The 56,068-nt window shown below is 60.4% G+C and carries 51 protein-coding genes, 1 tRNA gene and 3 pseudogenes (2 of these 55 only partly in view); 21 read left to right on the plus strand and 34 right to left on the minus strand.

Features of this window, described 5'->3' with window-relative positions; translation table 11 throughout:
* From ACWKV5_RS23730 to ACWKV5_RS23790, 13 genes are all read right to left on the minus strand, one after another.
* A protein-coding gene (locus ACWKV5_RS23730) for a dihydrodipicolinate synthase family protein (protein WP_483843232.1) crosses the window boundary here: on the minus strand, positions 1 to 255 show its start. The gene continues 663 nt to the left of window position 1, outside the view; only the first 255 of its 918 coding nucleotides appear in the window; its start codon is at positions 253 to 255; the stop codon falls past the left edge of the window.
* Between the two features lie 118 nt (positions 256 to 373).
* Entirely contained in the window at positions 374 to 1,402 is a 1,029-nt protein-coding gene (locus ACWKV5_RS23735; protein WP_027924792.1) for a trans-3-hydroxy-L-proline dehydratase, read from the minus strand.
* 116 nt (positions 1,403 to 1,518) lie between these two features.
* Positions 1,519 to 2,241, minus strand: a complete 723-nt coding sequence (locus ACWKV5_RS23740; protein ID WP_027924791.1) for an amino acid ABC transporter ATP-binding protein — start codon at positions 2,239 to 2,241, stop codon at positions 1,519 to 1,521.
* On the minus strand, positions 2,234 to 2,884 hold the full coding sequence (locus ACWKV5_RS23745) for an amino acid ABC transporter permease (protein ID WP_027924790.1): 651 nt from the start codon (positions 2,882 to 2,884) through the stop codon (positions 2,234 to 2,236). Before ACWKV5_RS23745 ends, ACWKV5_RS23740 begins: the two co-directional genes overlap by 8 nt.
* 10 nt (positions 2,885 to 2,894) lie before the next feature.
* On the minus strand, positions 2,895 to 3,560 hold the full coding sequence (locus ACWKV5_RS23750) for an amino acid ABC transporter permease (RefSeq protein WP_027924789.1): 666 nt from the start codon (positions 3,558 to 3,560) through the stop codon (positions 2,895 to 2,897).
* The gene (lhpI, locus tag ACWKV5_RS23755) at positions 3,553 to 5,328 is read right to left on the minus strand and encodes a cis-3-hydroxy-L-proline dehydratase (protein ID WP_483843233.1); all 1,776 of its coding nucleotides are present in this window, start codon (positions 5,326 to 5,328) and stop codon (positions 3,553 to 3,555) included. The genes ACWKV5_RS23750 and lhpI overlap by 8 nt, the downstream gene beginning before the upstream one ends.
* A 10-nt stretch (positions 5,329 to 5,338) precedes the next feature.
* Positions 5,339 to 6,157, minus strand: a complete 819-nt coding sequence (locus tag ACWKV5_RS23760) for an ABC transporter substrate-binding protein (RefSeq protein WP_483843234.1) — start codon at positions 6,155 to 6,157, stop codon at positions 5,339 to 5,341.
* Between the two features lie 232 nt (positions 6,158 to 6,389).
* Complete coding sequence (locus ACWKV5_RS23765) at positions 6,390 to 7,139, minus strand: PAS domain-containing protein (protein WP_483843235.1); 750 nt, start codon at positions 7,137 to 7,139, stop codon at positions 6,390 to 6,392.
* A gap of 74 nt (positions 7,140 to 7,213) precedes the next feature.
* Positions 7,214 to 8,470: an FAD-dependent oxidoreductase gene (locus tag ACWKV5_RS23770; protein WP_483843236.1), complete on the minus strand. Its 1,257-nt coding sequence runs from the start codon at positions 8,468 to 8,470 to the stop codon at positions 7,214 to 7,216.
* Complete coding sequence (locus ACWKV5_RS23775) at positions 8,467 to 8,703, minus strand: (2Fe-2S)-binding protein (RefSeq protein ID WP_483843237.1); 237 nt, start codon at positions 8,701 to 8,703, stop codon at positions 8,467 to 8,469. Before ACWKV5_RS23775 ends, ACWKV5_RS23770 begins: the two co-directional genes overlap by 4 nt.
* Entirely contained in the window at positions 8,696 to 9,811 is a 1,116-nt protein-coding gene (locus tag ACWKV5_RS23780; RefSeq protein WP_483843238.1) for an NAD(P)/FAD-dependent oxidoreductase, read from the minus strand. Before ACWKV5_RS23780 ends, ACWKV5_RS23775 begins: the two co-directional genes overlap by 8 nt.
* Complete coding sequence (locus ACWKV5_RS23785; RefSeq protein WP_483843239.1) at positions 9,808 to 10,740, minus strand: 4-hydroxyproline epimerase; 933 nt, start codon at positions 10,738 to 10,740, stop codon at positions 9,808 to 9,810. The genes ACWKV5_RS23780 and ACWKV5_RS23785 overlap by 4 nt, the downstream gene beginning before the upstream one ends.
* A gap of 114 nt (positions 10,741 to 10,854) precedes the next feature.
* Positions 10,855 to 11,526, minus strand: coding sequence for a GntR family transcriptional regulator (locus ACWKV5_RS23790; protein ID WP_027924781.1), 672 nt, complete (start codon positions 11,524 to 11,526; stop codon positions 10,855 to 10,857).
* Positions 11,527 to 11,951: 425 nt separating this feature from the next.
* Between ACWKV5_RS23790 and ACWKV5_RS23795 the strand changes: the two genes are divergently transcribed.
* The 3 genes from ACWKV5_RS23795 to ACWKV5_RS23805 all read left to right on the plus strand — a co-directional run bounded on the left by ACWKV5_RS23795 (position 11,952) and on the right by ACWKV5_RS23805 (position 16,990).
* The gene (locus tag ACWKV5_RS23795) at positions 11,952 to 12,311 is read left to right on the plus strand and encodes a DUF6124 family protein (RefSeq protein ID WP_483843240.1); all 360 of its coding nucleotides are present in this window, start codon (positions 11,952 to 11,954) and stop codon (positions 12,309 to 12,311) included.
* A gap of 203 nt (positions 12,312 to 12,514) precedes the next feature.
* The gene (locus ACWKV5_RS23800; RefSeq protein ID WP_483843241.1) at positions 12,515 to 12,949 is read left to right on the plus strand and encodes a GFA family protein; all 435 of its coding nucleotides are present in this window, start codon (positions 12,515 to 12,517) and stop codon (positions 12,947 to 12,949) included.
* 213 nt (positions 12,950 to 13,162) lie between these two features.
* Positions 13,163 to 16,990, plus strand: a complete 3,828-nt coding sequence (locus ACWKV5_RS23805) for an autotransporter outer membrane beta-barrel domain-containing protein (protein WP_483843242.1) — start codon at positions 13,163 to 13,165, stop codon at positions 16,988 to 16,990.
* Positions 16,991 to 17,092: 102 nt separating this feature from the next.
* Here the strand turns inward: ACWKV5_RS23805 and ACWKV5_RS23810 are convergent, their stop codons facing one another.
* Positions 17,093 to 18,490, minus strand: coding sequence for an autotransporter family protein (locus tag ACWKV5_RS23810; RefSeq protein WP_483843243.1), 1,398 nt, complete (start codon positions 18,488 to 18,490; stop codon positions 17,093 to 17,095).
* A gap of 145 nt (positions 18,491 to 18,635) precedes the next feature.
* Between ACWKV5_RS23810 and ACWKV5_RS23815 the strand changes: the two are divergent.
* A pseudogene (locus ACWKV5_RS23815) lies at positions 18,636 to 18,968 on the plus strand (MBL fold metallo-hydrolase); the annotation flags it as partial.
* An 80-nt stretch (positions 18,969 to 19,048) separates the two neighbouring features.
* On the opposite strand, the gene ACWKV5_RS23820 reads toward ACWKV5_RS23815, so the two are convergent.
* The 4 genes from ACWKV5_RS23820 to ACWKV5_RS23835 all read right to left on the minus strand — a co-directional run bounded on the left by ACWKV5_RS23820 (position 19,049) and on the right by ACWKV5_RS23835 (position 22,149).
* Positions 19,049 to 19,582 carry a hypothetical protein gene (locus tag ACWKV5_RS23820; RefSeq protein WP_483843244.1) on the minus strand — a complete coding sequence of 178 codons (534 nt, stop codon included), beginning with the start codon at positions 19,580 to 19,582 and terminating at the stop codon, positions 19,049 to 19,051.
* 39 nt (positions 19,583 to 19,621) lie between these two features.
* A complete protein-coding gene (locus ACWKV5_RS23825) occupies positions 19,622 to 20,203 on the minus strand; it encodes a hypothetical protein (protein WP_483843245.1) in 582 nt (193 codons plus the stop codon).
* A gap of 176 nt (positions 20,204 to 20,379) precedes the next feature.
* A complete protein-coding gene (locus ACWKV5_RS23830; protein WP_483843246.1) occupies positions 20,380 to 21,105 on the minus strand; it encodes an alpha/beta fold hydrolase in 726 nt (241 codons plus the stop codon).
* Positions 21,106 to 21,225: 120 nt separating this feature from the next.
* Positions 21,226 to 22,149 (minus strand): LysR family transcriptional regulator, encoded by a 924-nt coding sequence (locus ACWKV5_RS23835; protein WP_483843247.1) that lies wholly within the window; start codon positions 22,147 to 22,149, stop codon positions 21,226 to 21,228.
* 90 nt (positions 22,150 to 22,239) lie between these two features.
* Between ACWKV5_RS23835 and ACWKV5_RS23840 the strand changes: the two genes are divergently transcribed.
* On the plus strand, positions 22,240 to 22,701 hold the full coding sequence (locus tag ACWKV5_RS23840) for a GNAT family N-acetyltransferase (protein WP_483843248.1): 462 nt from the start codon (positions 22,240 to 22,242) through the stop codon (positions 22,699 to 22,701).
* Between the two features lie 71 nt (positions 22,702 to 22,772).
* On the opposite strand, the gene ACWKV5_RS23845 is transcribed toward ACWKV5_RS23840, so the two are convergent.
* From ACWKV5_RS23845 to ACWKV5_RS23855, 3 genes are all read right to left on the minus strand, one after another.
* Positions 22,773 to 23,660, minus strand: coding sequence for a DUF2950 domain-containing protein (locus tag ACWKV5_RS23845; protein ID WP_483843249.1), 888 nt, complete (start codon positions 23,658 to 23,660; stop codon positions 22,773 to 22,775).
* A gap of 26 nt (positions 23,661 to 23,686) precedes the next feature.
* Positions 23,687 to 25,270: a DUF3300 domain-containing protein gene (locus tag ACWKV5_RS23850; RefSeq protein WP_483843250.1), complete on the minus strand. Its 1,584-nt coding sequence runs from the start codon at positions 25,268 to 25,270 to the stop codon at positions 23,687 to 23,689.
* A gap of 132 nt (positions 25,271 to 25,402) precedes the next feature.
* On the minus strand, positions 25,403 to 26,701 hold the full coding sequence (locus tag ACWKV5_RS23855; RefSeq protein ID WP_483843251.1) for a peptidase MATCAP family protein: 1,299 nt from the start codon (positions 26,699 to 26,701) through the stop codon (positions 25,403 to 25,405).
* A gap of 232 nt (positions 26,702 to 26,933) precedes the next feature.
* On the opposite strand from ACWKV5_RS23855, the gene ACWKV5_RS23860 reads away from it, so the two are divergent.
* The 3 genes from ACWKV5_RS23860 to ACWKV5_RS23870 all read left to right on the plus strand — a co-directional run bounded on the left by ACWKV5_RS23860 (position 26,934) and on the right by ACWKV5_RS23870 (position 29,757).
* Positions 26,934 to 27,593, plus strand: a complete 660-nt coding sequence (locus ACWKV5_RS23860; RefSeq protein WP_483843252.1) for a hypothetical protein — start codon at positions 26,934 to 26,936, stop codon at positions 27,591 to 27,593.
* Positions 27,594 to 27,670: 77 nt separating this feature from the next.
* Positions 27,671 to 29,434 (plus strand): SulP family inorganic anion transporter, encoded by a 1,764-nt coding sequence (locus tag ACWKV5_RS23865; RefSeq protein ID WP_483843253.1) that lies wholly within the window; start codon positions 27,671 to 27,673, stop codon positions 29,432 to 29,434.
* 59 nt (positions 29,435 to 29,493) lie between these two features.
* The gene (locus ACWKV5_RS23870; protein ID WP_483843254.1) at positions 29,494 to 29,757 is read left to right on the plus strand and encodes a hypothetical protein; all 264 of its coding nucleotides are present in this window, start codon (positions 29,494 to 29,496) and stop codon (positions 29,755 to 29,757) included.
* 36 nt (positions 29,758 to 29,793) lie between these two features.
* Here ACWKV5_RS23870 and gltS read toward each other — a convergent pair whose 3' ends face one another.
* A complete protein-coding gene (gene gltS, locus ACWKV5_RS23875) occupies positions 29,794 to 31,008 on the minus strand; it encodes a sodium/glutamate symporter (RefSeq protein ID WP_483843255.1) in 1,215 nt (404 codons plus the stop codon).
* Positions 31,009 to 31,391: 383 nt separating this feature from the next.
* Here gltS and ACWKV5_RS23880 point away from each other — a divergent pair, with 383 nt between their 5' ends.
* From ACWKV5_RS23880 to ACWKV5_RS23890, 3 genes are all read left to right on the plus strand, one after another.
* Positions 31,392 to 33,014 carry a methyl-accepting chemotaxis protein gene (locus tag ACWKV5_RS23880; protein ID WP_483843256.1) on the plus strand — a complete coding sequence of 541 codons (1,623 nt, stop codon included), beginning with the start codon at positions 31,392 to 31,394 and terminating at the stop codon, positions 33,012 to 33,014.
* 138 nt (positions 33,015 to 33,152) lie between these two features.
* The gene (locus ACWKV5_RS23885; protein ID WP_483843257.1) at positions 33,153 to 33,848 is read left to right on the plus strand and encodes a tRNA (adenine(22)-N(1))-methyltransferase; all 696 of its coding nucleotides are present in this window, start codon (positions 33,153 to 33,155) and stop codon (positions 33,846 to 33,848) included.
* A gap of 136 nt (positions 33,849 to 33,984) precedes the next feature.
* Entirely contained in the window at positions 33,985 to 36,921 is a 2,937-nt protein-coding gene (locus ACWKV5_RS23890; protein ID WP_483843258.1) for a sensor domain-containing phosphodiesterase, read from the plus strand.
* A gap of 12 nt (positions 36,922 to 36,933) precedes the next feature.
* On the opposite strand, the gene ACWKV5_RS23895 is transcribed toward ACWKV5_RS23890, so the two are convergent.
* Positions 36,934 to 38,256, minus strand: coding sequence for a DUF1329 domain-containing protein (locus ACWKV5_RS23895; protein WP_483843259.1), 1,323 nt, complete (start codon positions 38,254 to 38,256; stop codon positions 36,934 to 36,936).
* A 212-nt stretch (positions 38,257 to 38,468) separates the two neighbouring features.
* A complete protein-coding gene (locus tag ACWKV5_RS23900; protein ID WP_483843319.1) occupies positions 38,469 to 39,644 on the minus strand; it encodes a DUF2252 domain-containing protein in 1,176 nt (391 codons plus the stop codon).
* Between the two features lie 562 nt (positions 39,645 to 40,206).
* Here ACWKV5_RS23900 and ACWKV5_RS23905 point away from each other — a divergent pair.
* A pseudogene (locus tag ACWKV5_RS23905) lies at positions 40,207 to 40,380 on the plus strand (DUF6124 family protein); the annotation flags it as partial.
* Between the two features lie 387 nt (positions 40,381 to 40,767).
* On the plus strand, positions 40,768 to 42,414 hold the full coding sequence (gene mqo, locus ACWKV5_RS23910; RefSeq protein WP_483843260.1) for a malate dehydrogenase (quinone): 1,647 nt from the start codon (positions 40,768 to 40,770) through the stop codon (positions 42,412 to 42,414).
* Positions 42,415 to 42,477: 63 nt separating this feature from the next.
* Here mqo and ACWKV5_RS23915 read toward each other — a convergent pair whose 3' ends face one another.
* Positions 42,478 to 43,698, minus strand: coding sequence for an MFS transporter (locus tag ACWKV5_RS23915; protein WP_483843261.1), 1,221 nt, complete (start codon positions 43,696 to 43,698; stop codon positions 42,478 to 42,480).
* A 129-nt stretch (positions 43,699 to 43,827) separates the two neighbouring features.
* Here ACWKV5_RS23915 and ACWKV5_RS23920 point away from each other — a divergent pair, with 129 nt between their 5' ends.
* Positions 43,828 to 44,292, plus strand: a complete 465-nt coding sequence (locus tag ACWKV5_RS23920) for a winged helix-turn-helix transcriptional regulator (protein ID WP_483843262.1) — start codon at positions 43,828 to 43,830, stop codon at positions 44,290 to 44,292.
* A gap of 1 nt (position 44,293) precedes the next feature.
* Here the strand turns inward: ACWKV5_RS23920 and ACWKV5_RS23925 are convergent, their stop codons facing one another.
* The 4 genes and pseudogenes from ACWKV5_RS23925 to ACWKV5_RS23940 form a co-directional block, all read right to left on the minus strand.
* Positions 44,294 to 44,455, minus strand: a complete 162-nt coding sequence (locus ACWKV5_RS23925) for a DUF2986 domain-containing protein (RefSeq protein WP_483843263.1) — start codon at positions 44,453 to 44,455, stop codon at positions 44,294 to 44,296.
* A gap of 54 nt (positions 44,456 to 44,509) precedes the next feature.
* Positions 44,510 to 44,836, minus strand: coding sequence for a low molecular weight protein tyrosine phosphatase family protein (locus tag ACWKV5_RS23930; protein ID WP_483843264.1), 327 nt, complete (start codon positions 44,834 to 44,836; stop codon positions 44,510 to 44,512).
* Positions 44,833 to 45,027 carry a hypothetical protein gene (locus ACWKV5_RS23935; protein WP_483843265.1) on the minus strand — a complete coding sequence of 65 codons (195 nt, stop codon included), beginning with the start codon at positions 45,025 to 45,027 and terminating at the stop codon, positions 44,833 to 44,835. Before ACWKV5_RS23935 ends, ACWKV5_RS23930 begins: the two co-directional genes overlap by 4 nt.
* A gap of 74 nt (positions 45,028 to 45,101) precedes the next feature.
* A pseudogene (locus ACWKV5_RS23940) lies at positions 45,102 to 45,199 on the minus strand (ferredoxin); the annotation flags it as partial.
* A gap of 32 nt (positions 45,200 to 45,231) precedes the next feature.
* Between ACWKV5_RS23940 and ACWKV5_RS23945 the strand changes: the two are divergent.
* Positions 45,232 to 45,972: an AzlC family ABC transporter permease gene (locus ACWKV5_RS23945; protein WP_483843266.1), complete on the plus strand. Its 741-nt coding sequence runs from the start codon at positions 45,232 to 45,234 to the stop codon at positions 45,970 to 45,972.
* Positions 45,969 to 46,295, plus strand: coding sequence for an AzlD domain-containing protein (locus ACWKV5_RS23950; RefSeq protein ID WP_483843267.1), 327 nt, complete (start codon positions 45,969 to 45,971; stop codon positions 46,293 to 46,295). Before ACWKV5_RS23945 ends, ACWKV5_RS23950 begins: the two co-directional genes overlap by 4 nt.
* A 13-nt stretch (positions 46,296 to 46,308) precedes the next feature.
* Here the strand turns inward: ACWKV5_RS23950 and ACWKV5_RS23955 are convergent, their stop codons facing one another.
* Positions 46,309 to 47,169, minus strand: a complete 861-nt coding sequence (locus ACWKV5_RS23955) for a LysR family transcriptional regulator (RefSeq protein WP_483843268.1) — start codon at positions 47,167 to 47,169, stop codon at positions 46,309 to 46,311.
* Between the two features lie 134 nt (positions 47,170 to 47,303).
* Between ACWKV5_RS23955 and ACWKV5_RS23960 the strand changes: the two genes are divergently transcribed.
* The 5 genes from ACWKV5_RS23960 (at position 47,304) to ACWKV5_RS23980 (ending at position 51,753) form a co-directional block, all read left to right on the plus strand.
* The gene (locus ACWKV5_RS23960) at positions 47,304 to 48,368 is read left to right on the plus strand and encodes an agmatine deiminase family protein (protein ID WP_483843269.1); all 1,065 of its coding nucleotides are present in this window, start codon (positions 47,304 to 47,306) and stop codon (positions 48,366 to 48,368) included.
* A gap of 4 nt (positions 48,369 to 48,372) precedes the next feature.
* Positions 48,373 to 49,281 (plus strand): N-carbamoylputrescine amidase, encoded by a 909-nt coding sequence (gene aguB, locus ACWKV5_RS23965; protein ID WP_483843270.1) that lies wholly within the window; start codon positions 48,373 to 48,375, stop codon positions 49,279 to 49,281.
* Between the two features lies 1 nt (position 49,282).
* Entirely contained in the window at positions 49,283 to 50,386 is a 1,104-nt protein-coding gene (locus ACWKV5_RS23970) for an extracellular solute-binding protein (RefSeq protein WP_483843271.1), read from the plus strand.
* Between the two features lie 52 nt (positions 50,387 to 50,438).
* Entirely contained in the window at positions 50,439 to 51,545 is a 1,107-nt protein-coding gene (locus ACWKV5_RS23975; protein WP_483843272.1) for an agmatine deiminase family protein, read from the plus strand.
* A gap of 133 nt (positions 51,546 to 51,678) precedes the next feature.
* Positions 51,679 to 51,753 (plus strand) — tRNA-Gln (locus ACWKV5_RS23980).
* Positions 51,754 to 51,826: 73 nt separating this feature from the next.
* Here ACWKV5_RS23980 and lipA read toward each other — a convergent pair.
* From lipA to ACWKV5_RS24000, 4 genes are all read right to left on the minus strand, one after another.
* Positions 51,827 to 52,807, minus strand: a complete 981-nt coding sequence (gene lipA / locus ACWKV5_RS23985; protein WP_483843273.1) for a lipoyl synthase — start codon at positions 52,805 to 52,807, stop codon at positions 51,827 to 51,829.
* 158 nt (positions 52,808 to 52,965) lie between these two features.
* On the minus strand, positions 52,966 to 54,222 hold the full coding sequence (gene glyA / locus ACWKV5_RS23990) for a serine hydroxymethyltransferase (RefSeq protein WP_483843274.1): 1,257 nt from the start codon (positions 54,220 to 54,222) through the stop codon (positions 52,966 to 52,968).
* 41 nt (positions 54,223 to 54,263) lie between these two features.
* Positions 54,264 to 54,647 (minus strand): glycine cleavage system protein GcvH, encoded by a 384-nt coding sequence (gene gcvH, locus ACWKV5_RS23995; protein WP_483843275.1) that lies wholly within the window; start codon positions 54,645 to 54,647, stop codon positions 54,264 to 54,266.
* Between the two features lie 410 nt (positions 54,648 to 55,057).
* A protein-coding gene (locus tag ACWKV5_RS24000) for a sigma-54-dependent transcriptional regulator (RefSeq protein WP_483843276.1) crosses the window boundary here: on the minus strand, positions 55,058 to 56,068 show its 3' portion. The gene runs 498 nt beyond the window's last position; the window shows 1,011 of its 1,509 coding nt (coding positions 499-1,509); its start codon lies off the right edge, out of view — the gene reads right to left on this strand; the stop codon is at positions 55,058 to 55,060.

Consider the following 56,068-nt stretch of genomic DNA (forward strand, 5'->3'; position numbering starts at 1 on the left):
GAATTCGGCCACGCCACAAATCACCGGCACCCGGCCGCGAGAGGCATCGACCGCGACTTCGGTGACAGCGATTTTTTCTTCGGCGGTCAACGAAGTGTTTTCACCGACCGAACCGCATACCACCAGGCCCGACACACCATCGCGGATCACGTTGGAAATCACCTGATGGGTCTTGTCCAGGTTGATGGTGAAGTCATCGTTGAATTGAGTGGTCACCGCGGGGAAGACGCCACTCCAGTTAATACGCTTGCTCATTTGTTGCCTCCGGGTCGTTAATTGTATTTCGTATACGATATTTAAAATGAAAAGATTCGGCCAGTGCTATTTCGGATATTTCAGGGAATTTTGTAGCCGTTGGTCTGGGTGTTCGGGATTAAGCACCCGGCCAGGTATCGGACAAGCGATAACCCTGTGGCCATGGATCGCTCGGATCGAGCAGCAATTGGTGAGTGCCGGTGATCCAGGCCCGCCCGGAAATGCACGGGTAAATGGCAGCGCGGCCGGCCACTTCGGTCAGCGAATCAATGCGGCAGTGGAACTCGGAGCCGATGATCGAACGGCCGATAAAACGCTCGCCGACCTGCATCAAACCCTTCGCGTGCATCACGGCCATGCGCGCCGAGCAGCCTGTGCCGGTGGGTGAGCGGTCGATTTTGCCGGGTTGAATCACCACCGCGTTGGCGCCAGTGGCAATGCCGTTTTCGTGGACGATGGGCGCGGCGATCTGACAGAAGGAAATGTGCGACCACTCCGGGTTCAGCGGATGCACGAAGCCCAATTGTTCGTTGGCGGCGCGGGTGATTTTCAGCCCGACCGCGACCAGATCGGCGGCCTCGTCCGGGCGGATGGAAAAGCCCAGGCCCTTGGCGTCGGCAATCACGAAACTGTCGCCACCGTAGGCGGTATCGACCTTCAATGAACCGATGCCCTCGACTTCAATCCAGGCATCCAGGCGGTCGGCGAAGGACGGCACGTTCTTGATTTCCACCCGTTCAACCTTGCCGTCACGGCAATCGGCGACGGCTTCGATCAGACCGCCGGGGGCTTCCAGCACCAGCCGGGTTTGCGGCTCGGTCATCGGCAGGATGCCACTGTCGAGCAACACCGTGGCCACGCACAGTGAGTTGGAACCGGACATCGGTGGCGTGTCCGCCGGCTCCATGATGATCCAGGCCATCTGCGCCCGCGGGTCCTTGGCCGGTACCAACAAGTTGACGTGGCGAAACACGCCACCGCGCGGTTCGTTGAGCACGAAGTTGCGCAGGGTTTCGTCCTTGGCGATCCAGCGTGACTGTTCCCACACGGTGGCGCCGGGTGGCGGGGCGACACCGCCGACGATCACGTCACCGACTTCGCCTTCGGCGTGGCAGCTGACGACGTGGATTACTTTTGATGAGCGCATGGTTTATTCCTTGTTTTGTCTGTGCGGGCCTCTTCGCGAGCAGGCTCGCTCCCACAGTGATTTGCGTACACCACCAAACCCTGTGGGAGCGAGCCTGCTCGCGAAAGGGCCATCCGCTATTTCACCGATTTAAGAAACGCCGCAGTCTCCGCATGCACCGGATTCCCGATCACTTGATCCGGCGACCCAATCTCATGCACCAACCCATTACGAAAGAACGCCACACGGTCCGACACGTCGCGGGCAAAGCGGATCTCGTGGGTCACCAGCACCATGGTCATTCCGTCTTCGGCGAGCATGCGCATGGTGTCCAGCACTTCGCCCACCAGTTGCGGGTCGAGGGCGGACGTGGCTTCGTCGAACAGCATGTAGTCCGGCGACATCGCCAGCGCGCGGGCGATGGCCATGCGTTGCTGTTGACCGCCGGAGAGCTTGCCGGGGAAGGTCTTGAGCTTGTCGCCCAGACCGACGTGGGTCAGTTGTTGCACCGCCAGTTCCTCGGCTTCGGCCTTGCTTTTGCCCAGCACCTTGCGCGGGGCCAACATGACGTTTTCCAGGACCGTCAGGTGCGGAAAGGCATTCCATTGCTGGAACACGATGCCAATCTTCTGCCGCAGACGGTTGAGGTCGGTGGCGCTGTCATGCACCTCGACTCCGTCGACGCGAATGTTGCCTTTCTGGATCGGCTCCAGCCCGTTGATACACATCAGAAGCGTGGACTTGCCAGAGCCGGAGCCGCCGATGATCGACACCACTTCACCCTTGTTCACGGTCAGGTTCACGCCCTTGACCACTTCGAGGTTGCCGAACGATTTGTGTACGTTATCGATCTCAATCATTTTCCTGCCACCTTCTTTCCAGACGAGCGCCGAGGCGTGCAACCACCAGGCTCATGACGTAGTAGATAAGGCCCGCGATGCACAGCACCAGCAACGGTTCCTGGATGCGGGTGACGATGGTTTGTGAAGCGCGCAGCAGCTCGACGATGCCGATCCACATCACCAGCGCGGTGTCTTTCATCACCCCGAGCACCAGGTTCAGCCAGCCAGGGAAGGCGACGCGCGTGGCCATCGGCAGGACGATCCAGCGCAGGTCCTGCAAGAAACTCAGGCCCAGTGAACGGCTGGCCCGGCGTACCGTGAACGGCACCGCCAACACGCCGCCGCGCACGATCTCGGTGAAGTACGCAGCGGTGTACACACCGAGCACGATGCAGCCGACGCTGAAGGCGCTGATGTTCAGGCCGACGATGCTTTTGAGTGAGTTGAACAGCACGAACTGGATCAACAACGGCACGCTGCGAAACACGTCCAACACCCAGGCCAGCGGCAAACTGGCCCGTGGCAACAAGGCCCGGAGCAAGCCAAACAGCAGCCCGGCGATGGAGCCGAGAATGATCGACCAGAACGTCAATTGCAGCGTGACCCAGGCGCCATTGAGCAGGAACATCAGGTCATTCGAGGAAAAACCGGTGGCAAACATGGACAGCTCCTCAGTAACGGAACAACCGCCAGGCCATCAGCCGGGCCGTCGCGACGATCGTCTTGGCAATCGCGTAATACAGCACCGCCGCAATCGCGAAGTACTCGAAGGTGCGGAACGTTTTGACGTTGTAGTCCTGGGTCACCCCGGTCAGGTCATTGTTCAGCCCGACGATCACCCCCAGCGACGTCATCAGCACCGCCCAGACCATTTGGTTGGTCAGCGGGTAGAAGACGATGCGCAGCAACTGCGGGACGATGATCATGCGGTAGGTCTGAAAGGCGCTCATGCCCAGTGACCGCGCGGCACGCACCTGGGTTTGGGGCACAGCCTTGAGCCCGCCGCGAAAGTTTTCCGCGAGGTAGCCGGCGTTGTTGAACGTGATCCCGGCCAGCAGCGCGAGCCACGAGCTGACGTGCATCCCGAGCGAGCCGAGGCCGAAGTACAGGATGTAAATCTGGAACAGCGACGGCGTGTTGCGGGCAATCGACACCCAGCCGTTGCCGATGCCGCGCAGCAGCGGCTGTTTGCTTTCGCGCATGACCGTCAGGGCCAGTGCGATCAGGACGCCGAAGATCATCGACAGGGCCGCGGTCTCGAAGGTGACCACGGCGCCGGCGAGCATGTCCGGCAAGGCGCGCAGGGCAGAGCGCCATTGGAAGGTGTAGTCAAACATGCGCAGGGCTCTCCAGTTGGGCGGCGGGTTGCAGCCAGGCCGGCAGACGTCCGCTGGCGATGGCGTTGCACGCGGTATCGACACACTCGGCAAGGCTGGCGAAATGCACCTTGCGGCCCACCAGGCCCGGTGCGTAGTGGGCGTATTTGCCGGAGTTGGTCATCAGCGTGGTGGCGGCGGGTGGAATTACTGGCTCGCCGAGCATGCACCAGCAGGTGTCGGTGACCAGCGTGGCGCCGAAGGCCTCGATCACCGCGATATGCCCGGCCTCGCGCGCCTGCTCCAGCACTGCACGGCCGCAGGTGATGGCGAGTACGACGCTCGGGTGTTTGTGCCGACCCCGGCACAGCTTCGCCAGATGCGCGAATTCGCTGAGGGAAAAATGCGGGTTGCCCAGCGACACCACATCCACGCGGTGATCGCGGGCACTGTTAAGCTCGCGCCAACTCACCAGCAGGTCTTTCAGACGGATTTTTTCCACGGGTAGTTCGACATTCGGTTCCACCACATTGGCCGGATCAATCGCTTCCGGTGTGACCCCGGCGATATGAAACAGCGGCGCCGCCGAAGTGGTGGCAAACGCGGCGCCGAACGCTTTGAGATCGTCCAGGGTCGGCTTGCGATTTTCCAGGCCCAGCACCAGCGGCACGCGGCTGCCGGCCAGCGCGCCGATGTGATAACCGAGCAACGGGTAGAACGCGTCGTCCAGTTCACCGAGTGCCGGCAACTCGATCTGCAACCGGGCCTTGCGTTGCGCGTCCAGGTGGCAGCCGATCAGCGGGGCACGGCCAGTGAGGGCGATGCAGATGTCGAGGTAGTCCGGGTACTTCAGGGTGCGGGCGCCGAGCACGCTGTTGGCGTAGACCACGGCATTGGATTCGGCCCAGACAATCTGCTCGCCGGCCTTGGGCGCACTGTCGAGCAGGTAGGGCGCGCAGGTGTAGCTCAGTTGTGCGCCCATCGCCATATAAGCATCGCCCAAGGCACTGGCCGGCTCGCCGAGGGCCGGGTCGATGCCCAATTCGCGCCAGCGACGCTGGTCCACGGAAATCGAATTGAGGGTGGTCGGCACCCGCACTTTGGCCCCCCATTCCACCAACTGCTGGGCAAAGCGCAGGCTTGCAGGTCCGGTGTAGATGCAGCCATCAATGTGCGCCTGGGTGACATCCACCAGGCTTCGCGCCCCTTGCACCTCGGCCATGCGCAGAACGATGTGCATGGCCATTTGCGCGGCTTGACCGTGCTGGCCGTCGAGCAGCGCCTGATCAAACCCGGTGAGTTCGATTGAAGCGCGGCTGTTGGTGGGCAAGGGTTTGTCGAGTGCCTGCCAGGCATCGCCGGGCAGGTTTTCGAACAGGTTCAGCGTGTCGCCATCCACTCTGGCGAAAGCGTGATCGCGCAACGTCGCGAAGGCCTCCCGGCCGATGCAGAGCACCGGCAGGGAACGGGCAAAAATGGTCTGCGCGACCAGCACGCCCAGGGTCAGGATCTCATCCGGCTCGGCCAGCACCAGTGCCGCCGGTGCATGGCCGTTGCTGATCAGTTCCATCAACACGCTGCTGCCGGTGCACGAACCGCGTCCGCTGGGAATCGCCAGCACACACCTCGACAGGAATTCGCCGCTGAGCGGGTGGTGGCGATCGATGACCTCGCCACTGGCGGAATCAACGCCGCCCCAGAAACTCAACCCGACATCGGCGAACAACAGGGCACCTTGAGCGGCGCCCGCGACCAGGCTACGACCGGTCAGAGAAACAGACCCAGGCATGCCGGACACCTTAGTAGTAGACCTGTGGCACGGTCAGGTTGGCCGGCGAGATATCGGTGCCGACCCATTTGACGAACAGCTCCTTGTAACGGCCGGTGCGCACCTGTTGGTTGACGAACAGGTTGAGGTAGTTGAGCAGGCCATACTCGCTGCGCTTGGCGCCGAGCGACACGTAGTCGATCACGTACGGCGCGTTGCCGGCGACTTTGAGGTTTTTGTATTTCCCCGATTTGAGGGTGGCGGCAGCGACGGTGTTGGTGACCACGGTGGCGTCGATGTGGCCCTGGGCGACGGCCAGCAACGTGTCGTTCTGCGACTGGTAGGCGCGGAAGCTGCCGGTGCCCCAATTCTTCACGTCTTTCTCAAGGGCAATGGCCTCATAGGTGCCGCTGGTATTACCCACCGGTTTGCCCTTGAGGTCGTCGAAGCCATTGATGCCGGTATCGTCGCGGGTCAGCACCACCATCTGGAAGGCGAAGTAGGGCACGGTCAGCCCGACAGTCTTGGCCCGTTCGAGGGTGTCGGAGGTGGAGGCGACAATCACGTCGGCCCGCCCGGAGACCAGCGCCGGAATGCGGTCCGGGAACGGCGTCTCGACCACTTCAGCCTCGACCCCGAGGATCTTCGCCAGGTCGCGGCAATAGTCCACATCGAAACCGGCCGGGTTGTTACCGGCATCGCGGAAACCCATCGGTGGGAAGTCCAGGGTCACGGCGCAGCGCAGCTTGCCCGAACCGATGATGTCGTCGAGCTTGTCCGCCTGGGCGCTGGCGACAAAGGAGGTACTGAGAACAGCGCTGAGGGCTACGGCAAATGCGGGGTTTTTCATAGAGGCCTCGTTCGTGTGAAGTGCTGTTGAAATATCGTATTAAGGATTTCGTATACGATATTAACAATAGCAATCAACGTGCCGATTTCCAGTCAGCACCGTGAATTTAGCGTCAGCCCTTGAAGTAGAAGGTTTGCCGTGGCGCGACACCGCGCTGGCGACCTGCGTGCCGGTGTTACAGATGGGAGCAATGGTGGTGCGGGCGCCCCTTTAGGGAACACCGGTGACGGGTTTAACGCTGATTATCGCGGTACTGACTCGGCGACAAACTGGTCAGTGCACGGAACTGCCGACTGAACGCACTGTGGTCGGTGTAACCGCAGCGCAGGGCGATTTCGGTGATGGGCAAATCGGTGCTCAACAGCAGGCGCGAACCTTCTTCCAGGCGTGCCTTGTGAATCATCTGCCGCGGTGTGAGCTGGAACACCCGTTTGCAGTGACGCTCCAGTTGCGCGACGGAATAGCCGCCAATCGCCGTCAATTCAGAGAGGCTGATGGGCCGCGCAAAGTGGCTACGGATATGCGCATCCACGGCGGCGAGCTTCAGGTACGCCGGGTGAGTGGACTGCGGCGTTGGCAAATCCCGGGAGATGCCGGCGAGGCCGACGATGTGACCCTGTTCGTCGTGAAGGGCCAGTTTGTGGGTCAGGCACCAGATCGGCTGGTTGCCGAAATACAGGTGCAGTTCCAGTTGGTCGGTGAGCATCCGGCCGCTGGATAACACCCGTCGATCCTGCTCGGTGTACAGCGGCCCGAAGTTTTCCGGGAACACCCTGTCGGCGGTGAGCCCGAGCAATTGATCGCTGCGTTTAAAACCGCAACGCCGCGCCAGCGTCTGGTTGACGAAGGCGTAACGGGCGTCGCGATCCTTGATGAAAAACACCACGTCCGACAGGGTATCGAGCAGCGGCGCGATCGGCTGAAGATTGCTTAACAGCGTCGGCAGGTCGCAGGGTTTGAACGTGGTGAGTGAGGGGTACATAGCGCTGGGAGGTCCGAGGGCGACCTGCGGATCATAGAGGCTCGGCCTCACGACCGAAACCCCAGCCATGCTCATCACGCGGGCGGCGTGTCGTCCAGGCACATCAACGTCTCGATCCGCGCCGGGCTGTACGGTGGGCGCGACGCCGAGGGTTGCCAGCCAAACAAGTGCTCAACCGCTGCGCCGCACACGCGCCCCTGACAGGCGCCCATGCCACAACGGCTGGCGAGCTTGGCCGAGCGCCAGTCGCTGTGTTCGCTCAGCGCGGCGTAGGGCACGTCTTCACAGCGACAGACCAGAGTGTCGGGGCGGGCCAGGGACTTCAGTCGCGGGTCGAGGGCGAAGGCCTGATTCAGTGCGTTGGCGAAACCCTGCCAGCGTGCCCGGCGTGGCCACCATTCGCGGGCCTGTTCAACTTCACCCACGGCGCTGTGCCCGGCAATCGCACCTTCGGCCAGGGCCAACTCACTACCGCCGAATCCGGTGCATTCGCCCGCCGCGTAATGATCGGCGCGGTTACTGGCCTGCCACACATCCACCGCCAACGCTTGCCCTTCAATGGCGTAACCCAGTGCCTGACCCAATTGGATGTTCGGGATCAGACCGAACCCACAGGCCAGTCGATCACATCCCAGCTCGACGATTTTGCCTTGCTGTTGCAGGCGCACGCCTTCGAGTCGGTCAGTGCCAAACGCAGCCAGCACATGTGTGCCTGCCCGGTAATGCCGGTTGAACAGGCTGAACGATTGCAGCCATTTCGCCGGCCAGCGTGGCAATTGCGCGGCGAAACCGGCGACCGACGTTAACGAAGCTTGCTCGGCGATGCGCAGCACCAATGCGCCGTGTTTTGTGGCGGTCGCCGCACTGGCCAATAACAGTGGCCCGCTTCCGGCGATCACCACACGCTCATCGCGCACAGACAGTCCGGATTTGATCAGAGCCTGCAAACCCCCGGCCCCGGTCACCCCAGGCAATGTCCAGCCGGGAAAGGGCAGCAGCAACTCGCGGGCACCGGTGCACAGGATCAATTTGTCATAGCTGATCAACCAGCCGTTTTCGTCGTCTTCGACCAGCAGTTGCTTCGGGCCCGGATTGGCGATCACCCGCGTGCCGCTGTGATGGCGGATATTGCCGTGGGACTGCAAGCGTTCGCGTAGCTGACGGGCCTGAGCGGGGAGGCTGGCTTGAGGGCCGTCGCGCCAGATTTGCCCGCCCGCCAACGGATTGTCGTCGAGCATGACAATGCGTGCGCCACTGGGGGCCGCAGCCAGTGCGGCGGCCATACCGGCGGGGCCGGCACCGATGATCAACAGGTCGGCGTATTCGTTCATGGCTGTGTCTCCACCCGCATGCCGTCACGGCACAGGGTCTGGCAGGCGAGGCGACGGCGACCGTCGATGGTCACCCGGCATTCCTGGCAAATGCCCATGCCGCACAGCGGTGCGCGGCGTTGTCCGCTGACCGAAGTGCGGCTGCAACCGTTGCCGCCCAGCGCCAGGGCGGCGGCGACGCTGGTGCCGTCGGCGACCTTCAGGGCCTGTCCGTCGAGCATCAATTCAGGCATACACAGGTTCTCCGAGGAAACGCTGGGGCAGATAGGGTTGCGCGGCCAGTGGCGGGGTTTCGTTGAACAGTTGCGCGACCAGCAAATCCGCGGTGCCGGGCGCAGTAGTTACCCCCAGTCCTTCATGCCCGACCGCCAGCCACAAGCCCTGACGTTGCGGGTGCTGACCCACCAGCGGCAAACCGTCAGGGCTGGCGGCACGAAACCCGGTCCACGCGCGAATGCCATTCAGTTGGGCCAACCCCGGCATGTAGCCGGCCGCACGCTTGAGCATCTTCGCGAGCATCCAGCCTTCGACCTCCGGGTCGGTCGTGCCGAATTGCCGCGAGGCGCCGATGAACAATTGCCCGGTCGGACGCGGTTGAATATTGCAGGCCACCGACGGGCCTTTGGCGTTGTGGGCGCTGGTGACGTAACCCAGTTCCACCAGCGTGTGAGTGACCGTGGCGGGGTAGCGGTCGGTGATCAGCAAGTGGCCTTTTTTCGGCTCGATGGGCAACTCGGGGCACAGTTGATTGGCCTGAGTGCCGTTGGCCAGCACTACCGCGTCAGCACTCAACCAGTGGCCGTCATCGAGGCGTACCCGATGGCCATCGACTTCCGCGACGTGGGCCCGGCGCTGTCGGATGTTCGCTGTTTCGAGCATCCAGTTGGCCGTGGCGGGCGCGTACAGAATGCCGTCACCCTTGATCAGCAGTCCGCCTTCAAGCCCCTCGGCCAGCTCTGGCTCTCGCTGGCGCAAGGCACTGGCACCGATCAGTTCGCAGGCGATTCCCTGAGCTTGCAGGTTCAGATATTTGCTCTGGGCCACCGCCATTTCCTCGGCGTTGGCGGCGAGCCAGAGCGTACCGTTGTTGCGGTAAGCGCAGCCGTCAGGCAAATCCGGCCCGAACTCGCGCCAGCGTTGCAGGGAGTAATCACTCAGGGCCAGTTCGGCCGGGTTGTCGTCGAGCACCAGCAAATGGCCCATGCCCGCCGCCGTCGCGTTGTGCAGGCCGGCGTCGAGCACCAGCACCTGCAGACCGCGACGCGCCAGCGCCTGGGCGCACGCCGCGCCGATGATGCCGGCGCCGATAACGATTACATCGGCCACACGCCCCTCAATCATGGGCGAATGCCCCAGGCGAACGGGTCGTCCTGTTCGATGATCAGCCGCGCTTCGGCACTGATAAACGCGCGGCCGCGAATGGTCGGGATGATGCGCTCACCTTGCCATTCGAAGGAGCCTTCGAATTCGCTGCCAATCACACTGGCCTGACGCCAGATCTGCCCTGGCTGCAATTTGTCGTCCGCCGCCATGCACGCCAGTTTGGCGCTGGTGCCGGTGCCGCACGGTGAACGGTCGTAGGCTTTGCCGGGGCAGAGTACGAAGTTGCGGCTGTCGGCGTGGTCGTCATCGGCGAACAGTTCGACATGATCGATCAGGCCACCGTCTTCACCGCGAATACCCTGGGTGTCCAGCGCTTGCTGCACCGCGTAGGTGTAGGCGGTCAGCGTCTCAAGGTTGTCACCGGCTACCCGCAGGCCGTGATCGGCGATCAGGAAAAACCAGTTTCCGCCCCAGGCGACATCACCGGTCACCTGACCGATCCCCGGCACCTGCAATGTCAGGTCCTTGCGATAACGATAAGCGGGAACATTACGCACGCTGACCGAATGATCCTCATGCAGGGTGGCCTGGACCGTGCCCACCGGCGTCTCGATGCTGTGCACGCCAGGCCCGATCTTGCCCATGTGCGCGAGCGACGCCACCAGGCCAATCGTGCCGTGGCCGCACATGCCCAGGTAACCGCTGTTGTTGAAAAAAATCACCCCGGCACAGGCGCTCGGGTCAACCGGTTCGCAGAGCAGGGCACCCACCAACACATCACTGCCGCGTGGTTCGAGCACACATGCCGCACGCCATTGGTCATGCTCTTCAGCGAGGATTTTGCGCCGTTCAGCCATGCTGCCGCGGCCCAGATCAGGAAAACCGGCGGTCACCAGACGCGTCGGTTCGCCGCCGGTGTGGGAGTCGATGACGGAGATGCTTTTCATGGGAGGGCCACGTCCATTCGGTTGAGTGAACGCTAGAGTGGCCCGTGCGGTTGGGTGTCGGCTTGATGGATTTAACCGGTGCCGATGACGAAATCGGCACAGTGTACGCAGCGATCAGTGTGCGTGGGGCAGGTGTTCGAAGAGGGTTTTGCAGACCCCGGCAATGTGCTCGTCCAGCAGCTTCACCGCCAGGTCTACATCCCCGGCACGGCAGGCCGCGAGGATCTCGCGGTGTTCGTGATCGGCGCGCTCCTTGCCGGCGGACAGGCTCATCTGCATGCGCAGGTAGCGCTCCAGTTTGTCGTTGACCGAACGAATCAGACTCACCAGAAATGGCCGCTGCGCCGGCTCATACAGGCAGGAATGCAACTCCCAGTTGAGCTCGGCCCAGCGCCCGACGTCGTCTTCGCCGATGAACTCCTGGCAGATACGCTCGGCACGGGCGAAGGTCTCTTCGGTCATGTTGGGAATGGCCAGGCGCAACACCTTGTCTTCCAGAAGCATGCGCACTTCGAACATCTGCGCCAGTTCCGCATCGGAAATCCGCGTGACCATCGCCCCGCGATTGCGCTGGAACATCACCAGCCCTTCGGCCTCCAGCCGCTTGAGCGCCTCGCGCACCGGGATTTTGCTGACGTTGAACTGTCGGGCAATGTCGTCCTGGCGAATCGGTTCATCCTCGGCAAAATGCCCGGCGACGATCGCATCCCGCAGATGGCGGGTGATGATTTCCGAGGTCGAAGGCGTATTGCCAAGGTCGGGAGCGTTGAGTTTGGGTAGGTTCACGTCGGCAGATCGTTTGGAGTGAGGTAGGGCTAGGGTATACGAAATCCTTTGGCTGATCGCTCGTTTAAACAAGAAAAATCGTCTGCGTTTAAATGACGCTTTCCGTTACTACCCGGAGGCTACAACGCCTTGCGCCATCGCCTACGGGTAAGACAGAATCGGCCGGCTTGTTTGCTTTAACCCTAGCCTCTATCGTTTTCCTGCCACTGCCCATCAGTGGCCGGGTTTAGTCGCCCGGGGTTAAAAGTAAGGTGCATTAGCTCTGTCAGTCTGGCATTCCCATGCCTGCACTTGATGGCGGTTGTGCGCAGGGCGCCTTTGGGCGCGCCGGCTTTGCTAGCTTCCCCGGTCGACTAACCTGCGTACAGCTGCCTCCCTCTCGTTTAGTCGCAAGAGGGTTGGCGCCCAATTAGAGAAGCGAGCATATGTTCAAAGTAACGCCCAACCCACCGGACACCGATCCAGTGTCCCCGTACGAACCCGATTCAAAAAAACTCAACGAAGCCGCCGAACGCGCCCTCGAGTTCCACTTCCCGTCGAACGCCGATATCAAAGCCAAACCGCGAACCCGCAGCACCCTGTTTTCCGTGGACCCGCAAGCCAGCGCCGAAACCCTGGGCGTATTTTTGGTCGAAACCCTGGCCTCGATCGACGTGATGGTCCATCACTTGGTGGATCATCTGGAAGGGGAGGCACGCTACGCTTTGCTGGGCATCTCAAACAGCATCATGGTGGCCGAGATCACGGCAAACGGCGTGCTGGATAAAATAGAACCACCTGTCTAAACGCAGCCCTGTAGCGAGGGAGCTGTTGTGGCGAGGGAGCTTGTCGGAACGCCGCATCGCCCCGCTGGGGCGCGAAGCGGCCCCAAAAAATGGGCCTGCTGCGCAGTCCAGCGGGAGCAAGCTCCCTCGCCACAGGGGGGTGTTCTGTCTAATGGAATCACCGCTTGAAAACACCGATGAATCGATCTTCAAAGGAGATACACATGACATCAGGACAATGTCTTTGCGGCACCGTACGCTTTTCCCTGGCCGTCGAACCACGATTCTTCTACCGCTGCCATTGCACCCTGTGCCGCAAGCAAACCGGGGTCGGCCATAACCTCGCCACACTGGTCAACGCGCGCGACTTTCAATGGGAAGTAGGACACGACGCGATCACCCGTTGGCGCAAACCCAGCGGTTACAGAAATGACTTCTGCTCGCACTGCGGCTCGACCGTGCCCAACCCTCTACGCGAAACGCCTTACTTCTGGATTCCGCTTGGACTTCTCGATGGCGAATTGAACATGGAGTGTATTGGAGATTTCTGCACCGAAGACGCCATGTCATGGGATGAACATCGCTCGGAAAAAAGTCATCCCGCCGCCCCGGATTCACTTGGGTTTCTTCTGGATGAGCTTCAGGTCAACGATGATTGATTCTGCGCTCGGTCGGCATAGGGATTAGCCGATTATTGCCTGTCAGGAAGTTCTCCAGTCGACCTACACCTCATGAAGGCCTTCATCAGGTGGTCACTGCTTTCCATTTTTCCCAATCTGCGAATTACGAACTAAGGTCTATAGCTGTAATCGCCAAGCCATAACTACTTGGCTGGAAAAGTATCCGGTGAGAGTTAAAACACGGAGGTTTTGATGAAAAGCGCTCGCGACCATTTTCGGGTCGGGTTTGCCCCGCATTTCAAACGTAGCGCCTTGTTGGTTGCTATGGCCAATGTCCTGACACTGGCGGATGCTCAGGCCGCGTGTGGGCCGCTAGCCGCCGGTGCTTACAATGTATCTGATGCCTGTACGCCTGCTGCCGGTGTCGATGCGTCGATCACTACTCAATCGGGCACGACCATCACAACCACTGCCGGCTCCTCGGTACTCAGTCGAGGCAACAATGCCAATTCAACGGTGATCCTCAGTGGCACCACCATCAACAGCACGCCGCCGACGGCTGCAAACGCCGTGTTCTCGAATGTGATCGGTGCCGGCGCAGGCAGTGCCGTGCTGACCGTCGATGGCGGCACCAACACGGTCAACATTGGCGGCAGCGGGCTTGATGCGCTGGCGATCACCCATGCCAGCAGTGGGCTGTCGACGTTTTCGGTGACCTCGGGCACCACGCTGAACATCCTCAACACCGTGGTGGGCAACGAACACGACGGGATCGATGTGAGTGCCAATGGCGGCGGCGGGATCAATGTCACGCATGATGGCAACGGCCAGATCACCTTGCTCGGCGGCAACGGCATCTGGACCAAAGCCACCGGCAGCGGCGACACCAGCGTCAGCGTCGGTGCCGGGGTCAGCATCCTGGTCAACAACGACGATGCGCTGTCCGCCGGCCTGCCGATCATCGACGATACTTTGCCGACCGCCGGCATCGGCAACCACGCCGGCGTCCACACCCGCGCGGTCAATGGCAACACCACTCTGGTGAACGCCGCGACGGTCCAGGCCATCGGCATGAACGCCTTCGGCCTCTTCACCGAAGGCGGCGCCGGCAATACCCGGTTGAGCAACAGCGGGACGATCAGCACCAGTGGCCTCAACGGGTTTGGTATTCGTTCCTTTTCCTCCGTTGGCAGCATCGACATCGTCAACAACGGCGCGATCACCACCACTGGCGGCGCCGCGCACGGTATCTATGCCAACGATAACGTCGGAGCCACGGGCTCGATCAGCATCGAGAACAATGCTGCCATCAATGTCGGCGACGCGGCCAACCCTGCCGGCTCGCGGGCGATCTACATCATCAAGCGCGGCACCGGGGATGCGACGGTCACCGGCAGCGGCAATCTCACCGTGCTCGGCGGGCTGAACACCACACGCGCCTATGGCATCATCGTCAGCTCCGAAAACAACAATGTGCTTATCGACTACTCCGGCAATATCTTCGCCAGCGGTTTTGGCGCGGGTGGCATTCGGGTCGACTCGACGGGCGGGAATGTCCGGGTCGACTATTCCGGCAACCGTATCGAAACGCTCCACAGCAATGCCAACGGGATTTATGCCTCGACCCAATCACCGACTGGCACCGTGGACGTCAACGCCGGCGGCACGATCATCACGCACTCGAATGCCGGGTCGGGCGACGGCAGTGGCATCGGCTCCTTTGGCATACAGGCACTGACTTTGGGTGGGAATGTGGGTGTTGCGTTCACCGGTCCGTTGATTGACGTCAATGGCCAGGGCGCGGCGATTCTGGCGGGCAATGCGTTCAACTCCGGTACCGGGACAGGCACCCTGAACGTCAGCAACAGCGGTCAACTGATCGCTCGCGGCGATCAGCAGCGCGGCATCCGCACCTTGTCCGTCAGTGGCCAGCAGACCCTCGTCAACACCGGGTCGATCCAGACGCTCGGTGCCAGCAACAGTCAGGGGATTCTCGCTGAAGCATCCGGCCCGGCCAGTCTTTCGGTCAGCAACAGCGGCGCGATTAGCACCAGAGGCACGGGGTCGTCGGCGATCGATGCATTGACCGTGGGCGGCGCGGTCAGCGTCAACAACAGCGCGACCCTTCAAGGTGGTCGGGCAGACAGCAGCGGCGTGATCCTTGGCGGTGCCACCCAGACGTTGAACAACTCGGGTGTGATCGGCGCGCTCAGCGATTCCGCAGTGCGTGCGGATGCGACCACGCCCGGGACGAATTTCACCCTCAATAACACGGGGCAGATGACCGGCTCGGTCAACGCCGTCAGTGCCGCCAGTACCGTCAGCAACAGCGGCACCTGGATCTTGCGCAGTTTCGCCGACAGCACCGGCAGCGGCACCCGGGATACCTGGGGCGTTGCCACCAGCAACCTCGGGTCGTCGGGCAGCAACAACATCGACAACAACGGCGTGATTCGTCTGGCGACGCAGCCGGCCACAGGCATCACCGGTTTCAGTGCCAGCGGTGCCTATCTGCCACTGGGCCAAACGGCTAACACGCCGACGCTGGGCGGTCCGGTGCAGGGGCAGATACTCGGCGTGAACCGCTTCACCCACAGCGGCACCCTGGACCTTGCGGCCGGCAGCAACACCGTGGGCAATGTCCTGCTGATCAGCGGCGCGACCACCGCCGGCACCGATGGCGGCGGCGTGTTCGTGTCCAATGGCGGCAGCCTGCTGCTCAACACCACGCTCAACGGCGGTGGCGCCAACAGTCGCTCCGACATGCTCGTGGTGGACTCGACCACGACCGGCAGCGGCGGTGCCACGGGTGTCGCTGTGCGCAATATTGGCGGGCTGGGTGAACTGACCGAGGGCAACGGCATTGCGGTGGTTGAGTTGCTGAACAAATCAGACGGCGCGAGCGACCCGAATGCCTTCCGCCTGGCCCGCCGTGCGGTGGCCGGGCCGTATGAATATCGTCTGCAACAAGGCGCCGATGATGGCAGCGCCAAGGACACCTGGTTCCTGCGTTCGGACGCCCTGGTGCCGGATGAGCCCCCTGGTCCTGATCCCGATCCAACCCCTGCGCATGTGCCCAACTTCCGTCCTGAAGTCTCCCTGTATGGCGCAGTTCCGGCGCTGGCGCTGGTCTACGGCAGGACCATGGTCGACACCCTGCACGAGCGGGTCGGCGAAGAGCGCCTCAATGCCAGTGATCCTTTGCCCAAGGAGGACGAGTCCACTCTGGCCCCGTCCATGGGTTGGGGAAGGGTCATCTACCGCAGCGGCAAACAGGATGGCGATGGAAAAAACGCCTTGGGCAACACGCCCGAGTACAACTACGACCTGACCGCCTTTCAGGTCGGCACCGACCTCTACCGCAAGGTCAGAACCGATGGCAGTCATGAACAGGCCGGTATATCGCTGTCGGCCGGCACCATCGACGCCGGCGTCAGCCACTACACCCGCCGTCCCGCCGGTGACGACACCTTGCGCGCTTATGGCGTGGGCGCGTACTGGACGCACTTCGGCCCGTCGGGCTGGTATCTGGACGGCGTGTTGCAGGTCAACCACTTCGACATCGAGGCCAAGCCCAACGACCTGGACAAACTGAAAACCCGCGGTTGGGGCTACACCGCCTCGCTGGAAAACGGCTATCCGTACGAGTTCGACAAAGACTGGTACGTCGAACCGCAGTTGCAAGCGATCTACAGCTACGTCGATCTGGACAGCAGCGATGATGTCGGCGCCAACATCCGTTTCAAAGACGTGGATTCGCTGATCGGCCGGCTCGGCGTACGCATCGCCAAGGATTGGGATACCGAGGGTGTCGACAAGAGTGAACGACGCACCAACGCGTGGGTTCGCCCGAGTGTCTGGCATGAGTTCAAAGGACAACCGAAGACCGAGTTTTCCTCCGAGTCGGGTTACGTCCCGTTCGAGGCAGACATTCAGGGCACGTGGGGTGAGGTGAATCTGGGGGTGGATTATCAGGCCAACCGACGCACCACGTTCACCGCCTCGGCGGGTTATCGCCAGGGGTTCGACGGTGATAGCCATGGGTATGACGCGATGCTTGGGTTCAAAATCAACTTCTAAAATCAGGGCGGCAATCTGCGCGATTGAGGATCTGCCGCCAATCCTTCCCTCCGAACGTTCCTTCGAACGTTCCTTCGAACGTTACGCCATTTAACGATGACTTCATCCCTTCGACGGTCGCCGCGCGTTTATCGGCAAATCCAGGTTGGCCTCCCACCAGCTCTCCCCAATCTCCGCCTCGAAGGGCACGAAGCCGTTGGCCGATGAAAACTCGGTCTTGGGCTGTCCCTTGAACTCATGCCAGACGCTGGGACGTAGCCAGCCATTGGTACGCAGTGCCTCGCCCTTGTCGTTCTCGCGGAACCAGTTCTTGGCCAGACGCACGCCAAGTCGGCCGATCAGCGAGTCGACGTCCCTGAAACGCACGTCGGCAGCGATGTCATCGCTGTTGTCGAGATCGATGTGGGAATAGATCACTTGGGCTTGTGGCTCGAGGTACAGGTTTTCATTCTTGTGTTCTTCATCGCCCTCATCGACCAGAAACGGGTAACCGGTTTCCAGTGATGCGGAGTAGCCCCAGCCTTGGGTGTCCAGTTCATCGATGTCGCCCGGTTTGGCTTCGATGTCGAAGCGGTGCAGTTGCAACACGCCGTCCACATAGCCACCGTCGGGCCCAAAGTGCGTCCAGTAGCCACCCAGGCTGTAAGCACGCAGTTCGTTTTCACCGGCGCCAATCCCGCTGTAGTGATCAACTCCCCCCGAGATATTGCCGACCGCCAGCGATACCCCGGCCAGGTCATGGCTGCCGTCGGTGTCCTCGCCGCGATAAAGGTCCAGACCGACCTGGAAGGCCTGCATGTCATAGTTGTAGCCTGGGGAGTTACCAAACGGGCCGTTGTGACCGCTTTCTCGTTCGCCATTGCGAAAGATCATCCGCCCCCAGCCGAGCGACGGGCCGTAGGTTTCTTCATGCTCCTTGGGCAACGGGTCGGTGGGCATCCAGTGTTCTTCAGCAACCCGCTCGTGCAAGGTGTCGATCATGCCGCGGGTATAAACCAGCGCCATGGCCGGGATGGCTCCGTACAACGAGGTTTCCGGGCGGAAGTTCGGCACGGACGGAGTAGGGGGCGTGGGCGTATCAGGCGTATCAGGCGGAACCGGTGGGGTTGGATCGGCGCTGGAACGCAGGTACCACGCTTCACCGTTGGTTGCATCCACGCTCGCCCGATGCAATGTGTATTCGTAGGGGCCGGCGATCGCCCGGTTGCCCAGGCGGAAAGCATTGGCGGCGGTGGTGCCGCCGTTCTGCGTATCCACCACGAGGATGCCGTTGCCGGTGGTCAGGGCACCTCGCCCAAGGACACCGCTGGCATCCCGGGCGTTACGGACCAGCAACGCCGTGTTGCCGGTGGCCAGCGCCGTTGCGGTGCCCCCGTCGATCACCAGTCTGTCGGAAGGCGAGCCGTCGCCCTCCAGGAATGTATGGAGCGCAATGGTGCCATCGCCGCTGTAATTGTTGACGGTGAGAGTCTTGAAGACACCGCCTGTGGGTGACTTCATCCGGGAAATCCGCCGGGCCGGTCAGGGGTGGAGGCGAAGCGGTCAGCAAGGGGAAGTCACTGAGCGTACCCACGCGCAGCCACTCACTGGCACCCGTCGCGGTCGAGTTGGTCAGGGTGATGTTGGCATCGCCGGCAACACCCGCCTCGGTAACGGCTGGTATTTTCATTTCAGCGACGGCTACACACCGGGGCAACTGTTGCCGGAAATCCTGCTACCCGGCGGGCCGGTGGTGTTTGTCGGCGACTTGATCCCGGGAACGCACTGGCTGAGCCTGAACGTCAACAGCGCCTATGATCGCAATCCCGAATGCGTGGTCGGGGACAAGGAACGCCTGCTCGATCATCTGGTGGCGATGCGCGGGCGCTTGTTCTTTTCCGTGGACCCGGACATCGCCATGGTCAAAGTCATGCGCGACCGGCAATCACGCTACGTTCCCTTTGATCCGTACACGTCGCTCAATCGTTTCGAAAACTGAGCATTCGGCTGTCGATGACTGTTGAACCTGAACATGGCGTTGAGGACAGCAGGCAACACTACTGTTGAACGCATCGCCAATTAAAAAAACCTGGTTATTTCATTCAAGATCCGGTCCTGGGTTTCAGTACTGGGCCTTTGACGATAAGCCACTGCCAAAAATGCAACGCCTTCGTAGTCGCAGCGGATCGAAAACGTCATCCCTTGACGAAACCCAAAAACGGACCGGTCTCCTGCATCAACAAAATATCTCGCTTTTGTAAGTGCTGCCTGGGCGTGCTTCAGGCATTCAGCCTGGCTAAGCGAGTGTTGTATCCAGCTAGTAGTGACACGCACAGAAGACGTCTCGCTATCATCGATAGGGGGGCGAGCAATTGCTTTGGCAGGTGTATTAATATTTTCGTTACTGGAACAAGCGGTCAGCCCCATTGAGATAACAGTCAGCAAAAATACCAAACGAAATCTCGAATGCTTAAGTGAGTTTCGCATCGCGGGGCGTTCCTCTGACGATGTGCAATGAATGAAAATTGCAGGTACTGACGTAATAGCGGATTTATGATCCTTTGCTACCTGTTTGCAGCGAATGCGACCAATGGTTGTAGGTGGACCCGTCATGTGGTTCTTCTGAAGCAGGTCATGCCCCCTGTGCCGATGCTACGTTAGCTCAAACCGCTCTAATGCATAATCCTTTCCGGCCAGGGTAAGTTCAAAGTAGGTGGCGCCGAACGTGCCTCGTGTCACTTTGTGCTTCACAAGATGTTTGATCTGGAGTTGCTTCAAGTCGGCTTCAACCTCTAGCCTGCTGAGTGAGACCAGTTTGCAAATTGAGTCCAGATTTGCAATTTTCCTGAAGTTTGCGTGATAGGCCAAAGCCTCCATCAGTAGCGTTTGGTTTTCTGTCAGTTGTGGGAACTCAGGGTTATTCTTTTTGTAAACTTTTCGCTCTATCTCATGCAACTCGCCGACCGCTCCGTCAGTGCTGCGGACGTAGAAAAACGCTACAGACAGCGTGCTGATTGAAAACATGATAATCGTCAGCACAGACCAATTCGGCATTGGTGTTTCCAGCAAAAGCCAGTCCCGAACACTTAGCAGTCCGCCCGTGGCATCCGCCAACAACGTCAGTTCGAAGTAGGTGTCGAGCAGTTTCATCGCAGCCCAGGCAACAAGGAAACCACCAGCCGACCAGGCCATGGCCTTGAGCGTGAATGGGGCGTGCCGGCGTTGTGCTGCCATGCTGCTCGTCTCTGGTGGAGAAACAGATGTTGTTAGCATAGCAGTGGAAAAGTGGCCCTCTGGCAGCCGGTCTGCAAGGTCAGCTATTGGTCGATAGAATCCACAGCCGCAACCAGACACCCAAATCGCAGCGCATTGAAGACGCAGACGCTACCCACCCCCCCGCGCGCATACGCTTAAAGCGCTACCCGCTCCAGAAACTTCCTGATTTCGAGCGAGTAGGCGCCAGGATGCGAGAACCTGAACATGTGGCCGGTGCGCGGCAGGATGACTTCCTGCGAACCCTTGATGCCCTTTAGCAGAATCCCCGCGGCTTCTTCGCCGATCAGCTTGTCTTCCTCGGGCGTCAGGATCAGCGTGGGGACGTCAATCTTCTTCAGCAGGGCCGAATAGTCGACCTTCTCGATCGAGCGCATGCGGTTGACGTAGGCTTTGTGTGGCGTCTCCTTGACGAAGAAGGCGCGACTCTTTGCGGTTGACCAAAGGGTCTCGCCTTCCTTGTCAAACGCCGACGCCAACTGCGCGGCGTGGACCCGTAGGGTCATCTGCCGATAAAAGGGCCCGGGGAAAAACGGTACGAACGCTGCCAATGTCTTGAGCAGGGGCGAGGTGACAGGGCTCTTGGCAAAACCACCCGACAGTACCAGTCCTTTCAGGCCTTTGGGCTGGCGCGTCGCAACCGCGATCGAAGCGACCGCGCCGTAAGAGTCGCCAACCAATACATAGTTCTTGAGGTCCTCTACCTGGTCAGCGATGAAGTCGGCCAATGTTTCAAGATCGCTTACATCATCGGGCAAGCGAAGAGTGCGCATGGCGCGGCTCTGCAAAGAGGTCATCTGGTCAAGCTGCCACGGGGCCCCTGCGAAGCAAGGGACCATGACCAACGTGGGCAGGGTATTCATGAAGTGTTCCTGGAGGGTTGAATAGACGACCGCACTCTAGGAGCACCGAGGCACTCGATGCCAATGGCATTTACACAGCCTGTCGATGCACGAGATTCATGATCCCGGGACCGCCGCTGTTCAGTCGGCGATCATCATGTTCGTGATCCACTCGACGGCGGGCTCGTTGGCGCGCCCTCGTGCTCGAATAACCAGCACCTCCCAAGTGGGCAGCGCCAAGGGCAACTCAAACAGGCTCAGCTGCGCGGTCTCCTGCATCTGCAAGGCGACCCGCTCGGCAACAACGGCAATCGATTGTGAAGCACCGACCATGAAGGGCACCGCCAGAAAGCTGGGGCAGGTAACGCTCACCTTGCGGGAACGACCGAGGTTCTCCAACGCATCGTCGACAGCGCCCCGTGTATCACCGCGCGGCGAGACCAGAATGTGGGGGAGGGAAGTGAAGTCATCCAATTCCATGTGCAATTTCTTGCCTCGCTTGACCAGCGCCGGGTGGCCCTTGCGCGCGATGCCGACGAAACGTTCCTTATGCACTAGCTGGCACTCAAAGCGCTGCGGGACTTGGGCAAATGAACCCGACCCCAGCACGATGTCGACCTCGCCTGCGTCCAGCAGACGTAGAGCGGATTCGACATCCGCCGGGCTGAGCTTCAGCACGGCCTGCGGCGCGGCGGCCTGGATCCTGGCCAGAGCAGGGGCGATGACCGTCATGACGGCGTGGTCGGTGGCCGCCACTGACAGTGTTGCTTGCAAACGACTCGGATCGAACGGGCCACGTGGACTGGCGACGAGCCTGACCGACTCGAGCACCGCCGCCACTCTCGGCATCAGCTCGATGGCCAGCGGCGTCGGCGCGATCCCGCGAGGGTTGCGAATGAACAGCTGATCATCAAAAGCGGTACGCAGCCTCGATAAGGCGTGGCTCGTTGCGGACTGGGACAAATGCAATCGTTCGGCCGCGCGGCCGACGTGCTTTTCAACCCAAAGCGCCTCAAGCACAACCAGAAGGTTGAGGTCGAAACGCGTCAAATCCAGGGGCTTCATGCGGTGTTGGCCTCATCGTTCATCATTTGAAGTGCGGCGGGTTATTCTGCTTCTCGAGCCGACATTAACCGACATTCGTCAGGATTTGCCATGAGCGAACGACACAGGATCCGCCAAGCCGTTGCAGACGACGAAGACGCAGTGCGCGCTTGTGCGGAGCAGGCGTATGCCCAGTATGTTTCGGTAATAGGACGAAAGCCTGCACCGATGCTGGCGGATTTCAGGGCTCAGATCGCTGCCGGGTTTGTGCACCTTTGCATCGGAGAACAGGAGGAATTGCGAGGTTTTATCGTCTTCTATCCGGTGGGCCAGCATATGCTTCTGGAAAATGTAGCCGTGTCCAAAGCGGGTCGTGGGAAGGGGATCGGCAAGGCACTCATTCAATTTTGCGAGGCGCAGGCGACGCGCCTGGGGTTTGGCAGCGTTTGTCTCTATACGAACGAGAAGATGACCGACAACCTGTCCATTTATCCTCGACTGGGTTACGTCGAAGTCCAGCGGCGCTCGGAAGATGGATTTGATCGTGTCTACTTTGAAAAGCGCTTGGGTTGACATTGCGAGCGGCGCAGCCAGCCCTGCCACCGCTTCGCGATCAAGGCCGCAGAGTTTGTAAACAACACCTCCTACTCCTGATCCGCAGCCACCTCCTTCCAACTGTCATCCGGATCAAAGCGCTTCATCGCCTTCGCCAGTTTTTCACTCTCAGGCCCCAGGTCTTTCTCGAACACCTGCCCTTCATGGCTGATCATGAAACTCATCACGCCGGTGTCGTTGTATTTCTCTGGCCAGGCGATCAGTGCAAAGCCCCGGCTCATCTTGTCGCCGATGAGGTAGCTGTAGGCGCCGCCGGGTGCTGAGGGTCCCTGGCCATCGAGAATGCGAAAGTGATAACCATGCCAGCCTTCGCCGGCAATGGTGTTGCCGAACTCAGCGCCCAGCGGGCTGATCTGACCGCTGTCGTCGTCCGCCCAATAAAGTCCGTCATGGGTGCCGGGGGTGCTGAAAATATTCTGCGCATATTCAAGTGCGCCGTCACCGTCGCGATCCACCGAGGCGTAGTCCATCTGGGCGTCGTGATAGGCCAGCGCCGCTTGCACCGCGGCCAATTCGTTGCGGCCGATTTGACGTGCACGGACTTCGGCACTGCCAGCCTTGACGTCGAAGCGCCAACCGTTGGTGCTTTTCACGATCGGGATCGGCAGTGTCCAGTGGTTACTGCCGACCGACAGAATCGCGGTGCGGTCATTGGTTTTTTCGATGTGGTTTTCCTCGTGGTACTGCTTCAGAAACGCATCCACGTCTTTGCGTTCGGCGCCTTCGCGAGGGATGAAACTGCGCCATTCCTTACCCAGCAACTCGGTCAGGCGTTCACGATCGGCGTGTGTCGTACCCAGTGCTTCGACGAACGCTTGAGCGGCTTTTTCCGGGGTTGGAAATTCCTGCTGTGCTGTCGCCACGCACGACCACGCCAAACCGGCAGTGATCGCCAAGGCCTGAAGGAGCACGCCCATGCGTGCCTTCAATCGAGGATAGTTGTTCAACGACGGCCACCCCTACTTTGACGCGCTGGCGGATTGGACGGCCGACTGACCTGATGGCCGGCGGCTCGCGCGGAACTTGGGCGCTGGGCGGATGCCTGGCTGGCCCGGCCACGATTGGCTTGTGCGTTGACTTGGGACGGGGAGCGCGCGCCGGCGAAGGCATTGTTGCGGGCACTGCCCTTGCTGGCGGCTGTCGTGGAAGGGCGGTTCTGCGTCGTTTGGCGCGCCTGCGCGTTGCCCTGTCGCTGGTTCGTCTGAGCGGTCTGTTTTCTCGGCTGCTGATTCGCCTGATTGTTTCTGGCCGTGCCCTGGCTTCTGTCAGACGCCTTTGCTCTTTCAGCGGCGTTCTGTCTATCCGCTGCCTTTTGTCTATCGGAGGTCTGAGGTCTATTGGCGGTGTTCGGTCTGTCGGTGCCGGCTTGCATCCGGTTGCCGGCTGTGGCCCGTGAGGTATCACGCACTTGATCACGGGCTTCGCGGTTGCTGGTAGGCGGGCGTTCGATACCGGCCCTGTCCATGGAACCTCGGGCATTTTCACGGGCCTGGGCGCGCTGGGCGTTGTCGCCTCGATAAGCCTGACGCTGACTGGCACCGTCCAGTTGCCGGCCGTACTGTTCGCGGCTGCGGTTATCGCGATAAGGGACGCCATTGCGGTGCGCGGAATTGTGCTGCCACTTGTTCTGGTTCACGTTGATGCGGTTGTTGCCATTGATGTTGTTGTAGCGCTCGACGTCGATGTCGACGTCGTTATTGCCCCAGTCACACTCACCCCACAACGCACCGACAATGGCCACGCCGGTACCAAACGCCAGCCCGGCCATCAAGGCCTGGCCCGGGTAATAGGCCGGCGGCGGTGGGTAGTACGCAGGCGGCGACGCCGGATACGGCCAGGTACCGTAGGCGGTTGTCGGGTTATAGGTGGGGACGTACACAACCTGCGGATCGGCGGGCTGGATGATGATGGTGGAACTGCTGCTGGCAGGGGCCGGTGCTGGCGCCGCGGGAGCGGGTTCTGCTGCAGGGGCCGGTGCTGGCGCGGCATTATTCTGAATGGTCACGTTCTGATATTGATTGCTCTGCAGGTTGCCTGCTTCCTGGGCCTGACGACGCAAGCGTTGCACCCCGTTCATGACATCGTCGGGCTGCGCGAGGAAGGCATCACCCAGGCGTTGGACCCAGACGGGATCCTGCCCCAGCGTTGCCAATACCTGCGGGAAGGCGACGAGCGCCTGCACGCTCGGGTCCCAAGGCTGGTTCGCCACTTGTTTGACTGCATCGTCGCCCTTGGCGTCCGGATGCGCTTTGGACCAGGTCACCGCTTCGGCAACTTCCCCGGGGTACGTGCTGGCCATCAGCACCTGTGCCAGCAGTGGATCGGGATACAGCGCAATGGGCGCCAGCATTTGATCCAGCTGTTCCTGGGTAAACACAGGATCTTTAGCCGGCAGCGGGGCGGGCGCAGCGGCCGGCGCCGTAGCGGCAGCGTTTGCGGGCGCAGGTGCGGTCGTACCGGCTGCCATGCCGTTAGACCCGCTCAACAAAAGGACAGCCGACAGCGCGTAAAATACTGGAATGCGCATTGCAACTCCCTGTAGTCAGGCAGGTTTGAAATGAGTGGATCAATGCCCTGGAAGTAGAAGCCGACTGTGCAAACCACAGGTCCTGACTTCGACGCCGCTCACTAAGCGTAGCAAACAAAAAATATCTGCCATTTATTTACGTTCACCCGGCCCGGCGCCACCACTGGCATCGGTTTCGTGCTCGTCTGCGAACGCCATGAGCACGTCCAGATCGAGCACGTCCAGCTGGATCCGGGTGATAAAGGCAGAGAAGGCGAGGTTGGCGGCGAGCAGGCGCAGATCGCTGGCCCAGGCAGGAAGATGGACCGGTGCCGTGAGCCAGCCGGATTCGAACAGCGGTGCCAGGCGTACGGTATCCCCCAGGCTGAGACGTCCGGCAAACAAATGGCCCACCAGTTCCGGCCGGTTATCGCGAATCGCGAGGCGCAGCAGGGTGTGGACACCGAGCAAGCCGGTCAGGTACGCGGCATCCTTGGTAAACGCCGAACCGCCCCGCAGGTCAGCGCCGCGAAACACCCGTTGGGTTGAGCGAAACGACTCCTCTTGCGATTGGCCGGCCGCCAGAAAACCTTCGAACACCTGAATGAAATCGGCGCCATCCAGCGCTTGCTGGACCGCAAGCACGCGCAGGGCCAGGCGACGCAAACGGTTGATGTCCATGCTGCCGGTGAACAGCTCCGCCAGGGTGGCAATGCCTTCCTGAGTCTGGGTTGTGCGCGGTGCTCCCAGGCCGAGGCTTTTGAGGTTGGGTTGGAGCGCGCCGTTTTGCGCCGTGGCGATATGCACGAACGCTTCGTGTTGCAACAACTGGTTCTTGTCCAGTTCCGAGAACAGCGCGCTGGCCCGCAGACGGATGCGGCTCACCCCGGCGATGGCTTTGGCGGCGAGGGTCGGATCGAGCACGACCGTGATCCGCCCCTCGCCGAAGAAACGGTCCAGTTCCGGCTGCATCCAGGCAGCAAAGACATCGGCCGGTATCTCGGCCGGGCTCGGTGGAATCCGCGTGCCGCCGAGCAGGGCGTCGGTGGTGTTGAGGAAAAACCGGGCGGCGTCGAGCATGCTCAGTTTCAGACGGTGGTAATAGAAGTCCGGACGCCGATAAAGCGCTGACGAATAGTCGGTAAAGGCAGGCGTGCCAATCGCCCCGAGCATGCGGCCGGCCGTGGCATAGCTTCGCGCAGTCATGGCGAGGTGGTTGCCGGCCGGATGCCCCGCATCGCATCGCTCAATAAAGGCTTCGAGGGCGATGATGTCGGCGCTGTGGTCACGCGGGCGCAGTTCGACGTCGGGCAACGCTGCTTTCCCTGCCCGCCAGTTCGCCAGGAAGGTTTCCTCTACGCCATCCGGCCAGGACAGGGCATCCAGCACGCGGATCTTGCGGGCCAGGCCGGGCAGGGCGGCATCGAGTTCTGAAAGGGGCGCGGCGTGCATCGGAATCTCCCGGGGGACGAGATTGACCTGAAAAAGCTTAGACGTTGCTGCCACAAAGCGCGTTTTGGCCTTCAGGCTGATGTGCTGCCATTCACAACCCGCTCACACCGGCAGCGACAATTTTTTTTGTCACTACAATGAAGTGAAATCGAAAAAGAGCACCGCCTGAAAGTGCGGTGCTTTGACCTTTGACGCTTGCACCACGCGGGTACTTTTCAGCGAGGTAGGACGCATGCCGAACACCGGAGAACAAAAACGGGCAAGGATTCTCGACCCGGTCGATCGAGTCACAGAAGTGATTTTCGGCTTGCTCATGGCGATGACGTTCACCGGAACGATCAGCGTGGCGACTTCGGGTCAGGAGGCGGAACGGACCATGATGTTCGCCGCGCTCGGTTGCAACCTGGCCTGGGGGCTCGCGGATGCGGTGATGTATCTGCTGCGGGCCTTGATCGACCGCACGCGCAAAAGCACGCTATACGCAAAACTCGCCGGGGCGGACGCGGCCACCGGCCAGACGCTGGTGGCGGCTGCATTACCGTCGCACGTGGCGGCAGCGGCCAAGCCTGAAACCCTGGAATTGTTACGCAGCCGCCTGGTTCAGTACCCGGCCGCGTCCGTGCCGTCGGGCCTCGGTTGGGAAGATTTCAAAGGGGCGCTGGGCGTCTTTCTCTTGGTGGTGGCCTCGACCTTTCCACTGGTCGTGCCTTTCCTGTTACTCGAAGACACCGCGCTCGCCGTTCGTTTATCCAATCTGGTCGGGATCGCGGTGCTGTTCATCGCGGGCTGGATGCTGGCGCGATACGCAGGCGCAAAACCTTGGCAGGGCGGGGTGGCGATGGCGGTCACTGGCGCTGTGCTGATCGTGGCGATCATCGCACTCGGTGGTTGAAGAACAGAGGAGGGCGCAGCCCCTCGTCTGCAGCCCTTTAGGCGAATATGCGCTGTATACCAAGGGGTTACAGTTCTATGAGCGATTCAGATTCTTCACCTTCCGCCCCGGAACCGGGTCGAATTGCACGCCGCGTCGCAGGCGCCGGTCAAAGCCCCTGGGCCCGCTGGCTACCGGGGCTGAACACGCTGCGCCACTATCAAATCGCCTGGCTGCGAAATGACATTGTCGCCGGACTCGTCCTGACCACCATGCTGGTGCCGGTCGGTATCGCCTACGCGGTGGCCTCGGGCGTACCCGGCATCTATGGCCTCTACGCGACCATCATTCCGCTGCTCGCTTATGCGTTGTTCGGGCCCAGCCGGATTTTGGTGCTGGGACCGGATTCCTCGCTGGCAGCGGTCATCCTTGCAGTGATCCTGCCGCTGTCTGGCGGTGACCCGTATCGCGCCGTCGCCCTGGCGGGAATGATGGCGATTGTGTCGGGGGTGGTCTGCATCCTCGCCGGGATCGCGCGCCTGGGATTTATCACGGAATTGCTCTCCAAACCGATCCGCTACGGCTACATGAACGGTATCGCGCTGACCGTACTGATCAGCCAGTTGCCCAAGTTCTTCGGTTTCAAGATCGAGTCCGACGGGCCACTGAGAAACATATGGGCGATCGCCACCGCGGTGCTGAACGGAAAAACCAACGGGGTCACCTTCGCGGTCGGCGCCGCCACGTTGGTGGTGATCCTGTTGCTCAAGGGACACAAACGCATCCCGGGTATTTTGATTGCCGTGGCCGGCGCAACCATCGCCGTCGGTGTGCTGGACCTTGCGACGAAATACGGCATATCGGTGCTCGGCGAACTTCCACAAGGCATGCCCGCGTTCGCCATTCCCTGGATCACTTCCGCGGATATGGTCCCGGTGCTGATCGGTGGTTGCGCGGTGGCGCTGGTTTCGTTTGCCGACACCAGCGTGCTATCGCGTGTTTATGCGGCGCGGTCGCGCACGTACGTCGATCCGAATCAGGAGATGGTCGGGCTCGGCGTCGCCAACCTGGCGGCCGGTTTTTTCCAGGGTTTTCCCATCAGCAGCAGTTCGTCACGCACTCCGGTGGCCGAGGCCGCCGGCGCCAAAACCCAACTGTCTGGCGTCGTCGGCGCGCTGGCGGTGGCCTTGCTGCTGATGGTGGCGCCGAACCTGTTGCAGGACCTGCCCAACAGCGCGCTGGCGGCGGTGGTGATCGCCTCGGCCATCGGCTTGATCGAGGTCACTGATCTGCGACGTATCTATCGCATTCAACGTTGGGAATTCTGGCTGTCCATCGCCTGCACCGTCGGCGTCGCAGTGTTCGGTGCCATCGAGGGCATTGGTCTGGCCATCCTGCTGGCGGTGATTGAATTCCTCTGGGATGGCTGGCGGCCGTATTCCGCCGTACTGGGCCGTGCCGATGAGGTCCAGGGTTACCACGACATCAAGCGTTTTCCCAATGCCCGGCTCATCCCCGGCCTGGTCCTGTTTCGCTGGGACGCCCCGTTGTTTTTTGCCAATGCCGAATTGTTCAATGACCGGGTGCTGGATGCCGTGGCGACATCGCCTACGCCCGTGCGCTGGGTGGTCGTGGCGGCGGAACCGATGACCAGTGTCGACGTGACATCTGCCGACATGCTGGCCGAACTGGACGAAACCTTGCGTGCGGCAGGCATCGAATTGTGTCTGGCCGAAATGAAAGACCCGGTCAAGGACAAACTCAAGCGGTTCGGGCTGTTCTCGCAGTTTGGTGAAACGGCGTTTTTTCCAACGATAGACACGGCCGTCGACAGCTATCTCGCGCTATACCCCGAGGACTGAGAGGCCGACTAAACTGACTGGCGAGTGAGCCAGCTATGCGCTTGAACGGGAGGAATATCATGATTGGCAAATACAGCATGATCGCTCTGGCGACATTGGTCGTCGCCGTGGGTGTGCAGTCAGTGTCGGTAATGGCCTACGCGACCGAGCAGGGAGAGCAGCGGCGTGAAGCGCGGGATACGCGGCAGACCGGGCGCTCGGATGCACGGCAAACCAAGGTCGATTGCAGGCAGGCCAGTGAAAAAAGCAACGCGCAATGCCGCCAGGACAAGCGCAGCACCAAACAGGACACGCGCCGCACTGCCCGGGACATCAAATATTGATGACCTGATCCCTATCGCCGTGAACCGGGCCTGCCGCTAGATACCGCTGAACAGGCCAATGATCACCGCATTGACCAGGTCAATGAAAAAGCCACACACCAGCGGCACAATCAGGAAGGCCTGATGTGCCGCGCCGTATTTTTGCGTCACCGTCGTCATGTTGACGATGGCCGTCGCCGTGGACCCGAGGGCAATCCCGCCGAACCCGGATGCAATCACGCTGGCTTCGTAATTACGGCCCATACAGCGGAACACCACGAAGTACGTGTAGAGCACCGTCAGCAGGATTTGCAGGCTCAAGGCGCACAGAATGAACAGCAACGCGCCGCTGAGCTGCCATAACTGAAGCCCCATCAGCGCCATGGTCAGAAACATGCCCAGGCAGATATCCGAAATCAGCGACAGGCCCAGACGCGCACCGCCCCAGGATTTCAGCCGTTGTTCATCCATCACCGCGAGAACGATGTGGTGAATGACGATACCCGCGAACAGGCAACTGACGAACTTGGGCAGGGTGATGCCGGCATCGACCAACAACAGGTTGAGTCCGTAGCCGAGCATCAGGGTCAGGTTGAGCCACATCCAGGCCCAGAGCACATCGTAGTAGTCCATTGACTGGTGGGGTTGTTGTTCAAGGACGCCGACTTCCAGCGTCCCATCCCCGGAAGTCGTCAGTTGATGACGAAGTATCAGTCGGTTGGCGATCGGGCCGCCAATTACGCAAGCGGCAATCAGGCCGACGGTGTTACTGGCCATGCCCAGTTCATGCGCGTTAGTGATGCCCAGTTTGTCAACGAACAGCGGCGCCCAGGCCAGGGTCGTGCCCGCGCCCCCCGTCAGGGAGATAGACCCCACCATCAACCCCGCCTTGGGATCGAGTCCAAACGCCTCGGCCATACCCATGCCCAGCGCGTTTTGCAGGACGATGAACACGCCCGCGAGCACCAGCAGGATCAGCAGCGGGACGCCACCCTTGAGCAGTTGGCGCATGTCCGAGTTCAAGCCAATGCCGGCAAAGAAATACAGCAACAGGGTGTCGCGAACATCCAGATCAAATTCGACCTCGATGTTCAGGCCGAAATAAAACAGGGTCGTCACCGCCGCACAGACAAAGCCGCCGACCACCGACTCGGGAATACAGTATTGGCGCAGCAAGGCGTTGCGCTGGACAAGGGTTTTGCCAAGGAAAAGCAGGAGGATGGCGAGGGTAAAACTCACGAGGCCGTGAATCTGGAAGATCTGTGGAGTCATTCAGAGCCTGCCTAAAAATATGAAAAATCATTATCAGGATTCGACCGTCCACGATTCAGACCTGAGTCAATGAACGGTGGATGCAGCATAGCAGGCGAGTTAAAACCTTCCCGACGCCCCCGCATCTGTAGCAGCTGACGAGCCTGCGAGGCTGCGTTCGAGGACGAAGTCCTCGCCATCCGGAACCCGCGGTCTACCTAAATTCACACCCGGCATGACCCCCAATTAATGCTGCGAATCTGTCATGAAATGAAAAGAAATTGTCGTCGAATGAATGCTCGGCCACAAAGCACTCGCGTAGATAAGGTCGCCTGCAATTTAGCCCGGTCGTGATGTGCCGGCGCTTTAACCCCACTGCTCGACGACCAGACAAGAAGAAAAATATGCTCAGGAATATAAGTATCGCGTGGCGTGCCTCGATTGGTTTCGCCCTGGTTGCCGTGTTGACTGCCGGGATGGGGATCTTTGCGTTATCCAAACTGGACGACATGCGTGAAAGCACCCGGCAAATCAGTGAGGATTGGCTACCCGGGGTGATGGCTTTGAGTCAAGGCGCGCAAAACGTTCAGCGTATCCGTGCGCTGACCCTGCGCGTCATGATCAGTCGCGACCCGCAGACCCTTGAGCAGAACTACAGCAAGATCGAAGCGCTCAAGGCCGAAACCCGAAAAGCGATGGAGCACTACGAAAAAACCGTTATTGTCGATGAAGACCGGGCGATGTTCGAGCGCTTCAAAGCTGCCGCAACGGCCTACATGTCGCTACAGGCCAAAGTGATCGACTTGTCGCGCAAGGATCAACTCGACGAAGCGCGGGACGTGATCAATGGTGAGATGAACCCGCGTGCGGATGCGTTGAGCAAGACCCTCACCGACCTGGTCGAATTCAACAACCGTGGCGCCAGTGGCGCTGCCGCCCACAGTGTCGACGTCTTCAACAGTGCGCGCAGTGGCGTTTTCGCGGTGCTGTTGATCGTCGCGCTGGCGTCATGCGTCGTGGCCGTCGGCTTGATCCGCAGCATCGTCCTGCCGCTGCTGCAATCGGTTCGGCTGGCCGAAACGGTGGCGACCGGCGACCTCACCACCCGCACCGTGGTGATCGGCTCTGACGAACCCGCGCGATTGATGACGGCATTGGTCACCATGCAGGGCAATCTGCGCGACACCATCATGGCCATTGCCGAGTCGTCCAACCAACTGGCGTCGGCGGCCGAAGAGTTGAGCGCCGTGACCGAAGACGCCAGCCGTGGGCTGCACCAGCAAAATGGCGAGATCGAGCAGGCGGCCACGGCGATCAACGAAATGACCAGTGCCGCGGAAGACGTCGCCCGCAATGCGAGCTCCACGGCCGATGCCACCCGGGCGTCGGACCTGACCGCGCAGCAAGGCCGGCAGCAGGTGTTGCGGACCGTCGACGCGATTGTCGAACTGGCCAGCGGCGTCACGGCCACGGCCGGCGAGGTTGAAAACCTGGCGGGCCGGGTACGCGATATCAGCCAGGTCGTCGATGTCATTCGCACGGTGGCCGAGCAAACCAATCTACTGGCGCTCAACGCCGCCATCGAAGCGGCCAGGGCAGGGGAAGCCGGTCGCGGTTTTGCGGTGGTCGCCGATGAAGTGCGCAGCCTGGCGCATCGCACTCAGCGCTCGACCCAGGAAATCGAGCAACTGGTCACCGCCATCGAGCAAGGGACAGTGCAGGCGGTCAATGCGATGCAAGGCAGCAATACCCGCGCTCGCGACACCCTGGAAGTGGCTCAGGCGGCGGGGCAAGCCCTGGATCAGATTGCTTCGTCGTTCACACAGATCAATGAGCGCAACCTGGTGATCGCCAGTGCGGCCGAGCAGCAGGCGCAAGTCGCCCGGGAAGTGGATGGCAACCTCGCCAACATTCGCGAGCTGGCGTCGCAGACCTCCGCCGGCGCCACTCAAACCAGCGCTGCCAGCCAGGAACTGTCGCGCCTGGCCGTTTCACTCAACGGTCTGGTGGCGAGATTTGCGGTTTAACCAAAGACGTTCGCCGGGGCCATGGCGGGTCAAACCATGGCCCCTGTCGCCGGAGTTTGTAATGCGCGGCGTTGCCCGACACAATCGCGTCCCGATCCGGCCAACGGTGCCGGACATTCGTGGTAAAGGGATCTACAGTTGAACGAACAGACATTGTCCATGCGCCTGGAACGCGTGGCGGCCCATGTGCCCGCCGGCGCGCGACTGGCGGATATCGGCTCGGATCACGGCTACTTGCCGGTCGCGTTGATGCGCCGTGGCGCCATCGCGGCGGCAGTCGCTGGTGAGGTGGCGTTGACGCCGTTCCACGCGGCCGAACGCACCGTGCGCGAGAGTGACCTTGACGCGCGGATCACCGTGCGCCTGGCCAACGGGCTGGCGGCGATCGAGCCGGGCGACGGGATCACCGCGATCAGTATTTGCGGCATGGGCGGCGAGACGATTCGCGACATTCTCGACAGCGGCAAGGCGCGCCTGAGCGGGCAGGAACGCTTGATCCTGCAACCCAACGGCGGCGAGCAGCCACTGCGCCAATGGTTGATGGAAAATGGCTACCGCATTCTCTGCGAGGAACTGCTGCGGGAAAATCGCTTCGACTACGAAATCATCGTTGCCGAGCGCGCCGGCCCGGTGCTGTACACCGCCGAGGAGCTGTACTTCGGCCCGCTGCAGATGCAGGCACGCAACCCTGAATTCCTGGCCAAGTGGCAGCGTGTGCTGCGCGAGAAACAGAAGACGTTGACCCAGTTCGCCCGTGCGCGGCAGGCCGTACCCGAGGACAAACTGCAAGACGTCGCCCGGCAGGCCCGGTGGATTACTGAGCTGCTGGTGTGAGCCGGTCGTACATTTAGAGTGATCAAAAAATAAAACGATTGAAAAAAACTCCCATTAGCTTTAAACGGGAAGATAACCGGCATATTGCCAGCAATCAGAAAGTGAGTATCGCCAGTTACTGGCTCAGGGAGCGCTGATGAGTGTTCGTCCATTGACCGACGCCCCGCGGCAATCGAACGATTGCGACGTTGTCGCATCTCAACTGAATGGACATCTGGATACGGTCGGCATGACCTACGCTGGCAACAAGGACACCATCGAGCAATTGCTGAACCCGGCGCGCCACTGGGCGCACACCACCGCGTGGGCGGTTTACCGCGCCGGTGAACAAATGCATCTGGTCGGGCAGGGCGACCCGCAGGCGCAGTGGCCGTCGAGCGTGGCGAATGAAGACTTCGACGCCTTTTGCCAGACCCAGCGCTTGCACCGCTGGCCGACCGGTAAAGGCGAAAGCGTATTGGGCTGGTTACTCGCCCCCTTGAACGAATCCGCGGAACCGGCGCTCGCCGATTTTGCCCTGCGCCTGGGCATTCAGGTGCAGACCAATACCCTGGCCCGCGCGCAGATCACTCAGCGTGTGCTGTATGAAATTACCTACCTGGCCAGTTCGACCCGCGACCGCTCGGTGTTTCTGGTGGGGGTTCACCAGCTGCTGGCCAGCCTGATCGACGCCGAGAACTTCTATCTCGCACTGTATGACCCGCACACCGGCAAGATCGACTACCCGTATTACGTCGACATCATCGACGTGGATGCCGTGGAGTCCCAGCACTATGAATACCTCGACCCTTCGCACCTGTCGTTGACCGGCCAGGTATTGACCACTGGCCAGCCGTTGCTGATCGACGCCGCCGGCATTCTTGCGGCGCAGGCCGAGAACCGTTTTTACTGCGTAGGTGATCGTCCCGAGTTCTGGATGGGCGCACCGTTGAAAAACGCCTCGGACGACGTCTTTGGCATGCTGGCCATGCAGGTCTACGACGTTTCCCGAACCTACAGCGCAGAAGATCGCGCACTGTTTCTGGTGGTGGCCCGCCACGTGGCCATGGCGTTGGACCGGATTCTGCACCGCGAAGACCTGGAAGAGACGGTGATGCGGCGCACCCTGGAGCTATCGGCCGTCAACGACGCGTTGCGGCAGGAAGTGGCCGACCGACAGCGCGCCGAGCATCTGCAAAGCGCGCTGTTCCAGATTGCCGAACTGTCGAGCCAGCCCGGCGACATGGCTGAGCTGTTTCAAACCTTGCATGGCATCGTCGGTGATCTGTTGTTCGCGCGAAACTTCTATATCGCGCTGTTTGATGACGCGATCAGTGAAGTGACCTTTCCGTATTACGTCGATGAGCGCCAGACCATCTGCCCACCGGCACGCCGTGGCTGCCGGGGCTTGACCGAGTACGTTATCCGTCAGCGCCGACCTTGCCTGATCAACGTCGGCGAAGCTGAACGATTGGCGGCGAACGGTGAAATCGAGCTGGCCAATCAGTCTGTGAGGTCTTACTCGTGGCTGGGCATTCCGTTGTTCGATGGCGATGTGGTGCGCGGCGTACTGGCGGTGCAGAGCTACACCTCGCAGGTGCGCTATACCCTGCGGGACCAGGAACTGCTGACGTTCGTGTCGCGGCACATCGACACCGCGTTGTCACGCCGTACGGCCGCCGAGGCGATACATGCCGCCAACCTCAAACTGGAGGCCCGGGTGCAGAACCGCACCCGCGAGCTCGATCACGCCAATGCCAAGTTGCAACACGAAAACTCCCACGATGCGCTGACCGGGCTGCCGAATCGTACCTACCTGCAACAGCGCCTCAGCCAGGCCTGGTCGGAGTTCGGCAGCGCTGGCGGGCACCTGGCGGTGATGTTCATCGACCTCGACCGTTTCAAAATGGTCAACGACAGCCTTGGCCACCACTTCGGCGACCTGCTGTTGATGCAGGCCGCCCAGCGTCTGCGCGGTTGCCTGCGCGAAACCGACATGCTGGCGCGCCTGGGTGGCGATGAGTTTTCGGTGCTGGCGCCTGAGGCCTCGCTGGAGGTGGTGATCGAAATCGCCGAACGGATTCTGGTGGCGTTCGACCTGCCGTTTTTCATCAATGGCCATGAAGTGTTTTCGTCCTGCAGCATCGGTATCGTCAGCGCCGACAGTCAGTTCCATCACGAGCCGGCCGACTTGCTGCGCGACGCCGATGCGGCGATGTACCGGGTCAAGAGCGCCGGGCGTGACAGCTACGCGGTGTTCAATCAGGAAGTGCGCCGTGAAGTCTCGGACCAGGTCGAGCGGGAAGGGGCCTTGCGCAACGCGCTGAAACGCACTGACGAACTGCTGCCGTATTTCCAGCCGATTGTCAGCGTTGAAACCGGCGAACTGGTCGCCCTTGAAGCGCTGGTGCGCTGGCATCAGCCGGGCGGCCGGGTGATCGCGCCGGGCGAATTTTTGCCGGATGTCGAGGGGTTGCGCCTGATCGGTCGACTGGACCTGTACATGCTCACCAGTGTTGCGGTGATCCTTGCACAGCCCGAACATGCCGATTGGCCTGCGGTGCACGTCAATTGCTCCAGCTACAGCATGACGCGTCCGGACTTCGCCAGTGAAGTGCTTGCCCTGTTGGCGCGGCACGGAGTCGCGCCCTCGCGGATCTGTCTGGAATTGACCGAAGGCGCACTGGTGGCTGAGCCGGCCATCGCCCGCCTGACCATGCAGCAATTGGCCGACAACGGCATGTCGGTGGTACTCGATGACTTCGGCGCAGGGTTTTCATCCCTGAGCTATGTGCATCAATACCGTTTCAGCGGTTTGAAGATCGACAAATCGTTCATCCTCGAACTCACCACCAGTGCACGCAGCCGCGCCATCGTCCGGGCGATTGTGCGGATGGCCGAATCGCTGGACCTGAGTGTGGTCGCCGAAGGTGTCGAGGATGAAGCGACCCTGGACCTGCTGCGCGAAATAGGCGCCGGGCAGGCCCAGGGTTACTACTTCGCCAAGCCGATGGGGTTGGAGGCGTTGTTGGCGAGTTCGCTGATGAGGTCATCCAGCCTGGCGCTTGCAGATGACTCGACAATCGCTCCCTGAAACCCCCGCCAATTAACGAATACCCGCGCCCGCCATCGACTCCGGTACCCACTGCGCCGTCGACAGCGGTTCGATATACCGAATCCCGCCATGCGGGCCCACCACGCCATTGATGTTGTAGGTGCCGCGCGACAGGTCGTACGTCATGAACGGCGTGGCATCCGGCACCTGCTCGTCATAGCTCTGGCTGAGGAACGCGAAGGAGCCACGGTACAGCTTGCCACTCGTGTCGTATTGATCGGAGGCGACAGCGGCCCAGGTGTCTTCATCCAGGTAAAAACGGCGCTTCTGGTAGATGTGACTGGCGCCGGGCTTGAGGTTGCCTTCCACCACGTAGACCCGATGTTTCTCCCAACGCACGAAGTCCGGGGACAGGTAATTGGGGGTGGTCAGCGACTTGGCATCCCGCGCGTAGGTCAGTTTGTAGGTGTTGTAGGGCACGATCATTTCTTGCTTGCCCACCAGCGTCCAGTCATACAGTTCCAGGGCGCGGGCGGTACCTGGGTTCGGTGTGTCGTAGGCCAGGATCGAAATCTGTTTGACCCGGCGCTGGGCCGGCATGTACTGCCAGGCACGACCGGGACGCTGCAGCGGGTTGGTGGCGTTCTTGAGCATGATCGATTCACCAGCGCGCCGCGCAGGGCTGGTATAGGACAGCTTCAGCTGGTAGTAGAGGTCGGAGTTGTTGATGGGCTTCGACAGGTTCTCGTAGATCGGGAAGGAGACGAAGGCCTCGCCGGTGACGGCCAGGCTTGGCACGCCCGCCGAGTCGACGTTCCAAGAGTCGTACTTGGAATGAATGTTGACGCCCTGGTAGCGCAGCAGGAAATTCCACATCGCTTCGGCACCCGATTGCGGGATCGGGAACGGCACACCGGGCAATACATTGTCGAAGGCAATCCCGCCGTTGAGAGAGCGGGCGGCAGTGGCGTTCTTGCGGCTATTGTCCAGCACCGTCTGCGGCAACGACGCGGTGCGGTGGGTCGGGTACACGTCGATGCGGTAACCGGGGTAACGCTTGGCCAACTCGATGGTGGTGGCGGTCAGCATGCCCTTGTACTGATCAACGTTGCGGCCATTGATCACCAGCAGCGGTTTCTCGTGCGCGTAGGGATCGGGGCGCATGCTGTCGCCGATCTTGAAACTGGCGGGGGCAGTGGTCAGGCCACCGTTATAAGGCGGGATGGAGCCATCGGCATTGCCGGCCTTTTCAGCACCGACCAGCGTCAGGTTGGCGCCCAGTTCGGCAGCTTGCTGACTCGATACATAGGCCTGCGCATCAATGGCCAGTGTCATCAGGAGTGAAGCAGCCAGAAGACTTTTCACGATTTTCATATTGTTATTCTCTGCTGAGTGCACCAGGCCACTCGTGGCTCAGGCGGAGCAATCGTGTTCGCCTTGTGGGCGATCAGACGGGCTCAAGCGCCAGATGCTTTTTTATGACTCCCATTAAAAAGCCCCCGAATCGGGGGCGCTTTTCATTCGACGACAGTCGCTTGGCTATTCGTGACAGACGCACAATATCGCGCCCTACGGCAAACGCGTCCTCATAACTCTTCTTCTCTCAACGCAATGATCCGCCCCGATTTCTCGGCGGCCACCAGCGTGGCATGGTCTTTTGCGTTTTGATCGGCATAGGTGAGGGCAAATTTTCCGATGGCCTGATCGAAGGAATCTGTCTTGCCCAGGTAGCCACTGATGAGCGCCGCATCCCCGGACTTGGCGTGGGCGCGGGCCAGGGTCAGACCGCACCACTCGGCGTACATCTTCAATCGAGCGGCGGATATGCCTTCGATGGGCGCTGACATTTTCATGTCTCGCAACTGACGCACAAAGTAATAGCGGCCGTTCTGGCCGCGTGTCCAGCCCAGAAAGATGTCGCTGGACGACTGCATCAGACGCTGCCCCGTGACGACACGTTGCCCCTGGTTCTCGTATTCGCTCTTGCCGGCATAGGGTGCGAGTACCGAGGGGCAGGCTTCCTTGAATTGCAGGAGCAACGGGTGATTTTCTGCGGAAAAGAACAAGCCGACGAAACAATAAGTACCGACACTGCCGATGCCGACTGCTTTGACGGCAATGTCTTCGAGACGGTAACGATCGAACAGCACGCGCCGTTCATGGGGCAGCGACAACCGATAATCCTGCAGCGCCAGATGGACGTTGCGCACGAAGCCTTTTTCATAGACATGAAACAGAATCGGCGGTTGATCGATCAGGCGCCGTCGCCCTCCGACTTCACCGCTGATTTTGGGATAAAGGTAATCGCCAACACGCAGCTTGGCCTTGGCGACTAGTTGCTCGCGGATTTTCTTGATCTCGGCATTGGGTGCCATGTCGACGATCGCTTGGGCATCCAGGCAGTCGTACCAGACTTCCATCGGGCTCATCTTCGAGAATTTGCGCAGGTACTCGCGGTAGGCGCGCACGCATTCGGCGGCGCTGGCCTTTGCCGCTTTATCGCTGAGGCGGTTGTCGCGGGCGGCCACGGCAAAACTGATCGCCAGGCGTTTGACATCCCATTCCCAAGGGGCGGGGAGGGTTTCGTCGAAGTCATTTATGTCGAAGATCAGATTGCGCTCAGGTGTCGCGAACAACCCGAAGTTCATCAGGTGACAATCCCCGCACGCCTGCACTTGAAAACCAGTGGTTGGGGTCGTCGCCAGGTCATGCGCCATCAACCCGGAAGAACCGCGTAAAAAGGTGAAGGGACTGGCCAGCATGCGCCCGTAGCGCACGGGCACCAGGTTGGGCAGTCGATAACGGTTGGACTCTTCGAGGAGCGCGATGGGGTCGCGGTGCTTGCGCGCGGGTTTCCATTCGGCGTGAAGGGCGTGCGGCAGACGCGCGCGTAACTGCTCGCCGGCGTACAGACGTTCCTTGCGTGAGTAAAAGACCCGTTCTTCCCCGTCGTCTTGCGATTGCCCTGACTTGTTGTCGGCGGGCGTGTTTTTACGGGGCGGCATGATCACTCCTTTGCTCAACGAAGTGGTTTCGTTTGGGCGCAGGATCTGATCATTCGGCTGTTCCATCAGCCTGCAGAGAGGGTGTGCGCCAGTGTGTTGGAAAGCGCGAAAGTTAATGTTTGAAGCGTAGCAGCTCTTATTCCGGGTGCCCGGTGGCGCGGATTATTTTGTGTTATTTATGCGAGGTTTTCCGGTTTCAGGTACGCCGCGTGTTCAGTCGACAGGCTGGCTTAAACAAGAAAAGTCGTCCGCGTTTAAATGAAGCCTTCGGTTACCACTCGGAGGCTACAACGCCTTGCGCCATCGCCTACGGGTAAGAACCCTGGGCGTGTTTTTGGTCGAGACGTTGGCCTCGATCGACGTGATGGTCCATCACTTGGTGGATCATCTAGAGGGGGAGGCACGCTACGCCTTGCTGGGCATTTCAAACAGCATCATGGTGGCCGAGATCACGGCGAACGGCGTGCTGGATAAAATAGAACCGTCCGTGTAACCACACATCCTGTGGCGAGGGGGGCTTGCCCCCGTTGGACTGCGCAGCAGGCCCATCTTTTGGGGCCGCTTCGCTGCCCAACGGGGGCAAGCCCCCTCGCCACAGGGACCTGTCAACACCACCATTTGAGGCCGCTGCCGAGGAGGCAGATGTCTTTTGGCTGGATTTAAATGCAATCTGGCACAAAAACAAAGCAAACACCCAAACAGGACTCTTTAATCCTCGTTACCCTGATTTCATTGGGTGCCGAGCATAGAACCCAATCGAGCTCCTGGACTCACGTGATGCTTGATCTTGAAGCTTCTCACCAGGTCTTTACCACCTATCACCAACGATAGAGCTAACTGATCGGTAAGGATGACCGTAACTCTGCGGGAGAAGCACAAGATGAACACGAAACAGCTGAGACACATACTTGCCGGTTTAACCCTGTCTTTTGGCGCTGTGCATTCGCACGCCGAAGAGGCCAGAAAAGTTGATGTACTGCTGATCGGTGGCGGCATCATGAGCGCGACGCTGGGCGTCTGGCTCAATGAGTTGGAGCCGGGGCTCTCGATGGAGATGGTCGAGCGCCTCGACGGTGTCGCCCTGGAAAGCTCCAATGGCTGGAACAACGCGGGTACAGGCCATTCGGCACTGGCCGAGTTGAACTACACACCGCAAGACGAGAACGGAAAAGTCACGATCTCGAAGGCCGTTGAAGTCAATGAAGGCTTCCAGCTGACCCGACAATTCTGGGCGTGGCAGGTCAGGCAAGGCGTGTTGAAAAACCCGCGTTCGTTCATCAATTCCACCCCGCACATGAGCTTCGTCTGGGGCGATGCCAACGCCAGCTTTCTGAAAAAGCGTTATGAGGCATTGCAGGCTAGTCCGTTGTTCCGCGGTATGCAGTTTTCCGAAGACCCGGCCGTGATCAAAAAGTGGGTTCCGCTGATGATGGAAGGGCGTGATCCGAAGCAAAAAATCGCGGCCACGTGGAACCCCAATGGTACCGATGTCAATTTTGGAGAAGTGACCCGCCAACTGGTCGGTTACCTGCAAACCTCGCCGACATTTGCCCTGAAGCTGTCCAGCGAAGTGCAGGACATCACCCGCAACGAGGACGGTAGTTGGCGCGTCAGCTACAAAAACCTCAAGGACGGGAGCCAAACCGTTACTGATGCCAGGTTCCTGTTCATCGGTGCGGGGGGTGGCGCGCTAAAGCTGTTGCAGAAATCGGGTATCCCCGAGGCCAGGGAATATGCAGGTTTTCCAGTGGGCGGCTCATTCCTGGTGACAGAAAACCCGGCCATCACCGAGCGGCATCTGGCCAAGGCCTACGGCCAGGCATCGGTAGGGGCGCCACCCATGTCGGTTCCGCATCTGGATACCCGCGTGCTGGACGGCAAGCGCCTGATCCTGTTCGGGCCATTCGCAACCTTCAGTACCAAGTTTCTCAAGCAGGGCTCCTTTCTGGACTTGCTGAGTACGACCACGACGGACAATGTGTGGCCGATGACTCGCGTCGGCATCAAACAATATCCACTGGTCGAGTACCTGGCTGGCCAACTGATGCTGTCGGACGAGGATCGACTCGATGCCTTGAAGGAATACTTCCCCAACGCCAAAGCCGAAGACTGGCACTTGTGGCAAGCAGGCCAGCGCGTGCAGGTGATCAAGCGTGACGAAGCTGCCGGTGGTGTCCTGAAACTGGGCACGGAGATTGTTACGTCCCAGGACGGCACCATTGCCGGATTGCTGGGGGCCTCTCCAGGTGCGTCGACCGCCGTACCGATCATGGTGAGCTTGCTGCAGAAGGTGTTCAAAGACAAAGTCGCGACGCCCGCTTGGCAGGAGAAACTGCACCAGATTCTTCCGAGCTACGGTACCCAACTTAACGACGATCCGGCGAAAGTGGCTGAAGAGTGGGCCTATACCGCCAAGATCCTTCAACTGATGCCTCCACCTGAGATCAGTCAAGTCGCTACGCCGATGGCTGAAAAAGAGCAGGGCACGCCAGTGAAGGAAAAGGCACCGGCTGACATGGCTCTGTGAAAAACAAGACCACTCATTCGGAGTACGCAACAGCCCGCTGGACGTTAACGTTCAGCGGGTTTTTTAGTGACGCTGTGAAACCCGCTGCAACGTGACAAACCACACAACCCAGGCAGTCACGCTTATCAAGGCGCCCAACAGACTGACGGCCACCCATCCCCATAACGCATACACCTGTGTCGCAGCAGCGGCACCCAGCGCGCTGCCGACCGAGTAGAAACACATGTAAGCGCCGACCATCCGACTCTGTGCGTCCGGTCGTGCAGCGAAAATGATGCTCTGGTTGGTGACGTGTACGGCCTGCACCGCGAAGTCGAGCAGGACCACGCCGCAGACCAGCGCGATCAGCGACGTCTCGGCAAACGTAATGGGCAACCAGGACAACGTCAGTAGCGCCAGCGAAATACCGGTCACCCGCTGTCCCAGACCTTGATCGGCCCAGCGACCGGCTCTTCTGGCAGCCAGGGCACCGGCGACGCCGGCCAGGCCAAACAGGCCGATGGCCGTGTGTGAAAGCGACAGCGGCGGGGCGCTCAACGGCAGCACCATGGCGGTCCACAGAACGGAAAAAGCGGCAAAGATCAGCAGGGCCAACAGGCCCCTGACACGCAACGCGGGTTCGGTGATGAACAGTTTGAACAGGGAACGAATGAGCGTCAGGTAGGACTCGTCATGCCTTGGCGACGCCGTGACCGGCACCACTCGCCACAGCACCGCCGCGAGGGTCAGCATCAACCCTGAGGACACAAAGTACACGGCGCGCCAGCCCGCGATGTCTGCAATCAGGCCAGAGGTAAACCGCGCCAGAAGAATGCCCAGAACAATGCCACTGGTGACCGTCCCCACGGCATGCCCGCGTTGTGAGGGCGTTGCCAGCACGGCGGCATAAGCCACCAGCACCTGCACGACCACGGCCAACAAACCCATCACGACCATGGCACTCAACAGGGCCAGCCATTGCTGTGCTGCGCCGACCGCTGCGAGCGCCACCGCAGACAGCAATACTTGCGAAAGAATCAGCCGCTTGCGGTTGACCAAATCGCCCAGCGGCACGATGAACAGCAACCCCAGCGCGTAACCGACCTGAGTGGCCGTCACCACAACCCCGATCATGGATGAAGCCACACCCAGGCTCTGAGCCATTGAATCGAGTAAAGGCTGCGCGAAATAAACGTTGGCGACGGCCAGCGCGCAGGTGACAGAAAACAATAACGTGAGAAACGGAGAAAGCCCCGCAGGCTGCGTGGACAGGCGTTTGGTGATTAAGTCGGCATCTGCTGTCATGCACACCTCCATGGCGCTAAACTGGTTTCAATTAAAAACTGGATTCGATTGTTGCTGAATCAGGTTTCAAATTGCAACCAGTCTTTTGAGTAGACTGAGCAAAGCCAAAATTTGGGAAGGGCAAAAAAAATGGTCGAAGACGCTTCACCGCAAGGCAGCGAATGCCCGGTCGCCAGAACGCTGGAGGCCATCGGAGATCGCTGGTCGCTGATGATCATCCGCGACGCATTTGACGACATTCGCCGATTCAGCGAATTTCAAAAGAGCCTGGGCGTGGCCAAAAACATTCTGGCGTCGCGCCTGAAAACATTGGTTGAGGTCGGGGTCTTCGACATTCGACCGGCGTCAGATGGCAGCGCCTACAAGGAGTACGTGCTGACGGAAAAAGGACGGGAGATCTTTCCGGTGGTGGTCAGTATCAGGCAGTGGGGCGAACGTTTTCTGTTCCAACCCCAGGAGACGCGTTCTGTGCTGCGGGATAACGCGTTGGGCCAGCCGCTGATGCCGGTCGAGGTTCGCTCATCGAACGGTCAAAAACTTGAGCCCTCTGACTGCCACAGGGTGAGGCTGGTGGATGGCGTTAAAGACGTGTAGATCAACTTTCAGGAGTAACGACCGAGTCTGCACTGGCTTCGGCCTCCAGTTTCAGTCGGTCAGCCTTGCTGATGTATTTTTCCTTGCTTTGCGGCGCCAGTTTGGCGCTGGCCTTTTTGGCGTGGGCCTTTAACAGCTGTTGTATTTTTTTACGGCGGTTCATGTTTTCTACTCGGCGTGTCAGTTCTTGAATGATGGCAGGGGAGGCGCACGAAGCCTAGGCCGGGAGATAGGGCTTCACGGCGTCTTCGAGTATGTCCACCAGCTCAGGATCCATGTAGCGATAGTCGTCGGGAATGTCCAGAGAGTGGATTCGCTTGTGTTCAAGCAGACGGGCGTACTCGGCCTGCAGGCGATTCAGGTGTTTGCGTTCCATGACAAAGATGACATCGGCCCAGCGAATATCCGCCGGGCTGATGGTTTTGCGTGCGTTCGGGCTTGTGCCCGCCGAGCGGGCATTGAAGCCGGGGCGGCGGTGCCAGATCGCTTCCGCCGTGGGACTGCGCCATTGGTTACGACTGCAGACGAACAGAAGGTTTGTCACTCTTGATCCAACAATTGGCGGGTGGTGCGGATGGGATAGCTCATGCCGAGTTGCCGTGCCCTGACTAGCTTGTCGGCACGGGTGTACATCAGCTTCCAGTTCTTTTGCGGCTTGAATTTCAGCGGACGAACTGCTTTATCATTGCCGCGTTTACGGGCCTGTGCACGTCGCCAGGCGCGGGTTCTTTCCATAATCATTTCCTCGTGAGTACCGGGTTCAGCAGCCGCGGTAATACGAGTTGGGCCTATGGTAAGCGTGAATCGGCTTACAAGTCGATGACAAGGTCGGACGAGGTCTGCTGCAACAAAGCAGGCACAATCCTTTGTCGATTTCACTCTGTCGGATGCCGCCGTTGTGGTTCAAAGAAAAGCGCTAAGTCAGGTAAGGGGCACGACATGACGTACCGAACAGGAACAGAAGCTTTTATTCACGGCGTGCGAACGCTGATTCCATTGACGCCCGGCGTCATTCCCTTCGGGTTGGTGACCGGGGTGATGGCAATCGAGATGGGTATGTCGCCAGGCATGAGTATGGGGATGACCTTGCTCTTCTACTCGGGGTCGGCTCAGCTGGTTGCACTCCAGCTTTTGCAAAATGGTGCTGTGCCCGTGGCGGTTGTTGTCACAGCCTTGATCATCAACTTGCGCTTTATCATGTACAGCGCTTCGTTGGCGCCTTACCTGCACCACTTGCCACGTCGTTGGACATGGCCCGTGTCGTACATGCTTTCTGACCAATCCTACGCACTGTGCGCTGTGAAATTATCAACCGGTGAGCTGGGTCGATTTGCCCCCCATTTTTATGCCGGAACCGCTGTTGCCATGTGGCTGACCTGGCAGCTATCGGTGTTGGCCGGGGTGTACCTGGGCGCCAGCATCCCGGAAACGTGGTCGTTGAGTTTTGCCGTACCGCTTTCGTTTTTGGCGCTGCTCGTTCCAAACATTCGGGGGGCAGCGAGCCTGGGGGCCGCAATGGTCGGGGGGCTGATCGCTGTGTTGGCCATAAAGCTGCCATACAACCTTGGGTTGGTTACGGCTTCCATCGGCGGAGTCATGGCAGGGCTATTGATTGAAAGCTTGCGCAAAAAATCGTTGAGCAGGGCTTCAACTGATGACGTCGAGAGGGAAGCGCAATGAGTGATCTGGCTTTGTGGGGGATGTTTCTCGCGGTCGGTATCGGCACGTTTGTCATGCGTCTTTCGTTTGTCGAGATTTATGGTCGGTGGCGAATTCCCACGCTGCTGAGTCGAGCCTTGGTGTACGTGCCGCCGAGTGTGCTGGCCTCTCTGGTTTTACCCGCGGTGGTGTACCCCCATGGGCAGGGTGCGTTTGTGTTCGACAACCCTCAGATACCCGCGGCCATTGTGGCGGCCTGGATCGCCTGGAGGACGCGAAGTACGGTCCTGACACTGGCAGTAGGCATGGCAGCCCTGTGGGGGTTTAAGGTTGTTGCTTCATAAACCTTCTACGCGTCTACCTCCAGGTGGCCTCCAGATGCTGCACCAACCACTCACTAAACCCCCGTGCGCTGCTCTCACTGTCCCGATGCGTCAACACCGCCCAATTCGGCCCGCGAATGGTTTGCTCCACCAACGGCTGCAACAGCCCATCGCTGCACGCCTTCTGACTCAATAGCTGACTCACCAACGCAATACCCAGCCCCGCGCACGCCGCGTCCAGCAACAGTCCGGGATCAGAGAAATTCAGCCCCTGATCCTGCTGGCCAACGTCAATCCCGGCTTCCACCGCCCAATGACTCCAGTCCATTTCCCGCTCGCCGTGCAGGGTGGTGCGCCGTTCGCTCGGCAGCGCCCACTGGCTCGGATGGCACGCCGGGAACAGTCGGTCGGCGTGCAGCACTTTGAAGCTGCATTCAGCCTGGGAGCTGATGTCGTCGCGCACCGCAATGTCGATGGTCTGGGTGGTCATGTCCGGCACTTCATCGGTGCTGTAGATCCACAGGTCCACCTCCGGATGCTGAGCGCGGAAGTCCCCCAGGCGCGGCAACAGCCAATGTCGGGCGAACGCCGGCGTGGTGTTGAGCACCAGCTGATTGGGTTTCTGGTACTGCCCGAGACGGCGAACGCCAACCGCCAATTGTTGCAGCAACGCCTGTGTGGTGCTGAGCAGGTCATGGCCGGCGTCGGTCAGGCTGACGCTGCGACCGCTGCGAAAGAACAGCGGTTGTTCGAGGTACGCCTCAAGGCTGCGGATCTGCTGACTGATGGCTGACTGGGTGAGGTGCAACTCGTCAGCGGCCTTGTGAAAACTGCCCAAACGAGCGGCGGCTTCGAAGCCGCGAAGGGTGTTGAGTGGGGGCCAGTGCTTGAGCATTGATAAGATTTCCTAATCACTTCTGCGCAAAATCCATCGTTTGTTCGCCCGTTTTTCCAGCCGTAGCATGCATGCCAAGACCGCCAACGCAGTTTTTATTGAACACAATGGCTTAACTAAAAGGGCTTTTTATCATGCAGCAGGTCACGCAGCAGCAGGAAATTCAAAACAACGGTTGGTGGATGCCGGCCGAGTGGGCTCGCCATGCCGCGACCTGGATGGTCTGGCCGCACAACCAGGCACTCTGGGAATCGGGCTGGCGCGTCACGCTGCCGATGGTGCAAGAGGATTTCGCCCGTGTGGCCAACGCCATTGCCCGTTTCGAACCGGTAAAAATGGTCGTAGACCCGTCTGCCATCGCCAGTGCCAAAGCCTTGTGCGGGCCCAACATAGAGCTGATCCCGTTGGCGGTTAACGACAGTTGGTGCCGCGACTCCGGCCCAAGCTTTGTCTGCCACCCGCAACTCGGCATGGCCGGTGTGAGCTGGCGCTTCAACGCGTGGGGCGGCAAGTCGGCGCATGACCTGGACGAAAGCCTGGCGCGCCGTGCGCTGAATCATCTGGGCTTGCCATGCTTCGGCACACCGCTGAGCAACGAAGGCGGCGCGATTCATGTCGACGGCGAGGGCACGCTGATCACCACCGAATCGGTGCTGCTCAATCCCAATCGCAATCCGGGCATGAGCAAGTCCGAGATGGAAGAGATCTTCACGCGCTTGCTGGGCGTGAAGAAAACCATCTGGCTGCCGGGTGATCCGGACTACGTGACCGGTGACATGACCGATGGCCACGTCGATGGCGTGTGTGCGTTTGCGCGTCCGGGTGTGTTGTTGGTCGACGCGACCCACGATCAAGGCTCGGTGTATGCCGAAGTGGCGCGCGAAAACCGTCGCGCCCTGGAGCTGGCCACCGACGCCCATGGGCGCAAGTTCGAGATGATCGAGTTGTACGAAGCCACCGATGCCGTCGACACCGAGGCGCAAGTGTTCTGCGCGTCGTACACCAATTTCTACATCGCCAACGGCGCAATCATCATGCCGGCTTATGGCATCGACGCCGACGATGCAGCGGCCGATGTGCTGCGCCAAGCGTTTCCCGGGCGTGAAGTGGTGCCGGTGCGGATCAATCATCTGGCCCATGGCGGCGGCGGGGTGCATTGCATCACCCAGCAGCAGCCGGCGTGGCCGGTGGAGGGTTGATCGAATGACGCTTCTGACGATTGCCACCACGCAAATGCCCTGCACCTGGGACCTGAAAAACAACCTCGATCTGGCCGAGCAATTGGTGCGAGACGCAGCGGCGAAGGGCGCCCAGGTCATCCTGCTGCAGGAGCTGTTTGCCACGCCTTACTTTTGCATCGAGCAAAGCCACAAGCATCTGGCACTGGCCGAAGAATATCGCGACAGCGCTGTGCTCAAGCGCTTCGCCGCGCTGGCCAGGGAATTGGGTGTGGTGTTGCCGCTGAGCTGGTTCGAAAAGGCTGGCAACGCGTACTTCAATTCCTTGAGCGTGGCCGATGCCGACGGACGTCTGCTGGGCGTGTATCGCAAGACCCACATTCCCAACGCCATCGGCTATCAGGAGAAGGAATATTTCAGCCCCGGTGATACCGGCTTTCGGGTCTGGGACACCGCGTTCGGGCGCCTCGGCGTGGGGATCTGCTGGGATCAGTGGTTCCCCGAAACCGTTCGCTGCCTGGCGTTGATGGGCGCCGAAGTCTTGCTGTTTCCCACGGCCATTGGCTCTGAACCGGGCTGCGCCACGCTGGATTCCCGGGATCACTGGCAAATGACCATGCGCGGGCATGCGGCGGCCAACATCCTGCCGGTGGTGGCCGCCAACCGCGTCGGCCGCGAAGTGGCGACCACCGATCCCGAACTGCAAATGAGCTTCTATGGTTCGTCCTTTATCTGTAACCACAAAGGCAAGTTGCTCGCCGAAGCCGACCGCGACAGCACCGGCGTGTGGGTCCACACCCTGGACCTCGCCGCCATGCGCGAAGAGCGCTTGAGCTGGGGCATTTATCGCGATCGCCGTCCGGACATGTACGGAGCGCTGTTGAGCCAGGATGGCCGTCACCTCAATGCTCGCTGGAACACTCAAGGGGTCTGACATGCACATTGCCAATAAACGCTGGCTCGGCGCCCTGGGTCTGGCCCTGTGCTGCGCGATACCGTCGCTGCACGCCGAAGAGAAAACCCTGCGCCTGTACAACTGGGCCGATTATTTTGCCGAGGACACGCTCAGCCAGTTCACCGCTGAAACCGGGATCAAAGTGATCTACGACGTCATGGACGGCAGTGAAACCCTGGAAGCCAAGATGCTCGCTGGCGGCAGCGGTTACGACTTGATCTTCCCCGGTGACACCGTGGCCGAACGCTTGATGCGCGCCGGCAGCCTGCAAGCGCTGGACCAGTCGAAACTCACCGCGATGGATGACGTCGAACCCGGTTTGCAAAAGTTGCGCGCGCATTATGAGCATTCGAGCAAGGCCACCGTTCCCTACACCTGGGGCACCATCGGCCTGACCTACAATGCCGAGCAGATCAAACAGCGCATGCCGGACGCGCCGGTCAACAGCCTGGACATGCTGTTCAAACCGGAACTGGCCGCGCGATTTGCCGATTGCGGGATCTCGATGATCGATTCGCCGGACGAAGTGCTGGCGGTGGTGCTCAACTATCTGGGCAAGGACCCACGCAGCGCCAAACCGGCGGACCTCGCCGCCGCCAGTGACCTGCTGATGAAATTGCGCCCGCACATTCGCAAGTTCCAGTCGCAACCGGTGACCGATCTGGTCAATGGCAACCTGTGTTTGTCGCTCGGTTACAGCGGCGACATGACCCAAGCGCAGCGGACGTCGGACACTGCCGGCAAGAAAACCACGTTCCAGTACCGCGTTCCCCGTGAGGGCACCACGGTATGGATGGACACCATGGCGATTCCGGTCGACGCCAAACACCCGGAGTACGCCTATGCGTTCATCAACTTCGTGATGCGGCCGGAGAACATGGCGGCCATCAGCAATTTCACTGGCTACCCTACGTCCAACGCCAAGGCGCGGCCGAGCGTCGATGCGGCCATGCGTAATAATCCGGACATCTACCTCGACGACGCCACGTATGCACGGCTGATTCCCGGCAAGGACATCCCGCAATCGGATATGCGCGCGCGGATGCGCACCTGGACCAAGTTCAAGACTGCCACTGCCCAGTGACATCCGGCCGGCACCCGGTGCCGGCCTTCACTTTTTTCGCAAGGATTCACACATGTCGACGCGTCGCGAGTTCATCAAACAAGTCTCCGTGGTCGCGGGTCTCGGCGCCGCCGTGTCCATGGGCTGGGTCAACGCCGCCACCCGGGGCCCATGGTTCATGCCGGATGAAGGCGATAAACACCAACGGGCCTTCATCGCCTTTGGCGCACAGGACGCAATCTGGGAGGACTTCACCGCCGATGTACAAGAGGCCCTTGGCCTGATCGCGCGCACCATCGCCCGCTATGAACCGGTCACGGTGTTCTGCCGCAGCAACGAACGGAGTCTCGCCGAGGAACTGTGCGGTGCTGCCAACATCACCTACGTCACCACTCAGCTCGACGACATTTGGATGCGCGACATCGGCGCCAACTTCGTCATCGACGGCGACGGCGGGTTGGGCGCCGTGGACTTCAACTTCAACGGTTGGGGCAACAAACAGCAGCACGCCAAGGATACGAAACTGGCCAGCCTGGTATCTGAAAACGCAGAGGCCAGTGACCTGCGCACCGAACTGGTGGGCGAGGGCGGCGCTATCGAAGTGGATGGTCACGGCACCGGGATCATGACCGAAAGCAGTTGGATCAACGCCAATCGCAACCCGGACTGGAGCAAGGCCGAGGTCGAACAAGAACTGAAAGAACGCCTCGGTTTGCGCAAAATCATCTGGCTGCCGGGGATTAAAGGCAAAGACATCACCGACGCCCATGTCGATTTCTACGCGCGTTTCGTCACGCCGGGCGTGGTGATCGCCAACCTCGACAACGACCCTGAATCCTACGACCACAACGTCACGCTGGCGCACCTGGAGATTCTGAAAAACGCCACGGACGCCGATGGCCGAAAGCTGCAAGTGCATACCGTGTCGCCACCGTTGGACCCGCGCAAGAGCAAGTTCAACAAGAACAACCCGGACTTCGCGGCCGGCTACATCAACTACTTTGTGATCAACGGGGCGGTCATCGCGCCTGAGTTCGGCGACAAAGCAGCGGATACCAAGGCTTTCGAGCTGCTGTCTGAACTCTATCCGGACCGTGATGTGGTGCAGCTCAATATCGACGCCATCTCGGCCGGTGGCGGTGGCATTCACTGTGTGACCAGTCATCAGCCACGGGTTTAATCTGCAGTGGCGCCCGTTGTATCTGCGGTCGATTAATGTTAAGTGGCTGTTTTAGAAGAAAAATATTTTAAGCAGGGGCTTCCCGGACGGCGAGAAAGTTGTTAAATTCCCGCCCACACGTAGCAAGCGCTACAGGGGCGTCGCCAAGCGGTAAGGCAGCAGGTTTTGATCCTGCCATGCGTTGGTTCAAATCCAGCCGCCCCTGCCATCTTCAAGAAACGCCAGATCCTATCGGGTCTGGCGTTTTTTTATGCCTGTCATTTTCTTCCAGGCGACACGCCTCAGCTTGCCTTTGCGCCTTGCACCTGTTGGTCTGCATGGTAGGACGAACGCACCAGCGGGCCGGAGGCGACGTTTTTGAAGCCCATTTTTGTGCCTTCTTCAGCGAACCAGGCGAACACGTCCGGGTGCACGAAACGCTGGACCGGCAAATGGCTGCGCGACGGTTGCAGGTACTGGCCGAGGGTGAGCATATCGACGTCGTGCTCACGCATTCGCTGCATGACCTCGATCACTTCCTCGTCGGTTTCGCCAAGACCGAGCATCAGGCCGGACTTGGTCGGTACGGACGGGACCAACAGCTTGAACTTCTGTAACAGGTCCAGCGACCACTCGAAATCCGAACCCGGCCGCGCGGCTTTGTACAGGCGTGGCACGGTCTCCAGATTGTGGTTGAACACATCCGGCGGCTGCGTCGCGGTGATCGCCAGCGCAACGTCCATGCGCCCACGGTAATCCGGGACCAGGGTTTCCAGCTGCACGCCCGGCGACAGCTTGCGGATCTCGCGCAGGCAATCGACGAAGTGCTGGGCGCCGCCATCGCGCAAATCATCGCGGTCCACTGAAGTGATCACCACGTACTTCAAACGCAGGTCGGCGATGGCCACGGCGAGGTTCATCGGCTCATCAGCGTCCAGCGGTTTGGGCCGACCGTGGCCGACATCGCAGAACGGGCAACGGCGGGTGCAGATGTCGCCCATGATCATGAAGGTTGCGGTGCCGCCGGAGAAACATTCGCCGAGGTTGGGGCAAGAAGCTTCTTCGCAGACGCTGTGCAGCTTGTGTTTGCGCAGCAGTTGCTTGATTCGGTCGACCTCTGGAGAGATCGGCATGCGCACGCGGATCCAGTCGGGTTTGCGTGGGAACTCATCGGTCGGGATGATCTTGACCGGGATCCGCGCGACCTTTTCCGCACCGCGCAGTTTGACCCCGACTTGCATTTTCGCGGGGGCGGGGATGGTTGATTCCACAATTGGGTTCATGAGTGTTTTCTTTCTTCGAGAGGCAATGGCGAGCCAACACACCGTCCAATGTGGGAGCGAGCCTGCTCGCGAATGCTGACTGACATTCAACATTGATGTCGACTGACGCTCCGCATTCGCGAGCAGGCTCGCTCCCACAGGGTTTACGGGGTGGCTGATCAGTCGCGGTAGACCGGGAAGTCGCTGCACATCGCAGCCGCTTGCCTGGCGACTTGTGCCTCGACATCCGCATCACCGAGGTGATCAAGCAAGTCGCAGATCCATCCCGCCAACTCGATACTCTGTGCTTCCTTGAAACCACGGCTGGTGATCGCTGGCGTGCCAATGCGCAACCCCGAGGTCACGAACGGTGATTGCGGGTCATTGGGCACGGCGTTCTTGTTCACGGTAATGCCGGCACGGCCTAGGGCGGCGTCGGCGTCTTTGCCGGTCAGGCCCTGACGGATCAGGCTGACCAGGAACAGGTGGTTGTCGGTCCCGCCGGACACCACGTCGAACCCACGGTCGATAAACACCTTGGCCATGGCCTGGGCATTGCGAATCACCTGCGCCTGATAGGTTTTGAAAGCGGGCTCAAGCGCTTCCTTGAAGCACACCGCTTTGGCCGCGATCACATGCATCAGCGGGCCGCCCTGGCTGCCGGGGAACACCGCGGCGTTGAGTTTCTTTTCCAGTTCCGGATTGGCCTTGGCCAGGATCAAGCCGCCACGCGGACCGCGCAGGGTCTTGTGCGTGGTGGTGGTGACAACGTCGGCGAAGGGGATCGGGTTCGGGTACAAACCGGTCGCCACCAGCCCGGCGACGTGGGCCATGTCGACGAACAACAGGGCACCGACTTTGTCGGCGATCTGACGGAAACGTGGGAAGTCGAGGGTCTTGGAGTAAGCCGAGAAGCCGGCAACGATCATCTTCGGCTTGCACTCGATGGCCAGGCGTTCGACTTCGTCGTAATCGATCAGCCCGGTTTTAGTGTCGATGCCGTACTGCACGGCGTTGTACAGCTTGCCCGAGGACGACACTTTGGCGCCGTGGGTCAAGTGACCACCGTGGGCCAGACTCATGCCGAGGATAGTGTCGCCAGGCTGGATCAGGGCCAGATATACCGCACTGTTAGCCGAAGAGCCGGAGTGCGGCTGGACGTTGGCGTAATCGGCGCCGAACAGTTGTTTGGCGCGATCAATCGCCAGCTGCTCGACCACGTCAACGTGTTCACAACCGCCGTAATAACGCTTGCCCGGATAGCCTTCGGCGTACTTGTTGGTCAGGCCGCTGCCTTGCGCTTCCATCACTCGTTGGCTGGTGTAGTTCTCGGAGGCGATCAACTCGATGTGGTGTTCCTGCCGTGCGTCTTCGGCGTTCATCGCTGCCAACAGTTCGTCGTCGTAGCCTTTGATCTGGTCGTGTTTGCTGAACATGGTGGTGTCCTTTTTCGGATTCGGGAAATGCGTGGGGAGATTCAAGCGTCGGCGTGTTCTGCGGTCAGGCGTTCATAGGCGTCTTGATTCAGCAAATCGCTCAACGCCTCGACATCGACCGGTTTGAAGCGAAAGAACCAGCCTTCGCCCAGTGAGTCTTCGTTGACCAATTCCGGTGAGGATTCCAGCGTCGCGTTGACCTCGACCACTTCACCGTCCAGCGGCATGCTGATACTGCTGGCCGCTTTTACCGATTCCAGTACCGACACTTCAGCGCCTGCATCGAAGACGCCCAGTTCAGGCACCTGAACAAACACCACATCCCCCAGCGCCTGCTGGGCAAACACAGTGATGCCCACGGTGACCAGGCCATTGCTCTCAAGGCGCAGCCATTCGTGATCAACGGTAAAACGCAATTCGCTCATACCAACTCCTCATTGTTCAGACCCATCCGCTGCTGGTGGCGGATGACGTTTACAGGCTCGTGCGGGGCAGCGAGCGTGGTTGGGAGAGTGATAGCAAGGGCGGTGCCAATGTTGGTTAGGTGTTTTAAATCAATGGTTTAGTAGGCTTTTGAGTGAAAGGACTGACGCCGTCTGTATTGAAATCAATACGGGCAGGAGAGGTGTAGCGAGCAGGGCAAGAAAACACGGGGTGGAAGGGGTGTGTCTTGAGTTCGATACGCTGTATCGATTTGCAAACACTACGTCTGCCACACCCCACAACCCTGTGGGAGCGAGCCTGCTCGCGAAAGCGGTCTGTCAGTCGACAGTGATGTTGACTGTGACATCGCATTCGCGAGCAGGCTCGCTCCCACAGGGGACGTGTGTTGTATTCAGGATTTGGCGGGAATGCCGTATTTGCGCAGCCGAATGGCGATGGCGCTGTGGGAGGTTTGCAGGCGGGCGGCGAGCAAGCGGCTGGACGGGTAGCTGCGGTAGAGCTGTTCCAGCAGGTTCTTTTCAAACCCTTCGACGGCTTCTTCCAGGCTGCCGACTTCACCGTCATTCTGGCGCTCCACCGCCGTCCTCGCGATGTCCAGATCGTCGATGTCCACCAGCGGGTTTTCGCAGATCGCCGCCGCGCGGAAAATCACGTTTTGCAGCTGACGCACGTTACCCGGCCAGCGGTTGCCGAGCAGGGCGGCGAAGGTACTTGGGGCCAAACGGCAGACCGGGCGCTGGATCTGTGCGCAGGCCTGTTGCATGAAGTGATTGGCCATCAACAGGATGTCGTGACCACGCTCGCGCAGCGGCGGTACTTGCAGGTTGAGCACGTTGAGTCGATAGAACAGGTCTTCGCGAAAGTGGCCTTCGCTGACCATTTTTTCCAGATCGCGGTGGGTCGCACTCAGCACCCGAACGTTGACCTTGACCTCGCGATCACCCCCCACCCGGCGGAAGCAGCCGTCGCTCAAAAAACGCAGCAACTTGGCTTGCAAGTAGGGCGACATCTCACCGACTTCATCGAGAAACACCGTGCCCTGGTCCGCCAGTTCCAGCAGGCCGAGTTTGCCGCCGCGCTGGGCGCCGGTGAACGCGCCGGCGGCGTAGCCGAACAGTTCGCTTTCGGCGAGGCTCTCAGGGAGCGCCGCGCAGTTGAGGGCGAGAAACGGCGCCTCCCGACGTGTGCTGATCGCGTGGCAGGCGCGGGCGACCAGCTCTTTGCCGGTGCCGGTTTCACCCTGGATTAACAGCGGCGCATCGAGAGTGGCCACGCGTTGGGCGCGGGCCTTCAGCGTGCGGATTGCCGGGGACTCGCCCAGCAGCGCATCGAACCCTTCGGCATGGTCATGGTGCAGCGCCGATAGGCGTTCGCCGATGCGGTTCGGGTGATACAGGGTCAA

Source organism: Pseudomonas oplopanacis, assembly GCF_057128725.1.

Bases quoted from the DNA above. Each gene is read 5' to 3' on its own strand.
- ACWKV5_RS23760 (WP_483843234.1), bottom strand. From the start codon at position 6,157: ATGAAAAACCCCGCATTTGCCGTAGCCCTCAGCGCTGTTCTCAGTACC.
- lhpI (WP_483843233.1), bottom strand. From the start codon at position 5,328: ATGCCTGGGTCTGTTTCTCTGACCGGTCGTAGCCTGGTCGCGGGCGCC.
- ACWKV5_RS23780 (WP_483843238.1), bottom strand. From the start codon at position 9,811: ATGATTGAGGGGCGTGTGGCCGATGTAATCGTTATCGGCGCCGGCATC.
- ACWKV5_RS23740 (WP_027924791.1), bottom strand. From the start codon at position 2,241: ATGATTGAGATCGATAACGTACACAAATCGTTCGGCAACCTCGAAGTG.
- ACWKV5_RS23835 (WP_483843247.1), bottom strand. From the start codon at position 22,149: ATGAAGCCCCTGGATTTGACGCGTTTCGACCTCAACCTTCTGGTTGTG.
- ACWKV5_RS23765 (WP_483843235.1), bottom strand. From the start codon at position 7,139: ATGTACCCCTCACTCACCACGTTCAAACCCTGCGACCTGCCGACGCTG.
- ACWKV5_RS23795 (WP_483843240.1), top strand. From the start codon at position 11,952: ATGTTCAAAGTAACGCCCAACCCACCGGACACCGATCCAGTGTCCCCG.
- ACWKV5_RS23920 (WP_483843262.1), top strand. From the start codon at position 43,828: ATGGTCGAAGACGCTTCACCGCAAGGCAGCGAATGCCCGGTCGCCAGA.
- ACWKV5_RS23750 (WP_027924789.1), bottom strand. From the start codon at position 3,560: ATGTTTGACTACACCTTCCAATGGCGCTCTGCCCTGCGCGCCTTGCCG.
- ACWKV5_RS23950 (WP_483843267.1), top strand. From the start codon at position 45,969: ATGAGTGATCTGGCTTTGTGGGGGATGTTTCTCGCGGTCGGTATCGGC.
- ACWKV5_RS23745 (WP_027924790.1), bottom strand. From the start codon at position 2,884: ATGTTTGCCACCGGTTTTTCCTCGAATGACCTGATGTTCCTGCTCAAT.
- ACWKV5_RS23820 (WP_483843244.1), bottom strand. From the start codon at position 19,582: ATGACGGGTCCACCTACAACCATTGGTCGCATTCGCTGCAAACAGGTA.
- ACWKV5_RS23840 (WP_483843248.1), top strand. From the start codon at position 22,240: ATGAGCGAACGACACAGGATCCGCCAAGCCGTTGCAGACGACGAAGAC.
- ACWKV5_RS23845 (WP_483843249.1), bottom strand. From the start codon at position 23,660: ATGGGCGTGCTCCTTCAGGCCTTGGCGATCACTGCCGGTTTGGCGTGG.
- ACWKV5_RS23925 (WP_483843263.1), bottom strand. From the start codon at position 44,455: ATGAACCGCCGTAAAAAAATACAACAGCTGTTAAAGGCCCACGCCAAA.
- ACWKV5_RS23825 (WP_483843245.1), bottom strand. From the start codon at position 20,203: ATGGCAGCACAACGCCGGCACGCCCCATTCACGCTCAAGGCCATGGCC.
- ACWKV5_RS23810 (WP_483843243.1), bottom strand. From the start codon at position 18,490: ATGAAGTCACCCACAGGCGGTGTCTTCAAGACTCTCACCGTCAACAAT.
- ACWKV5_RS23960 (WP_483843269.1), top strand. From the start codon at position 47,304: ATGCAGCAGGTCACGCAGCAGCAGGAAATTCAAAACAACGGTTGGTGG.
- mqo (WP_483843260.1), top strand. From the start codon at position 40,768: ATGAACACGAAACAGCTGAGACACATACTTGCCGGTTTAACCCTGTCT.
- ACWKV5_RS23770 (WP_483843236.1), bottom strand. From the start codon at position 8,470: ATGAACGAATACGCCGACCTGTTGATCATCGGTGCCGGCCCCGCCGGT.
- lipA (WP_483843273.1), bottom strand. From the start codon at position 52,807: ATGAACCCAATTGTGGAATCAACCATCCCCGCCCCCGCGAAAATGCAA.
- gltS (WP_483843255.1), bottom strand. From the start codon at position 31,008: ATGACTCCACAGATCTTCCAGATTCACGGCCTCGTGAGTTTTACCCTC.
- gcvH (WP_483843275.1), bottom strand. From the start codon at position 54,647: ATGAGCGAATTGCGTTTTACCGTTGATCACGAATGGCTGCGCCTTGAG.
- glyA (WP_483843274.1), bottom strand. From the start codon at position 54,222: ATGTTCAGCAAACACGACCAGATCAAAGGCTACGACGACGAACTGTTG.
- ACWKV5_RS23850 (WP_483843250.1), bottom strand. From the start codon at position 25,270: ATGCGCATTCCAGTATTTTACGCGCTGTCGGCTGTCCTTTTGTTGAGC.
- ACWKV5_RS23880 (WP_483843256.1), top strand. From the start codon at position 31,392: ATGCTCAGGAATATAAGTATCGCGTGGCGTGCCTCGATTGGTTTCGCC.
- ACWKV5_RS23900 (WP_483843319.1), bottom strand. From the start codon at position 39,644: ATGCTGGCCAGTCCCTTCACCTTTTTACGCGGTTCTTCCGGGTTGATG.
- ACWKV5_RS23735 (WP_027924792.1), bottom strand. From the start codon at position 1,402: ATGCGCTCATCAAAAGTAATCCACGTCGTCAGCTGCCACGCCGAAGGC.
- aguB (WP_483843270.1), top strand. From the start codon at position 48,373: ATGACGCTTCTGACGATTGCCACCACGCAAATGCCCTGCACCTGGGAC.
- ACWKV5_RS23805 (WP_483843242.1), top strand. From the start codon at position 13,163: ATGAAAAGCGCTCGCGACCATTTTCGGGTCGGGTTTGCCCCGCATTTC.
- ACWKV5_RS23830 (WP_483843246.1), bottom strand. From the start codon at position 21,105: ATGAATACCCTGCCCACGTTGGTCATGGTCCCTTGCTTCGCAGGGGCC.
- ACWKV5_RS23870 (WP_483843254.1), top strand. From the start codon at position 29,494: ATGATTGGCAAATACAGCATGATCGCTCTGGCGACATTGGTCGTCGCC.
- ACWKV5_RS23895 (WP_483843259.1), bottom strand. From the start codon at position 38,256: ATGAAAATCGTGAAAAGTCTTCTGGCTGCTTCACTCCTGATGACACTG.
- ACWKV5_RS23945 (WP_483843266.1), top strand. From the start codon at position 45,232: ATGACGTACCGAACAGGAACAGAAGCTTTTATTCACGGCGTGCGAACG.
- ACWKV5_RS23975 (WP_483843272.1), top strand. From the start codon at position 50,439: ATGTCGACGCGTCGCGAGTTCATCAAACAAGTCTCCGTGGTCGCGGGT.
- ACWKV5_RS23865 (WP_483843253.1), top strand. From the start codon at position 27,671: ATGAGCGATTCAGATTCTTCACCTTCCGCCCCGGAACCGGGTCGAATT.
- ACWKV5_RS23935 (WP_483843265.1), bottom strand. From the start codon at position 45,027: ATGGAAAGAACCCGCGCCTGGCGACGTGCACAGGCCCGTAAACGCGGC.
- ACWKV5_RS23855 (WP_483843251.1), bottom strand. From the start codon at position 26,701: ATGCACGCCGCGCCCCTTTCAGAACTCGATGCCGCCCTGCCCGGCCTG.
- ACWKV5_RS23775 (WP_483843237.1), bottom strand. From the start codon at position 8,703: ATGCCTGAATTGATGCTCGACGGACAGGCCCTGAAGGTCGCCGACGGC.
- ACWKV5_RS23970 (WP_483843271.1), top strand. From the start codon at position 49,283: ATGCACATTGCCAATAAACGCTGGCTCGGCGCCCTGGGTCTGGCCCTG.
- ACWKV5_RS23860 (WP_483843252.1), top strand. From the start codon at position 26,934: ATGCCGAACACCGGAGAACAAAAACGGGCAAGGATTCTCGACCCGGTC.
- ACWKV5_RS23890 (WP_483843258.1), top strand. From the start codon at position 33,985: ATGAGTGTTCGTCCATTGACCGACGCCCCGCGGCAATCGAACGATTGC.
- ACWKV5_RS23785 (WP_483843239.1), bottom strand. From the start codon at position 10,740: ATGAAAAGCATCTCCGTCATCGACTCCCACACCGGCGGCGAACCGACG.
- ACWKV5_RS23800 (WP_483843241.1), top strand. From the start codon at position 12,515: ATGACATCAGGACAATGTCTTTGCGGCACCGTACGCTTTTCCCTGGCC.
- ACWKV5_RS23955 (WP_483843268.1), bottom strand. From the start codon at position 47,169: ATGCTCAAGCACTGGCCCCCACTCAACACCCTTCGCGGCTTCGAAGCC.
- ACWKV5_RS23915 (WP_483843261.1), bottom strand. From the start codon at position 43,698: ATGACAGCAGATGCCGACTTAATCACCAAACGCCTGTCCACGCAGCCT.